Below are 57,671 nucleotides of genomic sequence, written 5' to 3'. Positions count from 1 at the left end.
GCGCGTTTATTTAGATAGAATGGAGTACCTAATGACAGAAAAATTAGACCCTAGACGTAGCAGACAGTATTTTGATGTTAATCAGTCTGATGTAAGGGCTTTGGTAAGAGGAGAGCTTAACCAATTGAAACAAGTATTAAATTCAGCAGTTAGAGCATCGGTTAACACTGAAACCAAATACCATTATAGAGATTGTATAGAAAGAATTAATAACCTTTTTGAACCAAAATAAAATGAAAAAATATTTATTCATACTAACACTATTGTTCGGATTTACGGCGACAAGCCTAAGTTGTGCCCAATCTAAAACAACACAAAAAGAGAAGTTTCAATCTACATACAATGAGATGAAAGCTTTGGTACAGTCCAAAGATTATAAGTTTGTCGGAGATTTTGTGTACAATAATAAAAAGAGAGAGAAATTAGATAGTGCTACGAATAATATAGCTGTAAACCAAAGTGAAGTTTCAGGATTTGCATCTGCTTTATATGCTAAAGATGAAGCAATTAATGTTAATGGGAAAATTACAAATTACAATGTTAACTTTGATGATGATGCCCAAGAAATAGCGATTGAGTTTACTGTAGATGACATAAAAGTTTATATAGACATAAAACCAAATGGTAATGCATTTTTAGCCATAAAGTCTAGTGTTAATAACATTACGCAGGTCGGTAAAGTACAAAGTAGATAAAATTGTATATTTGCCACAAGTTTATTGAAGATACCACACCACACTAGTAACATTTTCTACGTTATCTTTTCTGGTTTTTAATACGATTCATTGTTAAGTAAATTAACTTGTTTGCATTATATATTTTCATAAGCAAGCATATATTAATTTTTAAAACAACGAATGGGTAGATCACAACAGACATTTAGTAAAAGCGAAAAAGAAAAAAAACGATTAAAAAAGCGAGAGGAAAAGCGTAAGAAGATGGAAGCGCGCAAACTCGAAAAAGAAGAAAGCGGAACCACAGGTATTCCTTTGGCATATGTGGACCACAATGGAAACCTTACGGACACTCCACCAGATCCTTCAATGAAAATCAAGGTAAAAGCCAAAAACATTGTACTTGGCGTACCTCAAAAAGAAGATTCTGACGAAGAATTTGACCCAGTTAGAAATGGTAAAGTGTCATTTTATGATAGCTCTAAAGGGTTCGGATTTATTATAGATACAGAAACTAACGAAAAGCATTTTACGCACGTCAGTAATATTATAGACGATATTGTTGAAAATGATAAAGTCACTTTTGAACTTGAAAAAGGACAACGTGGCATGAATGCCGTGAAAGTAAAAAAAGCATAACAATACACTTTGAAAATAACATAAAGCCATTATCTTAGATAGTGGCTTTTTTACACCCAACAAGTTTATGAATCCAAGAATAGTTACCATACAAGAAAAAAAACTCATTGGCATGAAAAGCCATATGCTAAGGCATCAGATGGAAAGTATTATTGCGCTTTGGAAACAATTTATGCCTCGAAAAGAAGAAGTTGGTAATTGGGTAAATGATGAGTTAATTGCTATGCAAGAGTATAAGGATTTTGGTAATTTTAACCAGCCTTTTGATATATGGGCATGTGCCGAAGTTAAAGAAATCAAGAATATACCAGGAGGTATGATGTCTTACACCATTCCCAGCGGTTTGTACGCTGTCTTCCTTCATAAAGGCATGGATGCTGGTGCAACGTATCAACGCATCATGACGGAATGGCTACCGAATTCTGGGCATCAAATCGATGATAGACCACATTTTCAAATTATGGGAGCGAAGTACAAAAACGGAAGCCCAGACTCTGAGGAGGATTTTTATGTGCCAATTATTGAGGGCAGTAACTTATAAGATTCCTATTTAGCATCAAGTAAAACATCGGAATAAAATTTAAAAACTCACCCGATAATCACAACCAACTTTGTAATTACTACAACCAAAAGCGGTTTTACCTTTTAATATTTTACCTGTTTTACATTTTGGGCATGCATCACCAGCTTTTACAACTGCTTTCTTAGTGGTTTGTTTGGGCTCTAGCTTTAGTTTAAAAGCATCATCAAAGCGTAATAAACCTTCAGTGGATTCACCATTTATCTTAAACCCTTTTAAGTTTACGGTAGAACCTTTGCTCAATAACCGAATGTACTGATTTTCAGAAATGGTTTTCTCGCCAAACTTAAAAGGCAATGTGAAATCACAAGACTTACCATAAAGGCTACAACCGTAAGCCGATTTCCCTTTTATAAGCTGACCAGATTTGCACTTTGGACATTTACTGCCCACTAAATTTTTAGCTTTTGTTTTTCCTTTCGATTTCGACTTCGATTTTCCTACGGGTTTATTATTTACTGCAGAAATCCGTGTTTGCACTTTCTCACTTCTCACTTCATAAACCAAGGCATCAACCATGCGTTTCATCCCTTTAATAAAGGCATTGGCGCTAATTTTACCTTTTTCAATATCCTTTAATTGCTTTTCCCAAGTTCCGGTTAATTCGGCAGATTTTAGCAATTCATTTTGTATGGTGTCAATAAGTTGAATACCAGTTATCGTAGGTAATATCTGCTTTTTGTTGCGTTTTATATATTTACGTTTAAACAGCGTTTCAATGATATTAGCACGTGTTGATGGTCTGCCAATACCATTCTCTTTCATTAAATCCCGTAGCTCATCATCATCTACTTGCTTGCCAGCGGTTTCCATGGCACGTAGGAGAGAGGCTTCTGTATATTGTTTTGGTGGCTTGGTCTGCTTTTCTAAAAACGAAGGCTTATGTGGTCCTTTTTCACCTTTGACAAAAGTTGGTAATATATTATCTTTTGTCACACTGAGCGCAGTCGAAGTGTCTTGTTTCTCAAATACAACACGCCAACCTTTGGATAAAATCTCTTTGCCTGTGGTTTTAAAATTGACATCAGCTGCCTTTCCAATGACTGTTGTGTTAGAGACTTTACAATCCTCATAAAAAACTGCTATAAAACGCTTTACAATAATGTCATAAACTTGTTGCTCATTGTATTGCAAATGGGTCTGTATTCCGGTTGGGATTATAGCATGGTGATCGGTTACTTTTTTATCGTTAAATACCTTAGCAGACTTCTTAATTTTTTTAGTTAATAAAGGTGCTGTAAAGTTCGAGTAATCAGTAAGTTTAGATAAAATACCTTTTACTTTTGGATACACATCATTTGGTAAAAACGTGGTGTCAACTCTCGGGTAAGTAACCGCTTTTTTTTCATATAACTTTTGAGCTATTTTTAAGGTCTCATCTGCCGAAAACCCAAACTTAGTATTGCAATACACTTGCAAACCTGTAAGGTCAAATAGCTTTGGAGCATATTCAGTACCTTTCTTTTTGGTGATGGAAACAATTTCAAACTCGTGCTCTTTTACCTTGTTGGCTAAAATCTCGCCATCTTCCATCTTAAGAAATCGACCTTCTTCATAACTAAATAAGGTGTCTCTATATAAGGTTTGTAGTTCCCAATAAGGCTGTGGTACAAAGTTTTCAATCTCTTTAAAACGATTTACCAACATGGCAAGAGTAGGAGTCTGTACACGTCCTACCGAAAGTACCTGTTTGTAACCACCATGCTTTACAGTATATAATCGTGTAGCATTAATACCAAGAAGCCAATCTCCTATAGATCGAGAAAATCCAGCATAATACAGATTGTCATAATCCTTTGAGGATTTCAGATTTTTAAAACCTTCTTTTATAGCTTCTGTGGTTAAGGATGAAATCCATAAGCGTTGTACCTTACCTTTGTAGTTAGCTTCATTAATCACCCAACGCTGAATCAATTCACCTTCCTGGCCAGCATCACCACAGTTTATAACAACTTCGGCTTTATCAAAAAGTGATTTTACAATATTGAATTGCTTTTTTATACCTTCATTATCAGCAACCTTAACCTGAAATTTTTCAGGAAGCATCGGCAAGTTGTTCAAGTCCCAGCTTTTCCAATACGGTTTGTAATCTACAGGTTCATATAAGGTACAGAGATGTCCAAAAGTGTAAGTTACCGCATAACCATTACCTTCAAAGTAACCATCACGCTTGGTGTTGGCTCCTAATACTGCTGCAATTTCTCTTGCTACACTTGGTTTTTCGGCTATACAAACTTTCAAAAGGAAGCTAATTTAATGAAGCCACAAAATAAAGAAAATTAAAGCTCTAAAATCAATTTCTGACCGATTTTAAGCGTCGATGTGCTTCGGATTTTATTTGTCCTACAAATCGCCGCAATACTGGTATGGTTACGTTTAGAAATACGCGATAAAGTATCACCTGGTCTTACCACATAAACTTTGCGTTCTTTTTCTAAACTCGCTAAAGCCTCTTCTTTAGTTGTAAAAAGCGTAAGCTTTGCTAAACCTCTTGAGCTATGGTAAAATGGCCTGGTCCATTTTCGGGTGACCCAAATGTCTTGGGATCTTATAGCATTGGTGTCATCAAATTTAAACAAGTATTCCGGATGAATATATTCTCCCTTGTAATTTGCTACAAAGTGTAAATGACTTCCGGTAGAACGGCCTGTATTTCCTCCTTTGCCAATATATTCGCCTTTAAACACGGTATCATTTGCTTTTACTGCAATATGTGATAAATGGGCATAAGTCGTTTCTAATCCATTAAAATGTCGTACCACAACAGTTTTGCCATGCCCACGACTATATCTTGCAAATCGCACAATGCCATCGAGTACAGAAACTACAGTGTCACCTGTAATTAAATCGATATCAATACCTTTATGCGGACGTCCTCTGCGCCAACCATAACGAGAGGTTATTACTTTTTTACGCTGAATAGGCGAGGCGTAAGTAGAATCGTTAAACGTTAACTGAATAGGGAATTCTTCAACGTTATCTTTATAAGGATTGTAAACTGTGGTGTCCCAATATTCTGCTTTTATGTCAATATTAGCCTCAGAATTGCTCTCCTCAACGAGTGGAATTTCAATATTGGGTGTTGCTAAACCTTTACTGAAATCAGCTACAGGTAAACTTAACTTTATGGTTTGTGGATTGGTTTTTTCTTGTGCTTTAGCGGTTATAACGCCTAGTATTAGGGTAATACAGAAAAATAAATGCTTCATTAATAAAAAATAATATTGTAATCGAGAACGTAAAAATACTATAAATAGTATTTACTTTTTTTGGTAGATAAATACGTTATCAACAATGGCGTAGATGTTAAGAATTGCTAAGCTCTTGTTAAAGTATTGCAATAGTCTAATGAGATAGCTATATTATTTTTTATAAAATTTAAAAGAAGATGATTTTAAAGCGATTGATTTTAATAGCCATAGTTGTATTATTTAATTGTAACAATTCAGTCAAAGCTCAGGCACCTGATGCTGTGAAGAAAACATTTCAGGCTAAATACCCTGGAGAAAATGATCCAGATTGGCATAAAGACTCTCATGGTTATTACGAGGCTAATTTCAAAATAAATGGTATTAAATATAGAGCCGATTTTAAAGCTGATGGTACTTGGGTGGAAACCGAAACCAGTATTGATGAAGATGATCTGCCAGATGCCATAAAAAAAGTCATTAAGGAGAAGTTTGATGATGAAAAAATCACCGAAGTAGAAAAAGTAGAAAGTGCTACGAAAGGCTTGTTCTATGATGTAGAGTTTAAGCGAAAAGGAAAAAACAAAGATGTGGAGTTTAGAGCAGACGGCACTATTTTGAATTAATTCTCAATAACACGTTGGGCATTATGAGTGAATTTCGTTAAAAACAATTGAAATTTCAAGCTTTTTGCCTCTTGTCCTAAAGGATGAACTTGAAATTTCATCGATATTCCCTTAAGGGATAGGGCAAAAATCGATGAAATGTTAATAACGCACAACGGGTTCCCAATAGTATAATTTTAAAAGCATCAGAGTATGATGCTTTTTTTATGCCTTAAACTATTGTAGATTTGCAACTCCAAAAAAGCAATAATATATAGCATGTCCGAAACCAAACCAGTCATTCAAGAAAAGAAAACCGATAAGGAACTTTACGAATATCAACAAGGAGCCATTCAGCAGATATTCGATAAGTTTGACAACGCACCAGACGATTACCACTTACTTTATCAATTGCCAACTGGTGGTGGTAAAACTGTGATCTTTTCCGAAATGGTACGCCAATATCTTAAAAACCACGATAAGAAAGTTTTGGTGATGACGCATAGGATTGAGCTATGTAACCAAACCTCTAAAATGTTGACCAGTTTTGGCGTGACCAATAAAGTAGTGAACAGTAAAGCGAATTTAGACGACCAAGCTGAGTACTCGTGTTTTGTGGCTATGGTAGAAACGCTCAATAACCGTTTGAATGACAATATGCTGGATATCTCGGATGTCGGATTGGTAATTATTGATGAAGCACACTATAACTCATTTACCAAGTTATTTAAGTTTTTTGACAAGTCCTTTATTCTTGGTGTTACGGCAACGCCTTTAAGTTCTAATAAGGAACTGCCTATGAAGGATAATTACCAGGAACTTATCGCTGGTGAAACTATAGAAAACCTTATCGAAAATGAGTTTTTGGCACGTTGCGAAACGTATGCTTATGATATGGGACTAACCTCATTGGAAGTCGGCTCTAATGGTGATTATACCGTAAAATCCTCGGAAGATTTATATACGAGTCCGGCAATGCTTCAAAAAACGGTCGATGCTTATAAAAAACATTCGCTAGGGAAGAAGGCCTTGATTTTCAACAATGGTATTAATACTTCAATTAGTGTGTACTACGCCTTTAGAGAAGCAGGATTGCCAATAATGCACTTGGACAATACAGCGACCAAGAAACAACGTAAGCAAATATTGCAGTGGTTTCATGAAACACCAAATGCCATATTGACGTCGGTTAGTATTTTAACCACAGGTTTTGACGAGCCTACCATCGATACCATCATCTTAAATAGAGCGACTAAATCCCTGACTTTATACTATCAAATGATTGGTAGAGGCTCACGTATTTTGAACAATAAATCCAAATTTACGGTTATTGATCTTGGGAATAACCTTTATAGATTCGGACCTTGGGGAGCGGACTTGGATTGGCAATTGATTTTTAAATCTCCGAATTGGTATGCCGACCGCATTAAGAGTGATGAAGCCATTGAAGCTAATTTTAAGCACGAATTGGATGATGAGATCAAAGAAGAGTTTTCCAAATCTGAAGATACCTATTTTGATATCAAGCAAACCTATAAAGATGCTGTAGATGCTGGCGAATCTTCTAAAGTGGTTTTAGAACGTTCCATTGAGCAACATGCAAAAATTTGCATTGAGAATAGCGAGGATGTTTATGACGCCTTAGGTTTAGCTAAAATGCTTAAGGACGATATTAATATGCGTATTGAAATTTACGCTAAATGTATCAGTAAAAGCACACACAATTTCCTGAAATGGTTAAAGGACGATTATAAGAAAAAACTCAATTCTTACTTGCGTGCCAACTTCGATGAAAAGTTTGAAGAAATCCATGGACACCCACCTGAGGATTAATATTTTAAGATACTAATATTCAAATAGTTAAATAATTTAACATAAAGTATTAATTCATTGTTAAATCGAAGGATTCAACGTTAAGGTTTCTTAATTTATTTGACTTCATGCGTCATGTCTGTTATATTATAGTATAACCATAAAACTTTAAGAAACATGAAGACACTAATATACATCTTAGCCTTAGCATTCACTATACAATTATCTGCACAAGACCCGATAATGCAAAAGGACAGTGAAGCCTTAGAAAGTGTAGCGACCAGCATCACAAAAAAATATGATGATCAGCTAGGCTTGGACGGAAAGCAATTCACCTTATTTCAAAAGAAAGTTGAAGAATTCTTGATAAGGGAAGAAAAACTTCATGAAGCCTATACAGGAAAAGAAAAATTAGACATGATCTATAATCTGCGTAAGGCTGAGACCATGGAAATGCGTAATATACTTACACAACCACAATTTGATTTGTATAGACGCATTAAACCGCAGATACAACCCATAGCGATTACAGAAACTGAAGTAGATGATAATAGCATGGAAGATGATGACAATAAGTAATCATCTTGCCTAACTAAATAAAACTACTTTGTTTAACGATGAAACTTAAGTTCCATCGTTTTTTTTACATATAACTTACAGTAAAATTATCAAAGAGTAATGATACCATTTAAGTTATTTGCTTGTAATATTAAATTGTTGTATTTTAGATGCTTACAATAACAATTAAATTAGCTATTATGAACATTCAAATTTCAAAAGTCAAAGGATTATTATTTGTTTTACTAGGTTTTTTATTTATAAGTACTATCAATCATTCAACTGCAAACATCGATAAATCTGATAGTAACTACGTAAATGCAATAATTACTGTTTCTTATTTAGATGGCGAGTTGGTGTTATCAGATAATCAAGGTAATCCTTATGATGCAAACAATCCAGAAGAATTCACAACCTATGTTACTCCAAACGGTTCGGTATCCTGGCAAGCTGGTCAAAACATTGAATCAATTTCGATAACTATAGATTCTGGCGCACATATATTTGAGAAATTACCAGAAGATATAGGTAATGGTAATTGGTTTGGAGTTATGGAGAATATAGATACGGGAGATGCAAAGTACAGTATTATTTATAGAACTAAATTTAGCAATGAAATCATTGTGTTAGACCCTAAAATCAGAATGAAAGCCGATGGTAATTGAAAATAAGCGAAATTATTTAACATTACTTATGCGGGAAAAGAAAAATTAGACGTGTAAAACCAAGACCATGGAATTGCTTAATATCTTTACGAAGCTACAGATACAACCCGAAGTTTTTGCAGAAGTTATGTAGATGATAACAATAAATAATCATCACCTAACTAAATAAAACTACTTTGTTTAACGATGGAACTTTAGATTCCATCGTTTTTCATTTAAGTTAAAACTATTTAGGCTATTTTGTTTCATTACCCTAAATAAAATTCCGTTAAACTTATATATTAGGATAATAGAAAATAAATTCCTACTTTTAAAATTACCTCACGTTTCAGAACTTTATCACATCTTATAGTTATCCCTAATTTACTCTAGAGCTATATGGCTCAATTCTATTGTGTATATCTCAATATGCGTTCTACTTATTAAATGGTGCCATACGCACTAATATGATAAAGTATATTTTACATTTTAAGGAAAAATCTTTGGCTATGGAATACCAATAGTCTAGAAACTTCACATTCTTATATTTCATAATTCCCTTCCTCCCTTACGATTAGCTATTAACCAAAACTCAAAAAAATTATGAATGCTAAAGCAAACAATTCCAAGAATAGTTCGTTGGTCATAACCGTGCTAGCCAGTAAATTATACAAACTGGTAATGGATAATCCTTTTATAGATTTAAAAAAATACATAGATGACTGTACCAAGTTACTTGATAATGAAGGGTTCGGAAGCCAATATGGTGCCAATAACGAAAACTATACGACAAATGTTTATGAATCTGGTGAGATGATTTGGAGTATAAAATTAGATCCCGATCATGACGAACGTGGTTATGGGGTGGTGCTAGATTTCATAAACCAAGAAATTAAACGAGGGGAAAAAGGATATTTTACTGAAAATCCAATTAAAGTAGGTGATAATGGAACTATACTAGGAAAGGTCTCATCAGACATAGATCCAAATAGCCCACCGGAAAGTTACACCATTAATTTTCAAGTTTTAAAAAACGGATTAAAGTCTACACCCGTTTTAACTATAGATCCTAGATTAAAAATAAATCAATAATTAAACTATTAACAATTAAATCAATTTTATTATGGCAACACACACTATTTCAATTTACGCACCTAGCACAGCACCTTTACCATTAACAATTAGTGATGATGAAGGGAATTCCGCATCAACTCACGATGCTGATGCAGCTTTAACTACTGAATTTAAAGTTGGGGATTCAATTAAATTTCAGGTCGAAGTAAATCCAAACAATGCAATAGCAAGTATTGAGGCTATTAATATTGCAAATTTAACAGACTCTAATGGTAATTCATATAATTTGTTTACAACGCTTCCTGCTCCTGATGATGCTACTAAAAAAAGTTGGACAGGTGTTGTAGGTAGTCCAGGCGTAGGAGTCAATGATCACTATGTATCACCAGCTGAGTCTTACACCATTACATTTAAAATGTCTGATGGTAATCAATATACAGAAGACCCAAGGTTAAAAATTAATCAATAAATATTTTTAATGAAAAGTTCGTATAAAACCTATTATGTAAGAGTAATAGGTTTCTTTCTTTTCTTCTTTCAAGTTGGAATTGCGCAAAATCAAAAAGAAGCAGATAGTTTAAAAGGAATATATTTAAGTGATACAATTTCTGGAGAGGCAAAACTGCTTTTACTCAAAGATTTAGCGTTTCATACCATTGATGATTTAGAAGAATCTATAATGTATGCTAATGAGTTAATTAAAGAGGCTGAAAAGGATTCTAATTATTTGTATTTATATCGTGGTTATAGCCAAAAGGGGCAGTCCTTTAGAATGGCTGGTGATTTTGAGGAAGCTCTAAAAGCATTTTTCAGTGCTTGTAAATTTGCGGATAAACTCAAGGATAAAAAATTTATTGGTGGTGGATATTTGACTATAGCAGATGTATATTCTGAAATAGACAATGATGGCAATGCCGAAAAATATTATGATAAATCTATAACTATATTAAGAAATACAAATGATTCAGTCACATTAGGTAGTGCTTTACTTAATGCAGGTTATGATAAGTATTTAAATGGCAGTCTTGACGGAGCTCTTAAAGACTATAAGGAGTCTAGTCTGATTTTTCAAAAATTAAACTATCCAATTGGTAAAGCTTATAATATCGGAAACATAGGTATGGTATATGCTAAGCAAGGTAAAGATAGGCTTGCTATAACTAGAATTAATGAAGCTATTGAGATTCTCGAAGAATATGAAGATTTCTATGCCATATCAGATTATCTCAATTCTATGTCAGATATTTATGTTAACCAGCAACAAATCTCAAAAGCTTTAAATTATGATCATAGAAGTCTTGACCTTGCTAAAAAGTACGGCCTTAAAAAACAATTAAGCGAAACTAATTTAAGTTTATCAGATTTATATTATCAATTGGGCAACACTGAGGCTTCATTGTTTTATTATAAGGATCATATAGCGTATCGCGATAGTATAAAGAATGTTGAAAACGTCGAAGCTATTGCAGATATGCGCACAAATTTTGAAGTCTCACAAGAACAGGCAAAAGTCTCTATTTTAGAACAAAAACGAAAAAACCAACGTATTGTTTTTTGGTCTACAGCTGGTATCTTAGGCCTTATTGCTCTATTTGCATTTAGTCTATTTAAGCAAATTAAGTTTGTAAAGAAAGCCAACAAGGTTATTGCCATAGAAAAAGAGCGCTCTGACACATTATTACTTAATATCTTACCAGAAGACACCGCCAAAGAACTTAAGGACAAGGGTAGAGTGGAAGCCAAGAAATATCCTCAGGTCACGGTGTTGTTCTCAGATTTTAAAGGGTTTACCCAATATGCCGAAAACCTCTCTCCAGAAGTACTAGTACAAACGATTGACCATTATTTTTCTAAGTTCGATTTAATTATGGAAAAATACGACCTGGAAAAAATTAAAACCATAGGTGATGCCTACATGGCTGCTGGTGGATTGAATTTTGACAATGAAAAACATGCCGAGCACATGGTATTAGCGGCAAAAGAAATGAACGATTTTGTGGCTACAGCAAAGCTAGACGATATTACCGATGCTACATTCGATATTAGAATAGGCATCAACACAGGGCCTGTAGTCGCTGGAGTAGTGGGTACCAAAAAATTTGCTTACGATATTTGGGGAGATACCGTAAATATTGCAGCACGTATGGAAAGCAGCTCTGAAGCAGGACGTATCAATATCTCGGAAGACACCTATAGATTGGTGAAAGATGCGTTTGATTGCGAGTATAGAGGTAAACTCGCTGTAAAAAACCGAGGCGAATTGAATATGTATTTTGTAAATTCATAGCATAAAACTTTACTATGGCACAAGATCCTAACAATTATTGGGAACAATTAGAACGTCTGGAAAAGCTCATAAGAGCCTCCGAACTTAAAGCAGGTGTGGTATTTTCGTTTCACAGTTTAATCCTTGGGCTGTTTGTAGATCGCCTAGAGCGGTTTAAGGATGTATTTATGGAAAACACCGTACTTCTGGTATTATTAATCTTTTGGTTTGTGCTCGTGGGTATTTCCATATATTTCTGTTTTAGATGTTTTAGGCCAGCCATGCATTTGCATTATGATAAAAATGTGTTCTTCTTTAAGGATGCTGCACATCGTTTCGGTAGTCAGGATGAATACACTGAAGAATTAATAAAAATTTGTGGTTCTGAAGAAGAGCTTTACAAGGTTTTAGCAGAACAAATTCATGCCGAAAGCACAATAATTGATGAGAAATTTAATAATGTAAAACGCTCCATTACGTTTTTTGCCTTGAGTTTTCTGTTTGTCATCATCATAGTGTTGTATTGGGTAATGTTTGTGTAAACCTCTTAAACCCAACAAGATTTAGTATATTGTTTTTCAATCCTTTATAGCTAAATAAATAGAATTAGGGAAGCTATAAACCGTATTTCCCACTTAAATTAAATACATATAAACATATGGCATCGTCACCTTTAGACTTTAATGCAGAATTAGTTAGTTTCTCCATCCTTTCCAATGGAAAAGAAATACCTGATATAGTAGAAATTATTAGCATAGAAATACTGCAACATGCCAATGCTGTTGATGAAGCTTTAATTATTTTAAGAGATGACAGCACCATAGGTGATGAATTTAAAGTGACGGATTCTAAAACTTTTGAATTTAACGCTCAAATTGAAATAAAACTCGGTTATGAGCATAAAAATGATAGTGTTTTTAAAGGCATAGTTGTACAGCAAAAACTTATTGTAGGCAGGGATAACGAGCCGCAACTACATGTTAGTTGTTTGCATCATGACCATAGAGGATATGTAAAACGTAAACAAGATTTTGATATAAATAAAAAACCCGTTATCAGTGTTACCAATGGAATTGATATCATGGATTCCGAACTTATAATTTCAAATTCTGACAAAGCACAACTTTCCGGAAATCTTACAATATCAGGCAACACTAAAGCCAAAGTGAATGATACTATTGGCATCGACGGATTTGGTAAACGGTTTAGTAAAAAAGCTATAATTTCTGGTTTGATGCATCAACTGCACGAAGGCCAATGGCTAACAAAGGTTTTGCTTAATGACCATACGGATTAAAATTAATAGCTCAATTAATAAAACTTAATGAAGAGCGATAGCGCAGTTTTAGAGTAGAAGGCTAAGCATTACAATAATACTATTTTACATAATGTAAATTATAGGACATACAGCAACAATTAGCATAATAGCGCTTTTAGGCGATATTTGACATAATCATAGTTCTAGCATCACGTAGTGTGCTATAACGTCAATGATTATGTTGAGCTAATTGTGGGATTAAAACTAAAAGATAAAATAAACCTCATAAACAATTGAAACGTCATTGCGAACCTGATTTTTATCAGGTAAAGCAATCTCACAAAACCATACGATTTCAAAATTCCGTTATACGGCCAAATACGCGATTACTCACGTCTTTAATATTGTTTTAGAAGTGTTCGTGAATGCTGCGCATTTCTCAGAGATTTGACATATGTATAACTTACTTTCTATTTTAATAGTTCCAATAAACTATTTTTATTTTACATAATTTTCAAGGATTATAAACCCTTTGCCTCACGCAAAATATTAACAACACGACTGTGCGTTATTTCCAATAAATTCCATTGATAGCCTTCAAAATCTGTGGTATTCATAAACTGCACCACCACAGCATCAATATCCTTATGGTATTCTGTCATACATTGGTAGCCTGGTGCCAATCCTCCATGATTAAACTCATAAATAGACCTGTAGATGTCCATTTCTTCTTCACTAAGTAATGAGCCATCGTTTAAAGCTCTTAAAAAAACACCAACATCTTCTGCTGTAGCTATCATCATGCCGTTATTCTCGTTTTTGAAGTCCTTATCAATACCGACATAATAACCACTCATAACATCGTCTAGATTTACCTCGTCAATGGATCCAAATGTATTTTTCAGTCCAAGTGGTATTAAAATTTCTTTTTTGAAATAATCTTGACGGCTACCTTCGGTGACTTGCTCAATGATTCTAGAAAGCAATAAATAATTGGTATTTGAATAGCCATAGTCTTTATTGGGCTCAAAGGTAGCTGGTAAATCAAGTGCATAGTCTAGCACATCGATATTGGTATTGGGTTGATTTTTCCAAAAATCAGGACTATCCGTAAAATTAGGAATACCACTTCGGTGTTGTACCATCATTCTCAAGGTGATTTTATCGGCGTTTTCAATTCTTTCTGAGAGTTCTGGAAAATAATCAGAGAGCGTTTCATCCAAAGCGATATGTTTTTCATGAGCTAATTTGGTGATAGCTACAGCGACATATAGCTTACTTATACTCGCTATTTTGAACAAAGCGTTTGGTTTAGCAGGAATTTCTTCTTCTTTATTGTGATAACCAGCTGTGTAGAATGCTGGTGGTTTACCAGCTTCATCTACATATACAATAACACCATCAAAGCCATAACTTAAAGTCTGGTTGACTTGTTCTTGAACTGTTTCTGGCAGTGGCAATAGCCATGCCTTTACCAAAATCCAAGGCACAAACCATAAGGATATAAAAGTCCCAACAAATAATGCAATTCTGAATATCTGCTTTCCTTTTGAGGGATTTTTTTTGGTGCTTTCCATAAATGTATACCGCTGATTTTTATTTAGGGTACAAATATATCTTAGATCAGACAATGATTAAATTGTGAATTACTGAACTGTAATATGTCAGGGATAAATTGAATTTCTTCTCTATACATATTAGACCTTACGCTTTATTCTTCTGAAACAGTTCCTTAAACAAACCACGCGCTATTAATAATTTCATGATCTCATTGGTGCCAGCATAAATTCTGGCCACTCTATTATCAGCATACATACGCGCAATAGGATAATCCCACATATAGCCATAACCTCCAAATAACTGTAGGCATTCGTCAACGACTTTACCATGCATTTCGGTGGCGGCATATTTTGCTATAGAAGCATTTTCGGCAGTGAGCTGATGAGTAGAGACCAAACGTGTACAACGGTCTATAAAGGCTTGGTTGAGTTGTAATTGAGTGGCACATTCTGCAAGTATAAATTGTGTGTTCTGAAATTGTGCAATGGGCTGTTTAAAAGCAGTTCTTGTAGAGGTGTACGCTATGGTTTTTTCTATGGCTCCCTCTGCTCCACCAATGGCAGCAAGTGCCACTGATAAACGTTCGCGTGCCAATTCTGTCATCATAATTTTAAAACCTTGACCCTCTTCTCCCAATAGGTTGTCTTTTGGGACTTTTACATTATCAAAAAACAATTCGCAGGTATCTTGGGCTTTTAAGCCTATTTTTTTAAATGGCACTCCTTTGGTGAAACCATCGAATGCGGTTTCTATAATTAATAAAGAAACACCTTCATTTTCAGTTCCTGAATTGGTTTTTACAGCAACGATGGACATATCGCACATATAACCATTGGTGATAAATGTTTTTTGTCCGTTGACCAGATAATGGTCTCCTTTATCTTCTGCTATTGTTCTTATAGCTTTAAGGTCGCTACCGCAATTGGGTTCTGTCATGCCTATTGAGGTAATCATTTTACCAGAAGCCATTTGAGGTAGGTAGTTTTGTTTCTGGGCTTCGGTGCCGTATTTTAAGAGATATGGTGCTACGATATCAGAATGTAATGAGAAGCCTGGACCAGTCATACCTTCTTTGTTCATTTCTTCGATGAGTAAGGCACTAAAACTAAAGTCCAATCCACTGCCACCATAGTCTTCAGGCATATCGATACAGAGTAAACCCAATTCGCCAGCACGTTCCCAAATAGCGCGATTGACCATGCCGTTTTCTTCCCATTCATCGATTTGATCCATCATTTCATTTTGTATGAAATCTTGAATCATACTCTGCATCATTTTATGTTCTTCTGATGCATAGATGTCGCGTTCTAATAGTACATTTTTTAACATGGCTTTGAAAAAGGTTGATTCTATCTAAAGATAGTGCCTTTTTATGTTTTAATCTAATCTCAGTAGTTTACTTTAAACGAGAATTCATCAATTGGCAATTATGTGTTAAATACGCTTTTAATGATTTGGTTATAAGCTCTGTTCAGTAGCGCTTAAAGATAAAAAAAGCACCCAATGGATGCTTTTTGTAAACTGAACTTAAAATTTCATTATTCAAAATCTATACGGACTTCAACAGTGCCTTGTATGTCTCTTAGATTACTTTCTAATAAATTTGGTGTTTCACCATTAACAGTGCAAGAGCCACCTATACCACTTTGACAGCCACTACCCAAAATAACTATATGGTATTGCCCATTAATAATACCTAATTCGTAACCTGGAATCCAATTTGGTGGTGGTGCTCCAGGATCTGGAATGGGTTCACCATTTTGCCACGTAATTTGAAAACTCAAATGTGGTGCTGTCTCACAGGTATAGGTCAAGGTATATTGACTTGCGGTTGGCTGAACCGTAAATACTGCCCAAGCATAGACCTGTACATTGCTAAATTGTGGGCTAATATCTATATCGTACTGTTTGTACAATAAGGGATCTACATTAAACACCATAGGGAGCTGCCCTTCGGGTTCATTACTGTCGTCACTAGAACAAGAGAAAATAAAACTTGCAGTGAGTAGAAGTACTACTAATTTTGTTGTGGTTTTCATAATTTTGATTTTGTTTATTTAGCATCGATCAAAATCAAGAATGTCATCAAAAGTTATTTTCTAGACTTCCCTACGCAGCACTACCATAGTCAAACTCTGCAAGACACCACGACTAATTTCTGCATACAATTTACAAACCCATAAATCTATGTTAATACAGTCCATGTGTATTCATTTTTCCTTATTTTAATGACAACTAAAAAACGATTATGATACAGACCATTTTATTAAAAAATAGACCTAAAGGAACACCAAGTCCAGCTGATTTTGAATTCATTAAGGAAGAGGATAATCTAACTATTGAAGATGGGCAACTACTTTTAGAAACGCTTTATGTTTCCGTTGATCCCTACTTAAGAGGAAGAATGAGTGACGCCAAATCTTATGTAGAACCCTTTGAACTCAATAGACCCATTCATTCTGGTGTTATTGCTAAAGTTCTCGAGTCTAGAAATGACAACTTTAAGGAAGGTGACTATGTATCTGGAATGTTGGACTGGAAAACAAAACAGGTATCTAATGGCAAAGGACTTCATAAAGTAGATCCTTCCCAAGCAGATTTAAGTGCATACTTAGGGATTTTGGGTATGACTGGCTTAACGGCTTATTGTGGCTTAATAGAAATTGGGAAACCAAAAGAAGGCGAAACATTAGTGGTGTCTGGTGCTGCAGGTGCTGTTGGTAGTGTCGTTGGACAAATAGGAAAAATTTTAGGACTCAAAGTGATAGGTATTGCAGGTTCCGATGAAAAAGTTGAGCTGCTAAAATCTAAGTTTGGTTTTGATGCTGGAATCAATTACAATACCACCGAAAATATGACAAAGGCTATTGCTGAAGCTGCACCAAATGGTGTGGATGTATATTTTGATAATGTCGGAGGTTCTATTTCTGATGCTGTATTGTTTAACATTAATAAATTTGCCAGAACGGTGAATTGTGGTGCCATAGCGGTGTATAACAATACCGAAATCCCTAAAAGTATTAGTGTACGACCATTTCTCATAAAAAATAGCGCTTCCATGCAAGGTTTTATAGTGTCTAATTTTGAAGACAAATTTCCACAAGCTATTAAAACCTTATCAGGTTGGTTAGCAGATGACAAGCTCACCTATTCTGAAACAATCGTTGAAGGGTTTGAAAACATTCCTCAAGCCTTTATTGATTTGTTTGATGGTAAGAATAAAGGGAAGATGGTAGTAAAAATTTAAATAGCAGGCTAATAAATTATACTAGTAAAGGGAATTAAAAATGTGATCATCTTTTAATTCCCTTTTTTTATGTTCATAAAGTTGAAAGTAATAATTAATTACACCTCCCGACGCAATACCTCCAAAGGCGAACTATTCAATACACCACGAATATTGCTCAACCCTATCCCTAATACCAACAGTGAAATGATAGGTAGAAATACCACAAACGGAATCACTGAGGGCACAAAGGGTTCGTTAAATACAAATAAAGCTAAGAGCATAGCACTGATTAAAGCCAATACAATACCAACTAAACTGCCAACCAAACCTAACAATAAATATTCTAAGGCAGAGATTTTAAGGATTTGCTTGTTTTGGGCTCCTAGAGTCCTTAACAGAACACTTTCCTTGATGCGTTGATATTTACTTGTACGGACAGAACCTATCAATACAATGATGCCAGTAAGAATACTGAAGAACGCCATAAAATTGATAATCCAGGTGACCTTGCTCAAAATATCTTCAACAATAGTGTAAACTTGTCGTAAATCAATAATCGTGACATTAGGGAAGTCCTTAACCACAGCTTGTTGCAAACGTGCTGAACTGGCTTCATTTGGTGCATTGGTCGTTAACACATTAAACTGTGGTGCTTTTTCCAATACTCCTTTTGGGAACACCACCGAAAAATTAAGCTGTAATTGTCCCCAATCTACCATACGAATACTTCCTACAACGGTTTCCATAAGGACTCCTTGTACATTAAAAACAATTTTATCGCCAATAGTGACTTGAGCATCTTCGGCAACATTATCAGAAATGGAAATTGGAATCAACTCACCTGCCGAAACTTCGGAAACCCACTCCCCTTCCAGAATTTCTTCTGAAGCTATTAAACTATCGCGATAAGTCGTTCTGAACTCATGATTAAACACCCAACGCCTCATACGTATGGTCGTATCCTGTTGCACCTCGTTAGCTTCCATACCTTTTACGCTATGAATGCGCATGGTCACTAAAGGAATATTATCGATGACCTCCAAGTCATTTCCAGCGATGGTATTGCTAATGGCCTCTCCTTGTTCGGGTTGAACGTCTAACATAATGATATTGGCAGATTGTGCTCCGCTTCCAACCTCGGTTTTAGCCAGCAGAATGTCCTTTGTAAAATATAAGGTGCTGATTAAAAAGGTGCCCAAACCAATCGCTACAATCAGTACCAAGGTTTGATTATTAGGTCGATATAGATTTAAAAGACTTTGCCTTGTGGTATAACCCAAGGATTTTGGAAACCATAATTTTATCAGTTTCATGATTAAGGTAGCGACGCCAGCAAGTATGGCAAAAGTAATCAGCATACCTATGACAAACGCAATAGCATAAGGTATATGCTCTAAAAGCCAATAGGAAAATAAGAATAAGAACAAAACAATAGCACCAAAAACAGCAAATCTGGCCACTTTCGGCTTATTGGAATTGCTCGTGTCACTAATACGTAGAGCCTGTAATGGTGATACATACCATGTGTTGAGCAAAGATAACAAGGCAAAAAGTACAGCCATTAAAAAGCCAAGAACAATTCCCATTATGACCGGTTGAGCCGTTATGGAAATACTCACCTCAAAAGGTAAAAATTCCTGTAAGATATACGGAAAGGATTCCTGAATTCCAATCCCGATAAGACCTCCAATACAACCTCCAATAATACCAATACCTGCAATTTGAATGAGATAAATCAGAAAACTTTGGCGTCTAGAAGCACCCAAACATTTTAATACCGCAATATGTTTCAGCTTTTCACGAATATAAATATGTACCGAACTTGCAATCCCAACACAACCCAATAATAAAGCTATAAAAGCAACAAGATTCAAAAACTTGCCCATGTTTTCATAACGACGTCCCAATCGCCTGCTGGTACTGGTGTGTGTATCTAAATCAGCCTTCTCGGCATCGAGCATGGGTTCCAACACCTCTTCCAACTGAATCAAATCGGTAGTAGCATCTGCTTTATAATAGTATTGGTATTCTTTTCGGCTTCCAAACTGAAGCAGTTCCGTGTCTGGCACCAATCCAAACGGAATCACTACAGGTGGTGCAACGGATGACATCACCGCAGAGCTACCAGGTAAACTGTTCAGCGACCCAATAATTGGTAGCGTCAACTCCCCTACTTTGATGGAATCGCCTGGCTTAATATTATACTGAAGCATCAATGTGGCATCGACCAAAGCTCCGTTGTCATCTTGATACGTAGAGGATGCCAATTCGGGTTGGGTTTTCATTTTTCCATAAATCGGAAATGCTCCTTCCAATCCTCTGACACGTACCAATTTAGTTCCTCCGTTTTTCGGGAAAGCAATCATGGATACAAAATTCACTTCGGTAGCTACGGGATTTAAGGAATCTATAATCGCTTGGGCACGTTCGTTGGGTGTTTCGTCAATATCAATAAGATAATCGGCTCCCATTAAGGATTTAGATTGCTGCTGAATATTATCCTGAAGATTATCGCGAAACAACTGAATCGATACCACAGCGGCTATACCCAATACAATAGATGCCATAAACAATACCAAGCGCACTCGACTCGCTTTGGCATCTCTCCATGCCATCTTAAACAACCATGACATGTTGGTTTTTGATGTTAATATGTTTGATTTCAATGTGCTGCTGTAGGTTGATTGGTTAGAATTTGCCCTCCTTTTAAACGAAGGATTTGTTGGGTGCGGTTTGCTAAGTCCAGATCGTGGGAAACGATAACTAAAGTTGTATTGGATGCTTTATTTAAATCGAACAATAGCTTAATGACCTTCTCTCCGGTTTCCTCATCAAGGTTACCTGTAGGTTCATCAGCAAATAATATGGATGGCGAATTACTAAAAGCTCTTGCCAAAGCCACACGCTGTTGCTCACCTCCCGAAAGTTGCGATGGATAATGATGAAAACGATCAGCTAATCCAACTTGATCCAAGAGTTCCATACCACGCTTAGCGGCATGCTTTGCTCCTTGCAATTCCAGAGGCACACTAACGTTTTCTAAAGCCGTAAGTGTAGGCAACAACTGAAAATTTTGAAAAATAAAGCCCACTTCCCTATTCCGTAATTGGGCACGCTGATCTTCATTTAATGTATTAAGGTCGTGACCACATAGTTCTACACTTCCAGAATTTGGTGTGTCCAAGCCTGCGCATAATCCCAATAAAGTGGTTTTTCCGCTACCTGAAGGTCCAACGATGGAAAAGGTCTGCCCTTGTTCCACATCAAAACTAATATTCTGTAATACTGTTAATTGTTTGTTACCGCTGGTATATGTTTTCTCAAGACCATTAATCTTTAATATCTTTGACATAAATAGTGACGTTTATTGTATTGCTTATGAATCTGGCTCAAAATAATCAATTGGTTTCAATTCTAAATTCTTTACCGCATAAAATCTTAAAGTTTTGTTATTTTATAATGCTGTGTATGTTGATGGTTTCCTGCGGAAATAATAACAACAAACAAAACACCAAGGATGTAGATGATACGGTTGTTGAAGAGACGGAGAATTCAGAAACCACAGACAATAAGACTATCTTATTTTTTGGAGATAGTATCACGGCTGGTTATGGATTGGAAACCACTGATGACGCCTACCCAGCGGTAGTACAGCAAAAGATTGATTCGCTCGATCTAAATTATACGGTCGTCAATTCAGGTGTGAGTGGTGAAACTTCTGCAGGTGGTAGAAGCCGTATCGATTGGATTCTCAATCAAGATATTGAAATATTTTTGCTGGAACTTGGTGCCAACGACGGCTTACGAGGTGTACCATTATCAGAAACACAAAACAACCTACAAGCCATTATCACTACCGTAAAACAAAAAGACCCAAACATAAAAATCATATTAGCAGGCATGGAACTGCCACCAAATATGGGGCAAGATTACACTTCAGGATTTAGAACCATGTATGCTGAACTGGCAAAGAACAACGATGTGGTTTTCATCCCATTCATCTTAAAGGATGTTGGCGGCATCGCAGAACTTAACCAAAGCGATGGCATCCACCCTACGGTTAAAGGGCATAAGATTATTGCCAATACCGTTTGGGAGTATCTAAAACCTCTATTATAAATAGCTTGCCCTGAGCTTGTCGAAGGGTCATTGCGAGGCTTGAGCCTGTGCTGAGCGCAGTCGAAGTAAAGCAATCTCACCACCCTACCCAAACGTCATTGCGAGGATAAAGGTCGAAGCAATCTCATTAAAACACCGAAACAGCCTGTTTTAACTAAACTGTCAGAATGAGCACAATCCAAGTATCCTAACAAAAAAAACGCCCTACCAAATAGATAAGACGTTTAAGTATTAAGGTATCTTAATCAGATTATAAAATCTCAACCACTTCAAGGTCAAATACTAAATCCTGACCTGCTAAAGGATGATTGGCATCTAAGATGATATCCTTATCTTCAACTTTTATAATTCTAAACTGTTGCTGACCACCATCTGCACTAGAGCCCACTAAGCCCATTCCAACTTCAGGGTTGATATCCTCAGGCAATTCTGATTTAGGTACTTTATGATAAAGAGATTCATCAACCTCACCATAAGCATCCTTCTTTTCTACGGTAATCGTTTTCTTCTCATTTACGGCCATATCAATAAGTCCTTGTTCAAAACCTGGTATCAATTGTCCTTTACCCAATTCTACTTTTAAGGGCTCTCTTTCCAAAGAACTATCAAAAACTTGTCCATCGTTTAATTTTCCAGTGTAGTGGACTTTTACCACATCATTTTCTCTTACTTTACTCATAATTATTACTTTGTATTAATAAAAAACGCTGCAAAGGTATGTGCTACATAATGGTTAAAAGAATGAAACGGGAATAATATGGTATTTTATAAAAAACTTAACGTTTGAGCAAGCGTGTCGTCTCACAAAGCTTTAGCGAAATTTTGAGTGAAGCAAACTTTAAAATTAAGAACTTTAAGAAGTGGCTGAAATATTATCAAACAGTAAGTAACTATTCACCTATTAGGTTGTTAAGTTTTAGTTTGTTTTCTTCAGTTAAATTTTTAAAATAATTGTCTTTAATATGATTTATTATAGAATAATACTTTTTATGCTTATTAATTCCATTAATAAAGCGATTATTGATTGTATTTATAGTAGTTTTATTGAGTTTTGATGTGATAGCTTCATAAAATTCTAAATTTCCAGAATTAATCAAATAATTTGACAAGTTGCTCAAATATGCCAAGTTGCTATAAATAATGTCATTCACAAATTTTGTAGTTATCCCTAATCTACTATCAATTATATTCTGTATTAATTCATGATATGAATTTGAATCGCCTAATGTTGACCTGAGAAAGGCTTCAGCCTCAGGTTTGAGGCTTTTAGTATCTATATATTCTCTATGCTCTAAAAGTTGGGTAATACCCAAATTATGCATATTGATGTCTGTGTTAAAAATTAAGCTAGAAACTAAATTATTATAATCAGTAGCTGAAATATCTTCTTTACTTAGACCTAGTGCAAAAAATACATTAATCAAACTCTTTTTTTTATTTAGATTATTAACGCTATTTGCTCTTTCAATTATCTGGTTTGCCAAACTAACCTTATTTAAAATTTCATTTTTTATACCTTTAATTACATCTGACAGTTGATTAGGATTTTTAAGCACCCAAGAATTTAATAATTCTTGTTTTTTATTCTCGTCAAAAAAAGGATAAAACACAATAGCGTATTCTCCAATCACCATAGATTTATTATATATTTCGTTTAAAAAACTAATGTTTATTTTGATAAAATTATCAATAGGGAGTATCTCTTCTATAATTTCTTTCAATGCTTCGGAATCATTAGAATTTCTTATAAATGTAGTAGTGTTGGTTACAACTTTACTTTCAATATTGTTAGAAAATTTCTTTTTATCACGGAAATAAAAATAAAATCTAAACCACGTTGAAGCATTTTTGAAATTATTGAATTTAAATAGTTGCTCAATTTTATTGAAAAGCGCCTGATGTTGGGTTTGATCAGTTTGTTGAATATTTAGTTTTGTAACGACCCTTATGAAATAAGAGTATAGATTATCAATGTCGCTCTTCTTGGATTTTATTTTTTCAGTATTAATAATTTCTTCATCAATTATATCAACAATAAAAGTTATAAACTCCATCGAAGCCATCACAACATGATGTGTAAAAAAACTATCCTCGTGTAAACTGAATTGCTTTAAAATAAAAAAAATATCATCACTTTTTTCATCTAGTGCAAAGTCATAATGACCTCTACTTACATTATTCATTATCTCATGTAATAGGTTTGACGATGACAGTAAACGCCGAGTTTTATCATTATTACTGATTTTTTCAAGTATATTAAGATTATCTCGATATTTTGATACAATTATTTCTCTAACTTCTTGAAATTCTTGATACTTGTAAAATGTTGGATTCTCAATGAAATTAATTAGTATTTCATCTTTTCTTTTTTCAGTAATCTTTATTGCCATTTTTACTTATTTTCGTTGTGTGCATAAATAAAATCCTCACGATGTCTGAGGTTCATTATATCCCTTATTCCCATCTTTTCTATATTCCCATTCATTTTGTTATAACATTCTTCGATTAGTAATTTTGGGTTTATTTCACTAACGTATGTTCCATGCTCCTTCAACTTATTGTAAATCATCCTATAAACCTTTCTGTCTAGAGATATGTCTTTGTAATGTGTTAAATGGAGTATTCCATTAATGAATTTTGCTAATAATATTGGGTTTTTAGAATCACGGAGGCGCTCCTTTATTATCTCACTTAAAGCGTCTTCCTTTCCTTTAAGATTTAAATTTTTTATAAAAGAGTTGTCTTCATGAAGATTTTTGTCAGCTTTAGTTGAATCCTCCTCTTTAGATTCAGTAAAATTTATAACATCTATAATCCTACTCGTTTCTAATAGCCTCATCAATTTAACACTGTTTCCTAATTCTGCCTCGAAACTGCTTCTTCTCAATTTAAAAAAGACGTCTAAGGATTCGATTTTTACATGTTCAGTTTTGTTTAAGAAATCATAAAACTCATTAATTCTTTTTTCAGAGAATTTTCTAACGTTATTATAAGAATCGTTTAATTCTGCAGGAAGTTCAGATAAGTTATATGAAAGTGTTTTTCTATAAACTTCCATTATATCAGGAAATTTTTGAATTAATAGTAAGAATTTTGCTAACTGAGCTATATCTTCAGTTAAATTAAATCCTTCAATAGTTCTTTTTTTGATTAATAGATAATTTGATATTAAAACATTTATAAACTGTATTATTTGCCTTGGGTTTTCATCAAAAACCCAGACGATTAATGCTGATAATTCGTCATTTTCAAAATCTTTTATTTTAGTTGCCTTAAGTTTTCTAGTAGCATAATTTTCCAATTCGTTTGTATAAAAATCTGGGATCCAAACAATGGTATTGAAGAATTTTCTTAAGTATTCACCTGCATATTGATGATATTGTTGTCCTTTAAAATCTGCTGAATAATGCAACGTTTTTTGCAGATGTCGCTTAATCGCTCGCTCATCACAAGGTATAATAAATACAATGTCCCTATCTGTTACTTCCTCATCTATAGGGTCTAAAAAAGTTTTAATTGTAGATATTATCTCGATAGCTTTTTCTCCGCTTACCCTATCCAAATTATCAAAAGCAATTACCAATTTTTGTTTCAAAAAACCTTCCTTTAAAATTCGTTTAAATTCGGTTTCAAACTCATAAGGATCTTTAAATCTATCTTGTGATTTAGTAACTTTTTTAACCTGTATAAATTGATTTATGTATTTATAGAAAATTGGCAGAAGAGCAACAGAAAATACACCCCCTAACAAAGACCCATTCCAGGATTCAGTAATATCCCAGTTTAAAAATTTCTTCATTACCAACCAAAAAACTAAAAAAGGAAAAATTATAAATACAGTTAAAATAGCTATTACTGAAAAATGTGTTAATGCTTTTTTCCATAGAATCTTCACAAATTCTTCAGACTCAATTTTTGAAGCGTGGTTTCTGTCATCAATTTTAAATCCTTTCTTTAAATAATTTGAGTCATACTTCTTCTTCAAATCGTTAACAACTGTGTTTAAAAAAGTTCTTCTCAATGCATCTCCCTCATGTTTCCATACATCAAATAATATGAGAGGGACTTCACTTTCATACAGCTCTTTTCTTAAAGAGGTAATTATTGTACTTTTTCCAGTTCCCCAATCTCCATAAAGTCCTATCGTAAAGGATTGAGGACTTCTTAGAACAATATCTTTTAACGTACTAACAATTTTTTCATGACCAAATTGGAGTTTGTTATTTGTTTTATCTCCAGCGAATGGTCTTTCTTCTAAAAATTTAAATTCAATATTTTCATTCTTTGACCTCAATCTTTTCAGACACTTTTTAAATTTATCTTTTAATATCATATTTTAAACTAATAAATATTAGCGCAGAAAATAAATTACATAGTCCTGCGTCATAGAAATCAATTAGGTAGCTTAAATAATTAATTAAGGGTAGAGTCTAAATATAATAAATTTATTAGGTCTTTTAATAAGGTTTACTCTAGTTTTCAATCAATAAAGCAAAAATCCAAAAACAAAACAACCTTCAAAAAATTAAAAATAAATTATAACCACCAACAATCTAAATATCTAGAAACCCAACAATCAAAGCATCATTAATTCCCCACTCCATAAATGAGCAAATAATAGTTGTATTAGAGCTAACCATCCCTTGAAATTACAAGTACCTTGTCTTAAATCAAAAACAAAAACTATGACATTAAAAGATAAAGTCCTGATTATTACAGGAGCATCAAGCGGAATCGGAGAAGCAACAGCAAAAAAATTAGCTAAAGACGGTGCCAAGGTTGTACTGATGGCACGTAGCCAAGACAAGCTCAAAACCTTAAAACAAGACATTGAAAATAATAACGGAGAGGCCTTGGTAGTCTCTGGAGACGTTACTAAATCAGACGATTTTAATAACGCCGTACAACAAACGGTTGATAAATTTGGCAAAGTGGACGGACTCATTAACAATGCAGGCTTAATGCCCTTATCCTTTGTAGAAAAATTAAAGACAGACGAATGGGAACAAATGGTAGATGTGAATATTAAAGGCGTGCTCAATGGTGTCGCTGCGGTATTGCCAGAACTCAAAAAAAATAAAGGTGGTGATATCATCAATATTTCGTCCATGGCAGCACACCGTTACTTCCCAGGTGGAGCAGTCTATTGCGCCACAAAGTCGGCAGTAAAGATGTTTTCCGAAGGTCTGCGCCAAGAGCTCTCACCAAAATATGGCATTAACGTTACCTCTATTGAGCCAGGTGCTGTGGACACCAATTTAACAAGTACCATTACCGATGAGGACATCAAGGAAAAAATGAAGGAAATGCAAAAGATGACCACCTTGGAATCTGAAGACATTGCCAACGCCATTCACTATACCCTAACACAACCAGCACGTGTGAATATTAATGATGTGTACATTGTACCAACCGAACAAAAATAAAATACCAAAAAACAACTATGGAAACTGAAACAAAACAAAAATCATTTAAAACCATTAATCCGCTCAATGGAAAAGAACTCTCGAGTTATAGATATATGACCGATGAACAAATAGAAACTGCGGTACAGAATTCTCATAAGGCATTTTTAAAATGGCGCCATAAATCTTTTGAAGATCGTGGTGAGATTATTAAGTCTATCGGAAAAGCCTTAAAGGATCATAAAGAGGAGCTATCCCAACTCATGACGGACGAAATGGGGAAACTCTTAAAGCAGAGTCATCAAGAAGTGGATTTGTGTGCCTCCATTTGTAATTATTGCGCAGACAATGCAGCAGACGTATTACAAAACGAAGAGCGCGAACTCTCCAATGGTGGTCGTGGTATCATTACCTATCAGCCCATCGGTATTATTTATGGTATTCAACCGTGGAACTATCCGAGCTATCAGGTTATTCGCTACGCCATAACCAATCTTATGGCTGGTAATTCCGTGTTTTTAAAACATGCCTCCAACGTTACAGGTACGGCCAAAATGTTGGAAGCTATTTTCAATGAAGCCGGATTACCAAAGGATTTATTTCAGGTATTGGTCATAGAACACGAACAATCCGATGACCTTATTAAACACGATTTGGTAAGAGGTATAACATTAACAGGAAGTCCAGATGCTGGAAAGACCATTGGCAAAAAAGCAGGAGCCGAGCTTAAAAAGTCCGTTCTCGAGTTGGGAAGTAACGATGCCTATTTAATTCTTGAAGATGCCGATATTGAAAAGGCCGTTAAAAAATGCGTGATGGGTAGAATCTATAATAATGGTGAAACCTGTATTGCGGCAAAACGGTTTATTGCTGTAGAAGCTATCTATGACGAGTTTAAGAAAGGCTTTGTAAAAGCTATGAAAGATTTAAAAATGGGAGATCCTAATGAAAAAGATATCAAATTAGGACCTATGGCGCGTAAGGACTTGCGAGAAACCTTGCACGATCAAGTTACTGAAAGTGTAAACAAAGGAGCCAAGATTTTGTGCGGAGGCGAAATTCCTGATAGTGAGGGCTACTTTTATCCTGCAACCGTTTTAGAACAGGTGGAGCCAGGACAACCCGCTTATGATGATGAGCTTTTTGGTCCTGTAGCATCATTGATAAAAGCAAAAGATGATGAAGATGCCATGCGCATTGCCAATGATAGTCGTTTCGGATTGGGAGGAGGAATCTTTTCAGAAGATAAAGAACGTGCTGTTGAATTGGCGGAAAAACATTTTGATACAGGTATGGTATTCATCAATTCCTTCGGATTGGCAGAACCCAATATGCCCTTTGGTGGTGTAAAGAACTCAGGTTTTGGACGCGAACACGGAGGCTTTGGAATGAAGGAATTCGTCAACATTAAAGCTATTCTTATTTCTGAATAATAGGTAAATCGATAGATTTGTCATTCTGCAACCGATGTGGATTTTATTATTTTAATGTCATATTGAACTTGCCTGTGCTGTGCCTACCACAGCATATTAGAATTTAAGAACCAAATATTCGAAATGGGTTAAAAAAAATGCGGAAAAGGTTAAAAAACAATTTTCAGCATAAGTATTTTTAAAAATTCAAAAGTGTATATAATAGCATTAAGTATGGGGCGTAAAATTAAAGCTAATCTAAACACAGAAATGTCTATCGGTAGCGATAAGACTTTCACAGATAAAAGTGATTTGTACGATTTGGGGAATTTAAAATCCAGAATGGAGAAATATCTAGAAAACCATGGGATGGTAGACGGTTTAATAACCCGGTGGCTAGCACATTAAGTTCATAAAATTCTGTTAATTACCATAAAAACAAACAAAATTTTTGTATATTTAGTTATCATATTTGGGGTGCTTAAGTTTTAACAGCTGAAAATAAACCCATTGTACTTCGTCGGATAATGCCAACTGAAGGAATATATGATTCAAGTGCATTTAGATGTTATATCTAAATGCACTTTTTTTTTGACATGCCTGACCTAATACTCAAAATAAAACCTAAATGCAATACCACACATTATTATATGATTTGCATTCATCTATTGATTCAGATGGTTTTAAATTAGTAGAGAACAAAAACAACTTATCATAACCATGAAGACTAATGACCTAAAAGGTGACGATGCAATCAAAAAAATAAAATCCATTATAGAACGAAATCCTATTGCTATGTTGGTGGCTGATTTAAAAATGGACTCACCTACCGTATGTCCAATGACAGTAAAAGGAATGGACGGAAAAGGCATACTTTGGTTCTTGTCTACAAAAGATTCTGATCATTATAAAAGCATTGAAGAAGACCAACGAATATTGCTCACATTTTCTAATGAAAGTAATCACGAATATCTGTCTGTAACGGGTTTGGCAAGCCATGTATCATCAAAAACTGTGATCGATACTCTTTGGAAGGACGAAGATGCGAAATGGTACCATAATGGGCGCGATGATGATAACGTGGTGGCACTTAAAGTAGGGATTGTGGATGCATACTATTGGGACCGTTCTTAGTAACCTACATAAAATCATTTCAATTTTTAGCAATAGCATTAGCGCATCTATTGGGTTTAATTCGGATATTTTCTAGAGATCCGTCATGTTTCCTCCGTATCTTATCCGTATCTCCTTCGGGTATATGCCGACTTTATACCGTATAACGTACACTTTTTCTTCATTGAAATTTATATGGTTTTTAAATAAAAAGCACAGCCTTTTAGAAGGCTGTGCTTTGCAATTATTAATTAATAAAAGACCTAATTAATAATCTGGCTAACTAACTAATAAAACTAACCCTGCTTCTTAAAATTAACCATCCAACTGACATTGTACTTATCAGAACATCTACCATAGCAAGCATCCCAAGACATTTCCTGAAATGGTGTGTGCACAGTACCGCCTTGGCTAAGCTTGTTAAAGATGTCTTCCGCCTTGTCCTTACTTTCCGCATCAATACTCATATTAATGTTGGTACCATTGGTCAATGGTGTATCTGGTGACGCATCATAGGCCATAATGTGAAAACCATCACCTTTGAGTTCAGCGTGCTGTAACTTATTGCGATAACTTCCTGGTATGTCTGCTTCTACGTCGTTATAGGTTTGTTCGTTTACGATGTTGCCTCCCAAGATAGATTGGTAGTGCTCTAAAGCATTTTTACAATCTCCTTTAAAGGCTAAATATGGTTGTACTTTCATAATATTTTTGTTTTAAATTGTTAGACTATTTATGCTTCACCTCTGGCTGGATAATCTTCCTTAAGGATATAATCTATGCCACCTAATAAATCATTAAAGCTAGGTCTTCCAAAAGGCATGGACTGTATGGATTCCCAATATATAGTTTGATCAGGAGCTAATAGAAACAGTCCTGGCTCAGTAAAATACTCTGGCTCACTATCCTTAATACCTTTGGAGATAAACAATCCCCAATCTCTAGCCTCTTCAATAGATAACCCATATCCGAGAGGTATATCTGCAATATCCCACTCATTATAAGTAGCTTTGGCTACATCTTCCGTATCAGTACTGATGGCAATAACATTAACACCACGTTCAATAAACTTCGATAACTTCTTTTGTAGTTCTTCCAATTGCTTTTTGCAAATAGGACAGTGTTTGCCTCGATAGAATAGTATAAGTGAGAAATTTTCAGGAGACTGTTCACTCAATTCCCATAAGGTGTCATTGACTAGGTTTATTTTTATTTCAGGAGATGTTTCTCTAGGTTTTATCATAGTATATATTTTATTTTAAGACTTAAAATAGCTATATAGTAGCATTACATTTAACGCAATAGATTTAGATTTTAATTGATATGAATAATAAACAAAAAAATCCCACCGAAGTAGGATTGTTAATCTTGCCTTTTTTAGGAAATTAGTACTTTAAATTATCCAAAAAGTCATTAATACGGTCTTTGGTTTCACCAGTACGCTTTTGAATTCGTCCTAGAAGCTCGTCTTCCTTACCTTCTTCATAGTCTAAATCATCATCGGTAAGTTCGCCCCATTCTTGTTTTAATTTTCCTTTAGCAATGTTCCAATTGCCTTTTGCTTTATCTTGCCATGGTTTGCTCATAATCAATTAGTTTTAAAGTTGTGATAAACCAATATGATTTATCTACCTTAAATTTAAAATGAATCGTTAGCTTCGATTATCGCTATCAAATTAAAAATTGTTGCAAATGAAATTGAGGTTTACATTCCACGCTTTTTAAAGTCCTTTTCAATGGTTTCCATAACCCATTTGGTAAGTTTTCTTGAGACTTTACCAATAAAGATGCCACGAGATAGCCACCAGAAGAATCCTGAAAATTTCGTGTTGAGTTCCGCTTTGAGAATAGCTTTGACTCTATTTTTAATTGGTTTCTCTAAAGCTCTAAAGGCTTTTGCATTAAACTTAGGAAAATCCTGAATTTCATATTTTGTAGGATTAGGATCATCATTTGGATCTAACTTACTCACATCCGGTATAATAGGCATATAGGTTTTGCCGTCCACTACTCTACTGAATTCCTCAATAGCCGATGCGCTGATACCATGAAATAAATTATTAGGATCAGTAGGATTACATTCTGTAAAGAATACACCTCTTAAAAAGTTTCTGGCATTTTTGCGGCCGAGAAAAAAATCGTGCTTTCTAAATTCAATATCCAAAAAACCTCCAAAACCTCCGATACCTCCTGTTGCCAAAGGTGGATGATCCACTTCTTCATCAACCTGGCCCAATTTTAATTTTCTTGGAAAAGCCATAATCTTAAAAATCCCTGAGGCGAAAGTGTCACTCTGTTTGTTTCGAGCCTGATTTAAAATTGTAGGTACCAAATAACCCACAATATCCATAATACTTGTCTTTTTATAATCTGGTGTTGAATTAATGATCTCATCTTCAAAATTTGGAAAGGGATCAATCAACACTGTTCCGTATTTTGGGTTTTTGGCATCTTCAAGGCCGTGGTTTTCTTCAAGACAGCGTAGCACTTCATCGAAAGGTTCATTATTTATGGCACCACCATCTACTGCAGTGAACTGAAAGTTCTTTTTCAAGTCTTTTTCAAACTCTAAATCCATGCTCGCCGTAAAAGCCTTCCGTTTCTTTAAACTGTTCTGTATGTACTCGGTGGGAAATTCAGTATCAAAATAACGAGGTGCCAATCCGACAGGGAATGCTCCTGTAGCTTTTGTCACCTTAACTAAGAAGTCCCTGTTAGATTTAGAATCTGAAGTTGGGGATAATGGTTTAAAGGGCAGAAATTGATTCTTGTCCTTAATTTCATCATAATTCACCTTAAAATGAGCAACAATATCATGATTGCTTATGCGATGTCCTGGGGTTGAATCTAGAAATTTAGATTTTATCCTACTCAACTTAATTTTGTAATCCACAGGGCGTAAGCTCGTTACCGTCAGCAATATTCTTAGGTCCTTAGAAATATAACTTGGGAAATTATCTTTACTCGCATCTTGTGGTAGTTGCTCAAAAACCTTCTCGGCAATTCTGTCTATAGGTTTTGAGTTCAGTAATGATGGTGCACCTTTATTATCTTTAAAATCAGAGTTAGAGAGCATTTTTTTAAAAGTGGTTTCACCACCTCCACTTCCATCGTAGAGACTTTCATCATCATCTAAAAACACCCAACTGTCGTAAAGGATATTTCCTGTTTTGATACTCGACTTTTTCTTAACAGGTTTAAGGTTGCCATCACAGAGAGCCAGAGCAGTAATCATACTTACCATACCTCCAGCTGATGCTCCTCCGATGGCATCGATGACAACATTGTGATTAGGAATATGCTCTTTTTTTAATTGTTTTGCCTTTTCCCATTCTGATAAAGCCTCCAGGATATAATCCATAAAGCCCGCTGTGTAAGCTCCGGCTGAAACAGCACCAGCCATAGTTAAACCTAAATGAAATGTGTTTGATTGAGACATAGTTGTTTACCTTTTAGTTTATAACAATACAAGCATATCTGCAAATTAGATATGAAATGTGTCAATAGAATTAATAACAGGGAATTATTAAGGGATAGCTAAAGATAAAATTTTTTAGTTTTATTTTTTCTCAAAGCGTAATGTTTATACATAAAAAAAGCCCTGAATAGTAATTCAGAGCTTTTACGGTTAATTAATGTATGCTGACTTATGAGTTCGGTTCAGTATGCTCAGGCAATACAATATCTTTACTGGCAACCAACATGCCATCTTCTTTCTCTATGTTTAAAATTCTTGCTTCTTGTCCTTTTTTAATCAAACGCTTTCTACATCTTTTTGTCAATAAAGGATCTTCATCAAATAGTAAAGATTCTAATTGTACTTCTGGTTTAGAAGCCTCTTTTATAATCGGAAAGATTTGTTGCATTTGATTATAGCGTCTATCATTACCAGGAACAAATGTGTAGAACGTATATCTACCATCTTCATCCGTTTTTACCCAACTTCTATGAAACACATAACGATCATCACCAGATTGCCTTAAATCAAAATCACCGTTTTCATCTGGTTGTTCAATAAATATAATGACATCCTTAGCGGGAGTTACACCGTCACTTTGGTAAATGACACCAGTTAGTTTTAGTTTATTGGTTTTAGATCTAAAATCTGGAATTGTATCTGTGTTACTCAGCAGGTCTTCTGCTCTATCGTAAATAGGACTTTCTTGTGCAGATATTGGATTAACAGCACTATAAAAACAGATGAGGCAAAATGCTACAATAAGATTTTTCATGGTTGTTTAAGATTTGGGTTGCACCAAAATTGCTTCAAAAAATCTCTAATTCCCTAAAAATCATATAAATGCCAAATTTTTGCGATAAAATGAAAATAAATGCAAAAATCAACGATGAAATACTATAGTTGAATCAATAAAAAATTACGAATTGTGATTTAAAAAATAATTATGAAAGTTCTTCAAAAGCAATAAAATCTGAAGAAAAATATGCTGGTTTTTTTGATTTTTCTATAGTGAATTACACTTTAATTTTCGAAAAAAAACAGCTAAGTATTTCGTCGGTAAAATATGCACTTAATCCACTAAATACGCAGTTTATCCATGAAATATGTATTTAAAGTGTTAAAATTTTTTCATGAAAAAACATGAATTTTAGTTGTTTTTCTTAATATTTTGTATAGATTTGTCTCCGTTAGTCCAAATCAAAACTATAAATATGAAAGCAAAACTTACTTTATTTAGTGCAATCTTTTTCCTTATGATAGGTCTAGGTCATGCTCAAAAAAATGAAGAATCTAAAAAGAAAAAAGACCAGTCACAAAGTATTATAAGTGGCAAGGTTAATATTTCTAAGTACCATAGCCGCGAGCAATTAGATGAAATGTCTAAAGGTGAACTACTGACTCTATATATAGAACGTATAGAAGTCATTGTAAATATTCTACCTAATATTGCATTTGCTACCAAACCTGGTGTTACCATGGCGTCTTTAGGGATTCCTGAAACCAAAGAAAATAAGAAAGCATTAGAAGATAATATGGAAGCTTCTGACAACTACTTTGAAAGTACTGTCGAATATCAGACCAAAATACTCCCCTATTCTGATACTAATGACTTAATAGCCGCAATTTTGTTCTATGAATCAACATTAAAGGCGTTACATACATACAACGATTTTAAGGAAGATTAAGTCACTAGAATTTTATAATTAAACCTCGCAAATTTTGTGAGGTTTTTTTTATTCTTTATTATATTTTCAAAACACTGATAAACAGTGAATTAAACTTACCCTGTTCTTGTCTTAAAAACCTAATTTTTTGTAGGAAAAAGATTAAAGTAATATAAAATATGTGTATTTCATCGATATTTTCTTGTATTTCATAGGTTTTATTCCTATGTTTGAGGCAATTAGTTGAAAAAACCAAAAATATCTAACATAACGAATTAAACGACTATGAAAAATTTTATTCAAACCGCGCTTATTTTTCTACTAGTGTTTAGCACTGCTTTTGCACAGCAGGAAAAAGGAATAATTGGCTATAGTAATTGGCTAAATTCATGGACAGAATTTAAACCTAGTCAACCAGACTATGGTGAACCTACTCAGATTTTGAGTGGTAATATTACAAAAGACACCAAGCTTGTTAAAAGAGATGTGTATCTACTATTAGGTGATGTATTTGTTACTGATAGTACAACATTAACAATTGAACCAGGAACTGTAATCATTGGTGATTTTGAGTCTAAAGGTTCTCTAACAATAAGTAATGGTTCTAAAATAATCGCTAATGGCACCCAAACCGATCCTATTATTTTTACATCAAGTAGAAGCAATAAAAAACCAGGTGATTGGGGCGGACTTTTTATTCTGGGCGATGCGCCATTGAACACTTATGGCAAACTATCTTCACTTAATTACGGACTTCGTCCATCATCAACTGAAGACATAGGCTTTGGTGGCTATAATTCTGAAAGCAATTCAGGCATCTTAAGATATGTGAGAATTGAATTTGCAGGAAAAAGAACCAAGCAATATGGGTACTTTAATGCATTGACGTTAGCTGGTGTAGGTAACAAAACCGTTATAGAAAATGTAATGGTCAGCTATAGTGCTGGCAATTCATTTAATATCCTTGGTGGCTCAGCAATTTTAGAACAATTAGTATCATACAGATCTAGCAGAAACGATTATGAATTTAATTACGGTACACAATGCCAGCTAATTAACTCTTTAGCAATTAGATCACCTTACATCTCTAGTGCTGATGGATCGCGTTGTATGGTTGTAAAATCTTACGATAATAAAGAAGATGCAGACACTTCTAAAAGGCAAACTTTTGTAAATGCAGAAAACTTAACGTTGGTGAATATTTCCAATGATCTAAGATCTGATATTAAAGTTGGATTGGTGCAAGAAGCCATTTACATAGGTGCTGATGCATCATTCGCCATTAACAAGAGTGTTATTTCTGGGTTTTATCCAGCAGTAATTTTTGATGACCAAATTCAACTTAATAATCAAAACCTTGAAAAAATACAGTTTACAAGAACTTACTTTAATAACTGTAAAGGAAATATCTATAGAAAAGGATATACAAATAATGACGATTTAGAAAGCTGGTATGGTAGTAGAGCTTTTGATAACCTATACGCTAAAGGCTCTGATGACGAAACATTCATCGATGCCAAAGACAGCAGAAATCCTGATTTTAGATTACAAGTAAATAGAATTATTGCTTCAAATGATTTTATTGACGACGACGATGAAGATTAATCAAAACCGCTAGAGTAATTCAATTTTATTCTAGTGATTGATTTTTATTGAACAAACCCTCAATAAAATTTTCAAACAACAAATTATAACAGCTTATAGATTAGAAAAATACGAGAAGACAGAATGCTTAAAATTACTAATGTTAACGGATTAATTATTGGACTTTGCTTTACTGTTCTTTTATTTCAAGAACAGGCGAATGCGCAATTGGTAATTGGCCAACCTAATTTAGGTTTTAGCCAGGCTTGTGCAAGCGAATCCTTCAATTCTTATGACGTAACATTTGTTTTCTCACCAGAGTCTGCTGTCAATGCTTCAAATCAGTTTATTATTGAAATGTCTGATGCAGATGGTGACTTTTCTAATTCTACTACAGTTTACACATCCTCACCTGGATCGGTTACTGATTCACCTGCTACCTTAAATTTTTCTATACCGGAAACTACGGCAGGAGAGAATTATAGGATTCGTGTTAAAAGTACGTCGCCAGTCGCAACAAGTTCTTCTTCTGCAGCTTTTGCAGCATATTACAAATTACAGGATTCACCTTTTTCAATCAATAACCTTGTGTCAACAGGAGCTTATTGTACGGGCGGAAGCTACCTGCTTACTATTGATAACCCAGGAACCGGAAATAACGATTCTCCACTTAACTACCCATCTTTAACATTTAATTGGTATAAAGAAACAAGTTCTACTACATCAGTATTTGTAGCTGAAGGTCCTTCCCTATCGGTAAGTGAAGAAGGTACTTATTTTGTAGAAACAAATTATAGTAGCTGCACTTCAGATTCATTTTCTAATCGAGTAACTATCAGTGAAGCCAGTTCTTCGGGAGAGGCTGAAGCAACTATAGCTTCTAGTTTGGGTAATCCTTATTGCCCAGAGCAAGGGCTTACAACACTTAGCACAATTGGTGGTAATAGCTATCAATGGTTTAAAGACGGTGTGGAAATTCCTGATGCAACAAATCAAATGTACCAAACTGATGAGTCTGGTACGTTTTCGGTTCAGGTAGATTTAGGAGATTGCTCAGCTTCAGGTTCTATAGATTTAGAAAGTGAGCTTTTTGAAAGTGAAATCAATGTGGATGTAGTCAACCATTTAATTGATGGAGAAACGCTTTCAGTAGAAATAACAAATACAGCCATAAGTCCAGAGTTTCAATGGTATTTCAATACCCAAATCATTGCAGACGCTAATGATAACACTTATGATATTACAGAATTTGGAGATTATACAGTAGTCATATCTGAAACTTCAGGTTGTGAAGGCTCAAGGATATACGAATTTACCGTTGAGGAAGGTATAGATCCATTTCCAGATGTAGAAAAAATACCAAATGTAATTAGCCCAAACGGTGATTTTACAAACGATACTTGGGTTCTACCCTTAGAATACACTACGGGAACCAACACGGAAGTTGTGATTTTAAACGAACAAGGTAAAGTGGTTTATCAAACCATAGACTACCAGAATAATTGGCCAGAAAACGATTTAAACTTAACCAGTATAAATCAGGTGTTCTACTATATTATTACAACAACAGACGGAGATGTAAAAAAAGGATCAATAACAGTAGTGAAATAAAATGAAAGCACATCTCACCATATTGATCCTGTTATTCTGCTCTATGCAGATACTGTTCTCCCAACAAGATGATGGCGTAGTTTCTTTTGATTTACCAATAAGAAACTCTTTGGTTTTTAATCGCTATGCTATTAACCCTACCTTCTCTTTTGTTAGAGAACAAAACAAATACATAAGTTTTAACAACAAACGCGAATGGATACAGTTTGATAATGCTCCTGAAACATTTGTAGGTAGCTACTCAGGTCGTTTCTCTGAAAATATTGGTGCTGGTATTGCCGCGTATCAACAAAACTATGGTGTATTAACCACCTTTGGAGGTTTATTGAACTTTGCATACAACGTTAAATTAAATACAGACAGCAATCTAACTTTTGGACTTAATGTTGGAGCTTATAAAAGTGGTATCAATACAGGTAATGTGGTTACAAATTTTGATGACCCATCGCTACAAAATGTACCTGAAAACTTTTTGCTTACGGTTAACCCAGGAATTAATTATGGAACAAGACTCTTAGACTTTGGTATTTCAGTAAATAACTTAGTGCTTTATAATTTTGAATCATCAGAAATGATTAAAGATGATCCAAAACAAGGGATTCAAGCTCACGTAATGCACACAGGTTTTTTTGATGGCCAAGGATTTTTTGAGAAAGCTAAATTTTCAGGAATTTTAATGTCAGAGTTCAGAAAAGATGAAACGATCATTTCTGGTTTAGCCTCACTTAATGTTCCTAAAGGAATTTGGTTTCAAGTAGGTTATAACAGTCGCTTTGGAGTTTCTGGTGGTTTAGGTTTGAATGTTACTAAGAATATTGCTCTAGAATATAATATTGAAAAAGCAATTGGCGAATTTGTAGATTTTGGACCTTCACATGAATTTACTCTAGCTTATAGATTTATAACCAAGAAGAAATATGATTATAGTGGAGATGAAAAAGTAAGCGGATTATTCTCTAAAAAACGTAACAAACCAATCGTTGAGGCCTCAGAAGAAGAACTTGCAGGAATAAGAGAACGTGCTGCTGAACGAAGAGCTCAGGCAGAATTGGATAAGGAAACAGAACTAAAAGCTAAAAAAGAAGCTGAGGCTAACGCTCTTGCAGAAGCAAAAGCACAACAAGAGGCAGAGGAAAAGGCCAAAAGAGAAGCTGAAGCAGAAGCTAAAGCTAAGCAGATAGAAGAGCAAAAAGCTAAGGAGGAAGCCGAAGCAAAAGCGAAAATTGAGGCTGATAAAAGAGAGAGAGCGCGTGCAGAGGCCAGAGCTAAAGTTTTAGCTGAGCAAAAGGCTAAGCAAGAAGCTGAGGAAAAAGCCAAACAATTAGCAGAACAAAAAGCAAGAGAAGAAGCTGCGAAGGAAGCTAAACTATTAGAAGAGCAACTGGCAAAAGAAGCAGAAGAACAAGCTAAAGCAGAAGCCGAGGCCAGAGCGAAATTGCTTGAAGAGCAGAAAGCTAAGGAAGAAGCTGCAGAACAAGCAAGATTACTGGCAGAGCAAAAGGCAAAAGAAGAAGCTGAAGCTAAGGCTAAGCAGTTAGCCGAAGAAAAAGCTAAGGAGGAAGCAGAAGCTATAGCAAAACAGTTAGAAGAGCAAAAAGCAAGAGAAGCTGCTGCTGAACAAGCAAGGCTATTGGCCGAACAAACAGCTAAGGAAGAGGCTGATGCTAAGGCTAAAGAATTGGCAGAACAACAGCAATTAAAAGAAGAAACGGATGCTAAAGCTAAAGAAGCATTAACTACTAAGCCAACAGATGAGATTGGTAAAACAATGGTTGCTTTAGCTGAACAAACAGAAACGACTAAAGAACAACAATCTAAATTATTGGATGAGTTTGAAGAAATAGTGGAAATTAAAAACGAAGACTTAAAAGATTTAAAAGAAGAAAACGATTTAAGTGACCAAGGTATAACAGTACAACCAAAACCTTTTAAAAGTGTTACGGCAGAAAATAACAAGCTAAATGCTATTAAATCTGATCTTGATGCAATTATAGAATCAAGAAACAAAAAGATAGATTCGTTACAAACACTTTATGAAGAAAGATATAAGACAACTCAGTTAGATGAAGTCAATCTCTTCTACAAGAGAAAAATTGAAGGTTTGGCTAAAGACCAATTGAAAGCTGTAGAACTGAGACAAGAGTTAGACACAAGACTAGAGACTATTAGAATTGCAACTGAATTTGAAAAAAGAAGAAGAATTAAGCGTGCTGCTTATGATAATGAAGCAGATAGGTACGCTCAAGATAGAGCTATGTTACAGAATATAAAGCGTACAACTAAGCCAGTACAGACTCCATATACCTCTGAAGATTTTGATTTTGGTGAACCGCAAAGTGATAATATCAAGATATTAAAGAATGTTAAGAATGCTGATAATGGATACTATCTCATTATAGCAGTACATAGCGATATTAAAAAACGAAATGAATTTTTAACCAAGGTAGTAGCTTCAGGGCGTGTAGATGTAGATTTCTTCTATGATGTCAATACTAGTAACTACTACATATACTATAACAAGTTTGACAGCATTAATGCTGCCAATAAAGTTATGGAAACTAAAGGAAATAGACCGTATAATGTAAACATGACCCTCGTGAAAATAGAAAATTAAATAAGTTAAGCTGTTCTTCGCTTTTTTATTGCCCCAAGAAAAAGTGAGGAAGTAAAATTAAGTATCATGAAAAAACCTACTTTTTCAAGAACTATTATTATAGCACTAATGGTTATGTGCTTTGGTATGGCGTCTTTTGCGCAAAATTATGTGCCATTTACGCCAAGGTTCAACCAAGATCTAAAGGGAGACATTGTATTAATTGGTAACAATATTTTGGGACCAAATAATGATCCTTTCAACGACGGAACTGTTTATAATCACAATGTCGATATGCAGTATATCGATATAGATGGAGATCCTTCTACATTCAGTTCCTCCAGTGCAGATTTAGAAATTCCCAATCCAAATTGTTATAGGATTATTTACGCAGGTTTATATTGGGGAGCTGTAAACCCAGGTGATGAGCCTATAACAGAAGTAAGATTTAAAGGCCCTGTCGGTGGCTATAATGACATTACAGGTACTCTTATTTTTGATGCCAATGGCACTACTATTGATGGTGGTGATAGTTTTTCGTATGCCTGCTTTGCAGATGTTACCGATATTGTAACAAGTTATGGTCCTGGTGTTGATTTAGGAACTTATACTGTGGCAAACGTTTCTTCTGGTTTAGGAGAAACAGCAAATTTCGATCCTTATAACGGTACTGGCCAGTCTGCTGGTTGGTCACTTTTTATAGTTTACGAAGACCCAACGCTTCCTGGAAAATCCATTACAAGTTTTGATGGTTTTAGTGCTATTAGTGTTCCAGGAAACAATCCAACACTAGATATTCCTGTTGATGGATTTAGAACTGTTCCTGCTCCTGCTCCGGTTAGAGCAAACTTTGCTTTTGCAACATTAGAAGGTGACAGTCCTATTTTAGGAGATAGATTGCGATTAAATGGTGTAAGCTTATCTACCGCAGACCGTCCTGTGGCTAACTTTTTCAATAGCTCTGTAACACGATTAGATGCCACTCCAGTAAATAACCGTGTGCCAAACAGTACCAATACTTTAGGGTTTGACACAGGTACAATAGCTATACCTAATCCAAGCAATTCCGTCATTGCCAATGATGCAACTTCGGGAACTATACGTTTGGAAACCAGCGGTGATACCTATTTTCCATACTTCTTTGCCTTTGCAGTTGAAATTATTGAACCAGATATTGTACTCACAAAACTTGTAGAAGACGATGCAGGAAACGATATTGGAGGTCAACTAGTTGGCCTTGGTTCCTCATTAAATTATGTTATAGGTTTTCAAAATGTAGGAAATGATCACGCAACTAATTTTCAAATTAGGGATATACTTCCGATAAACATTATTTACAATCATCCTACAGATTTAGTGTTACCTCCTGGTGTAACTGTTAATAGTTATAATCCAGTTACAAGAGAACTTATTTTTGATATTGACAATTCACTAGTCGAAGAAAACGATCCAGTATATGAAATTAGAATAGAAGTACAAGTTGTTGATACTTGTGGTGAATTAGCTGATGCATGTTCTAATATTATTAACAATCAGGCTTATGCTACATATAATGGATTTTACAATCCTACTTTTCAGATTACAGACGATCCAAGTTTAAATAGCAATACAGGTTGTTTAATATCGCCGCAAGCCACTAATTTCTTGGCAGATTTAGACTGTGAATTTCTTGAAGAGGTTATACTTTGTGGTGATAGTGTAGAATTAACGGCTGCTAATGGTTATGACTCTTACTCGTGGTCAACAAGTCCATCTGGCACGCCAGTAATAGGAAATACTCAAACGATTACAGTAACTTCTACCGGAACATATTATTCGTTTAATAATGCTATTGCGCCATGCCAATCCATAGAGCAGATTTATGAAGTACAGCTTTTTGGTGGAGATGTAGAAAATCCTGTTATTCCTTATGCTGATGAAGTTGTTATCTGTCCTAATGATGGTAAAGAATTACCGCTTATCTTTTTATGTGGTGCTGATGATTCAAGATTTATTGAAACCAATATTTCAGATTCCACATCTATCATATGGGAGCAGTTAGACGAGTCTAGTTGTGCTGCAGTTTCAGATACAGATTGTGCCAACGAAGATCCAGGTTGTACTTGGAACGAAGTTGCAACAGGACCAAATTTTTTAGCTGATACATCAGGGCAATTCAGATTAACGATTAACTATCCTGGTGGATGTTTTAATCAATTCTATTTCAATGTATATCAAAACTTATTGGTGCCAACTGTAGTTGCAACCGATATTATTTGTACTACCGATGGAAGTATTACTGTAAACGACGTCCCTTCTGGATATGAATACAGTATTGATGGTATCAACTATCAAACAAGTAATGTATTTACGGTTACAGTTGCTGGCACGTATTCAGTATATGTAAGACAGATTGGTGTACCAACCAACCCTTGTATTTTCACTGTACCAGATGTTCAAATTAGGGATAGAGATTTTACGGTGACCTCGACCGTTTCTCAGCCTTTATGTTTTGGTGAGAAAGGAAGTATTCAATTAGCTGCGAATGATGTTGATCCTCAATACACCTTTACATTGGAAGAAAATGGAACCATAGTAAACACTGTGGGTCCAATCATGGATAATACATACACTTTTGAAAACTTAAATCCTGGCACTTACACAGCGACAGTTGAAACTGAAAACGGATGTTTACACTCTGAAGATGTTACTATTGTTGAACCACTTTTACTTACAGTTACTGCAGCATTAACAGTGCCTTTAAGCTGTACAGAAGGTGAAATAACCATATATCCTGAAGGTGGAACGCCTCCATATTTTTACTACATAAACAGTACTACGGATTTTCAAACGGTACCAGAATATGTAGTGACTTCTGCTGGCGTGTATGACATTACAGTAGTAGATTCCAATAACTGTAGTGCGAGTACAACGATTACGGTTGATGAAATACCAGCTCCTGAATTTACTATCCTAACCACTGATATTTTATGCGGTGACACAGGAGATACAGGAACTGTTTCTATAGATGTAACAAACCCTAATGGCAATAGTATTGAATACAGTATTGATGGAGGAACGACGTTTTCTAATTCATCGGTATTTACAGGGCTTACAGCAGAGAATTATGATGTGGTATTACAATATACCTCAGGACCTGCCGTATGTACAACGACTCCACAAACTGTAACCATAATCGAAAACATAGCTATATCAGGTACGGCAGAACTCTCTGCACTATATACATGTTTAAGCAATGGAACAATAACAGTTACAAGTGTTTCAGGAGGAACTCCACCTTATGAATATAGTATCGATGGAACTACATTTCAAACAAGTAATGTATTCAATGATTTAACTCAAGGTACTTATACTATCACAATTAGAGATGATAATGATTGTACAGCGATTACCAATGAAATTACTATTGATGCCCTTAATCCACCGACAGATTTAGAATTCTCTAGCACAGCTGTGACATGTCCTGCAATGACAAGTGATGTTACAATCACGAGTGTAACTGGAGGAACTGGAGTATTGGAGTATCAAATTATTGCTCCGGCTTCTGCAACAACGCCTTATCAGACCTCTAATATGTTTACTGGATTAGCTCCAGATACATATACATTTCAAGTACGAGATGAAAATGATTGTATTTATAGCGAATCCTTTACTATAGACCCAATCCCTACTCCAACGGTGAATGTTGTTTTAACTGAAGGATTGGATTGTACCGCAACACCAGATGCAGAGCTAACAGGAACTATTACAGGTACTGCACCTTACACCTATGAAGTTTCTATTGATGGCGCGCCTTATACATCATTAGGGTCAACAAGTACTACATTTACTTACAACACAGCATCAGCCGGAACATATCAATTTTTAATAACTGATGCCAATGGTTGTACTGCTGAATCGTCTGTAATAACGGTTAATCCTATTACTCCTCCAGCTTTTAGCGCTGTAGTACAGAGTCAGCCTATTCTTTGTAATGGAGATAGCAATGGTGCCATAGATATTACAATAGATAATACAACTGGCACTCCACCATTTACTATTAATGTTAATAACGATACTACTGGTACGGATTATGGTACGCAAACATCAAGTTTGCCAGCTGGCACTTATACCATTACGATTACTGATGCCAATTCTTGTACCGCAACAGAAACTATTTCAATTAACGAACCAGATGCTATAGACTTTGATCTTAGCAAAGTAGATATTACCTGTAACAATCCAGGTGGTTCATCATTAGGTTCTATTACAGTTGAAAATGTAAGTGGTGGTACGACGCCATTCACTTATTATATTTCAAATAACTTTAATGATGTTATTGCGGGTAATCCATATAATGCAGCATCAAATGAAGATCATACGTTTAATATCATCAACTTTGGGATATACACCATCAATGTTGTAGATGCTAATGGATGTAGTTTGTCACAACAAATTACGATAGCTTCTCCTCCATCAGATTTAGATATCAATGTCAATGTTGCTGTGCCAGATTGTACTGTAGGTGGTACAGCCGAAGTCACAGCAATATCTGCCGTTGGTAGTGGTAGTTATGAATTCGGGATATTGGAATTCAACACTATACCTTATACGTCAACATATTTTCCACCTGATACACCAGGTGGTAATGTGAGAACATTTACTAACCTTATACCTGGCGTGGTATATACGTTTGTGGTTCATGACTTAGTAACAAATTGTTACTATGTCGAGTCTGCGGATTCAGCCATAGATCCCGCTTCACCATTAACATCTTCAGTAGTACCACATAACGTAAGTTGTCTAGGTGCTGATGACGGAAGTGTTACTTTCACTATTGATAACTTTGACAGTACCACAACTTCTGTAGATTATTCTATATATACCGCTTACGACAATCAATTGGTTGATGGCCCAACAAATTTACCAGTAACTTTTGGTGTGCCGGAAACCGTAACAACACCAAGTCCTGGCACATTAACGCCTGGGCAATATTATATTGTGTTTACTGAAAATGGTACAGGATCGTTTAACGGTTGTAACTCAGCTTCTCAAATCTTTGAGATTTTAGAATCTGCTGAGCCATTGGATTTAACAGTTTCAGTAGATCAAAATGCGAATTGTAATCCAAACTCAGGAGTTATAAGTACTATAGGTCAAAATGGTACTCCTCCTTATCAATATCAAATTACAACAACGGCTACTCCTCCACTTGCTTCAGATACAGGTTGGGATTCAACAAGCACGTTTAACGTTGATGCTGGTAGTTATTATGTTCATGTCTTAGATGATTATGGTTGTGTAGTATCTAGTCCAGTGACCATAGTGGATATGGACGATTCACCTGTGATTTCTGCAACAGTGAATAATCCGTGTGAAATTACAGATGGTAACTACGAAATTGAAGTTACTTTAGATACAGCAGGTACTGCACCTTATAGCTATAGTATTAACGGTGGAGCATTTCAAACACAAACAGCTCCATTTACCATTTCAAATGTATTTGCAGGTACACATACTATTGAAATACAAGATGCTTACGGCTGTGGTAATTTAATTTCTGTTGATATTGATGAGCCTCTTGATATAGCTGCAGATGTTACAGCATTACCATCATGTAATAATGATGATGGTGAGATTACCGTAACAGGTTCTGGTGGTTCAGGTTCTTATACTTATAGTATTTCACCGAACCCTGCTTCAATCAGTTTAAGTGGAAACACGTTCAATGGTGTACCATCAGGAATTTACACTATCACAATAACCGACACAGTTTTATCTTGTACTTCAGAAACAACGGTTTCAGTACCTGAAGCTATACTTCCGATGTTTACTTTAACATCCTCAAGTGTAACATGTTTCGGTGATAATACAGGAACTTTTGATATTAATGTTACAAACTATACAGGTGCTTACACCTATGAAGTTTTCGATAGTTTAGGTACTTCGGTTACTGGTGTGGTGAATGCTAACACTTCTACCAATCCGTTAACGGTTACAGGAATGCAAGCTGGTACGTTTTCAGTAGTCATTACAGAAACAAATGTACCGTTCTGTTCAAATACGGCGAATATTGTGATTTCATCTCCACAAGAAGCTTTAACGCTTAATCTTTCAGAGACCTCTAATGTAACCTGTAATAACAACCAAGGAACCATTACTGCTATTGCAGATGGTGGTTGGGGAGATTATGAATACGAACTAACAGGAGATGCTACTGCAGCCTACTCTTCAAATAATGCATTTACGGATTTATCTGCAGGAACATATACTGTAAACGTTAGAGATGCAGAAGGTTGTATTGCCTCAGAAACCATAACTTTAGATGAGCCAAATCCTATTACAGCAACCTTTACACCAAGCACAAATGAGCTTGCGTGTTTTGGCGACCAAGATGCAAGCATTACAATTACAACGGTATCTGGTGGACAAGGCAGTAATTATACCTATACGCTTAACACCATTTCACCTGTGGTTAGTTCTTCTGGTCCACAAACGTTGAATGTATTTAATGATTTAGGTGCAGGAACGTATTCGGTAACTATTACTGATGGTTTTGATTGTGAAATGACATCTTTGGATATTGTTATTGCTAATCCTACTCCGCTCGATGTTGACTTAGTAAGGGCATCAACTCAAACATGTTTAACAGAATCGACATTGACATTGAGTGCTTCTGGAGGAACAGGACCATATGAATATAGTGATACAAGTAACTTTGCAACAACTTTAGGAAGTTTTAATTCATCAACAACTTTTACTGTAGCAGAAGGAACTTACACCTTTTATGTTAGAGATGCCAATGGTTGTATTTCTAATGCATCAAACGAAATTACAGTTGATCCACTACCTGAGTTAGTGATTAATCTAGAATCTTCTAATCCAACCATTAATTGTGCTGGTGATAACAATGGATCAATTATAGCCACTGCTCAAGGTGGATTAGGAGATTATAGTTATACGTTACAAGATGGTTCAGGGAACCCAATTTCTGCAACGCAGAACAGTCCTGGTCATTTTACTGAACTTGTAGCCGGAGATTATATTGTTATGGTAGAAAGTGGTGATTGTAGCACTACTTCTGCTCCAATAAGCATTACAGAACCTTCAACTCAGTTAGAAGCTACGATTGAAGTCAGTGATGTTACTTGTGCAGGAAACGAAAACGGTTCCGTTGAGATTACAGCTACTGGTGGAACAGGAATAATTAAATATGCCATTTCACCTCAATTGAATCAATTTTTTGAAACCAACATTTTTGAAGATTTAGCACCTGGTGATTATGATTTAATTGTTCAAGATGAATTGGGTTGTTACCTAACCTTCAATTTTACGATTTCAAGTCCAGAGCCTGTTATCATTACCATTGTTGCAGATTCATTATTCCCAGAAGTCTGTGAAGGAGATACTAATGGTGAATTCAGTATTGATATTTCTGGTGGAAATCTTCCTTACAATGTGAGCTTAGATAACTACGATGGTCCTTACACTACTGGAGGTGCAACGCAGACTGTTTTCGACTTTACAGATCTTGAAGGCGGCGATCATATCGTTTACATACGTGATGCCGAAGGTTGTGAATCCGAATGGAATATTACGTTTCCAGAATCCGTAACCATCAACCCAGAAATTGTAGTTGAAGCGATATGCGAGGATAACATTCAGAGCAATATGATTACTGTAACCGTGGATGATTCTATTACTGATTTATCAGATTTGGATTATTCGCTAAATGGTGGCCCTTACCAATTGAGCAATGTGTTTGCAGATGTACCAGTAGGAACGGATCATTATATAAATGTAAGACATACCAATGGTTGTATTCAAACTACGGAATTCTTTGATATAGTAGCTTACGATGATGTTGCTTTGGCATTGTCTGAAGGTGAAATCAACGAGATTATTGCCAATGCTTCAGGTGGAACTGGTGACTATACTTTTACTATGAACGGTGAAGATTATGGTAGTGACAACACCTTCTTAATTTCAGAAACTGGGGTTTACACCATCGTTGTAACCGACAGTAATGGCTGTAGTGCTGAGGCGCAAATTGAATTAGAATTTGTCGAAATCTGTATCCCAAACTGGTTTACACCAAATGGTGATGGAGAATACGATACTTGGGCACCTGGCTGTACAGAAAATTACCCGAACCTAACCTTTGATATTTTTGACCGCTATGGACGTAAAGTCGCAACATACCATGTTGGACAAGTTTGGGATGGTAGATACAACGGACACGAGTTGCCAACAGGTGATTACTGGTTTGTAGTAAAAACAAACGACCCAAATATTGATAAAGAATTTGTTGGACACTTTACACTTTACAGGTAACCCTTAATTAAACCTACTTAAGATGAAAAAAATAATTTTATATATCATATTTCTCACAATATCTTACGGTTATAGTCAGGAGTTGAATTTACCTGTTTGGACTCAATATTTGGCAGATAATGATTTCGTCATCTCCCCTACTTATGCTGGTATTGGTGATAACCTAAAGATTAGAGCCAATGGATTAACACAATGGGTAGGTATTAAAAATGCACCTGATAATCAATCTATCTATGCTGATTTTAGAATTTCTAATCGCTCAGGTGTTGGTGTTTCGGCATATAATGACAAAAATGGAAATACACGCCAGAAAGGACTTAAACTTTCATTTGCGCATCATTTGATTTTAGACTGGAAATCTAAACAATATTTGTCCCTAGGACTATCTTATAACATCAATAACTTTAGAATAGATGTAGAGAATTTTAATACCACTTATGAAATTCCAATATTAGATCCGGCAATTAATGGAGACAGAGCCATAAGCAATAATAATTTTGATGCTGGATTTCTATATAGATGGGATAATTTCTATTTCAGTGCCAACGCTAACAACCTGATATCCAAGGATACTGAGGATTTTACTGGTGGTATTGAACCAAGACTTTTATTAAACTATCAACTTTATTCAGGTTATGTTTACACACCAAAACATAATAAGTATGTAGAATTTGAACCTTCGGTTTTCTTTCAGTTTTTTGATAGTGATAATAGATCTTCTACAGACATCAACTTTAAGTACAGAAAGTTCAATAGAGATGGAGATTATTATTGGATAGGTGCCTCATATCGTTTTCTTAATGACCAATTCTTTAATCCTTTAAACTTTGGCCCTATGGCAGGTATCTTACATAACAAGCTTTACTTTGCCTATTCATACCAATTGACGTTTAATGACTTATCTGGTTTTAATTCAGGTACACACGTTATTACAATTGGGCTGAACCTATTGCAAAGTGCCAGTAACTGTCCTTGTACAAAAGGTACTAGCCAGAGTTATTATAGATTATAAAGTGAATTGTTTTTTGCCATGAACAATTTAATTCAAAAAGCAGATGTTTTAAAGGCATCTGCTTTTTTCGTTTGATTTACCTCTAAACAAATCAAATCAGCAACCATTATTATCATTTCAGTCAAACAGATTTCTATTTCAGAGTTATATTTTATCGTTAACATAAAACATTCAAAACCATGAAAAGCGATAAAAAGAAAAACAGTGATAAAAAGGAAAACAAAGAAGACTATAATCCTGAAGTAACCATGGATGACGTTATTCATTTAGGAGAGCGCGTCAGCGAACAACGTAATGATAAACAAGGCGACGATGCTCAATTAGAAAGCAGGGAACGTGATGTAGATTTCACTGGCAAAGATTTAGATGTGCCAGGAAGAGACCTTCCTAAAGACAGAAACAAAACGAACCTTAAAGACGAAGAAAATCAACTGTATAGTCAAGGTAGTGGACACAACGATCACCTTGAAGACGCAGAAAACAAACAAAAATAATTTAATATGCCATTTTTAACAAACGAAACAGAAACACAGAACATAGACATATTTTTTGAAGACTACGGTCATGGACAACCCGTAATACTCATACACGGCTGGCCATTGAGCCATAGGGCCTGGGAACAGCAAATATGGGCGATCGCAGAAGCTGGCTTTAGATGTATCGCTTATGATCGAAGAGGATTTGGAAATTCATCAGCTCCGTTTAGGAGTTATGATTATTCTAGTCTTGCTTCAGACTTAAATGCCATTATTACACAATTAGAGCTCAAAGATGTTGTGTTGGTAGGCTTCTCCATGGGAGGCGGTGAAGTTGTGAGGTACTGTACAGATTACGGTACTGATAACATAGCAAAAGCGGCTTTGATAAGTTCAATTATTCCATTGGTAGCAAAAAAAGATGACAACCCAAATGGTGTGCCTAAAGAAGATCTAAATGGAATTATGAAAGCTTTGCAAGATGACCGTGTAGGTTTTCTTGAAGATTTCCATAAAAATTTCTACAACTATTCTGAAGATAATGAAACAGTGAGCAAAGCACATTTGCATTACGATTGGACCATAGCATCGCACGCTTCACCAATCGCAACCATACAAGCAGCAAAAGCTTGGGCTGAAACGGATTTTAGACCTGAGTTAAAAAATGTCGATGTACCAACGTTAATTGTTCATGGACATGAAGACAATATAGTTCCGAAAGAAACTTCGGGAGACCAAGCTGCGGAAAGCATTTCTAACAATACTTACGAAGTCATAAAAAATGGACCTCACGGTCTTAATATTACCCACAAAGATGAGTTGAATGAGGTCCTACTGAAATTTTTAAAATCATAAGTCATTAGCAAAAAGTAAAAAGGAGATACAAATTGTATCTCCTTTTTTTATTCTAAAATTTCAGTTTAACTACGTTAATAAATTAAATTTCTTCAATGCCTCCATTGTATTGTATAGTGGTTCTGTTAGATCCGTAAATTGCCACATTAGCCTTTTTACTAGGGTATAGAAGCATTTTTACGTTAAATTGCTCTGTAGCATTTCTAACTTTAAAACTTATAGTGATAGTTTTCTTTTTGTCATTCTCAGACACACTGTATTCTTCTATAAGATTATCAAACTTTATACTAGTATCATTGTCATCTGCATAAGACGCTGTTCTTAATTCGCCAAAATAGGATAGTTTAGCTTCTGCGGAATCTTTACGTATTTCAAGAAAATCGTTATTAGCACTAAGGGAAAATCGACCATTAGCATTTTCTGTTTGACGCATTAAAGCATTAGTGATTGTTATAACATCATTAGTTTGAAAGGGATAAGCCGTTTGTGCATCAAACCTAATTGCTTTTGTAGCCACCAGGGTTTTTAAATCACTAAAAGCTCTGGCTTCAGCCGCAAGTTCGGCTTCATTTTTAGAACTACCACAGTTAAAAATCAATAAGGCAATAGCACCTATTAAGAATCTAGTTTTCATAATTTTAAAGATACTATTTAATAGTATTTTATTCTACCAAAAATCTGTTAATTCTTTAATCACTTCAACAAGATTTTTTATGAGTTTTTCAACTTGTAAAGTTATTCTCCAATCCTTTTTTATTGATATAAAATAGTCTTTTTATCGATGATATATTATGGATTAATCAATTCATAGGATTTATCTTCAATTAGTCGATTAATGTCATTTAATCATCAATAAATAATTAAATTTCAATGTTCTAAATGAATAAACTTAAAATAATATGGCTAGTTAAAATCTGTGCCTTCACCGTTTTCTTGGGAAGAGCCTATCAGTTATATTTTTTCGGTGCTCCGTTTAGAGCCATTCTATGGGATGAGAGTTTATTGTCTCCCATTGTTGAAGGATTGTCTAATTATTCTTGGCAAGATTACGCGACCAGTTCTAGAGTAAATATCTGGATAAATGGTTTTACTAAGATCTGCAGTTTAATGTTTCTGCTTGCTGCAATAATTAGTCTTTTCTGGGATAAAATTGGTTACAAAAGGTTAAAGCAAACCATTGTAAGTTTAGCCTTATTCGTTCTGTTTTTTATTGGCATATGTATGGTAAAAGACAAAAACTACGAGTATTTGTTATTTTTTGAATTGTTCATACAATTTGCGGCACCAATTTTATTGTTATTAAATATTAGATTAGATATAATTGAAAACAAAAAGGTGATCAATGGCTTAAAAATTGCTATTGCATGCACATTTATAGCACATGGTCTTTTTGCAATGGGACTGATTTATCTGCCTGGATATTTTGTGGATATGACCATAATGATATTAGGACTAAGTGAACCTCAAGCTACTACATTTTTATATGTAGCCGGTGTTTTAGATTTAGTGATGTCAGTTTTAATTTTTATACCTAAACTATCAAAATATGCACTGTGGTATATGGTGTTTTGGGGATTGACTACAGCATTTGCGAGATTGTTTGCAGGTTTTAGTTCAAACTTTGTAGAATCATCATTGCATGGCAGTGTTTATTTAGTTGTTTACAGACTATCACATGGCCTTTTGCCTTTAGTAGTCTTGCTAATGGAAAAAAAATTTAAAAAAGAAAAAATACCTACAAATGAAAACTAAATTACTATTAGCCAAGATATTCTTTCTAGTTTTTTGTTGTGCTTTTGCCAACAATGACAGATATCGTATCATTTTAGTAGATGATCCTGCAACAACTATAACCATTGCTTGGGATCAAACCTCAGGAACAAATCCCATGGTACATTATGATACCACAGATTATGGTGTCAATTATTTGTCTTATGCAAATTCGCGAGCCGTTGATAGAGCAATTGTTGCAAAAGGTATGGATAACCGATTTGTGCGTTTAACTGGGTTAACACCTAATACAAATTATTATTTTGTTATAAATGATAGTGAAGGTACAAGTCAAAGGTTTTGGTTTAGAACTGCTCCAAATGATAATAGCAGACTATCAATTATAGCAGGAGGAGATTCTAGAAACAATAGAACTCCTAGACGTGCAGCAAATTTATTGGTCAGCAAATTAAAGCCACATGCCGTTTTATTTGCTGGCGATATGACAGACGATAGCACTGATATTGAATGGATAAAGTGGTTTGATGATTGGCAAGATACTATAGCAAGCGATGGTAGGATGTTCCCTATCATACCAGCACGTGGAAATCATGAAGACCCTACGGACGTTTATAATTTGTTTGATACTCCCAATGCAGACTCATATTATGCCATCACATTTGGAAACGATCTATTTAGAACCTATACGCTTAATTCCGAGATTTCTGTTTTTGGAGATCAGTTAACATGGCTTCAAAATGATTTGGACTCTCCTGCTGGTACAAATGCCACGTGGAAAGCTGCTCAATATCATAGACCAATGCGCCCTCATACCGGTTCTAAAGTAGAAAATAACATGATTTATAATGCTTGGGCTCAATTATTTTATGACCAGGGAGTACGGTTGGTTGTAGATTGTGATTCTCATGTTGCTAAAACTACATGGCCAGTAATGCCATCTTCAGCAGCTAATAATGATGAAGGCTTTGTTATAGACCAAATAAATGGTACTGTTTACACAGGAGAAGGTGGTTGGGGAGCACCATTAAGAAACAATAACGATGAGAAAAGTTGGACAAGAAATTCTGGTAGATTCAATCAGTTTAAACTGATATTTGTTGAGTCTTCAAAAATTGAAATTCGAACAATAAAAGTTGATAATGCCGATTCAGTTGGTGAAGTGAGCAATACAGATCCATTTACATTACCTAGTTTGTTAGACGTGTTTTCTCCTCCAACTGGAGCAGTAGTTACAATAAGTAATTCTAATGATGTAAGCTGCCCAGAACTGTATAGCCCATGCGATGATTTTGACGCAGATACAATTTATGATGAAGAAGATGGTTCATGTAATTGTGCTGGTTTTGATAGCCTTACAACTACAGAATATATTAAGGAAATAGCTTCCTCAACTGATGACGCTGAAGAAAATGTTTCTTCTGGTGCAATGAGTCTTACTAGTAGTGATTTAGAATTAATAAATGATGGTGGAGATCAGATAGTAGGACTTCGTTTTAATGAGATTGAAATCCCTGAAGGAGCCACAATCTTAAGAACCTTTATTCAGTTTTCTGTCGATGAAATCATTGATGATCCGGTAAACCCAGTTACTCAACCAGCAACAAGTTTAACTATACATGGAGAACTAGCACCTAATAGTAGCACTTTTTCGTCTACTGCTTATGACATTTCATCACGCACAACAACAATAAACTCTACAGATTGGAATGATATCCCAGCATGGGGTACACTCGAAAATGATGGGTTTCATCAAAGAACTCCCGATCTGAGTGACGAATTAACCGAAATTATTACTCAAACGGGCTGGGAATTTGGAAATCCTGTGACTTTCATCATATCTGGTACAGGACAACGTTTTGCTAATTCCGTTAATAGCAGTGGTAAGCCTCCAAAGTTAATTGTATTATACGATTCTAATTGTCCACTTAAAAAAATTGAAAAAGGTGCTACTAACGCATGTAACGAATTGGACGATACTTATTCGCAAGATATTATTGTTACCTATGTAAACCCGCCTTTAACAGGAACTTTAGAAGTTAACGGTCAGTCATTTACTATAGGAACAAGTCCTCAAACTGTAACACTAACAGGGTTAAATGCCGATGGTTTGGATGTAGATGTTAGCGCTTTTTTCAGTGATCTACCAACTTGTATAGTTTCTGAAGATAACTTATTTGAAGCACCTAGCGCTTGTAGTAATGGAGGTATACCAGATAATATACCAGACGATAATTCAAACCTTGCTTTACTGACTGAAGCAATAGTTTCTGGCTCAGTTTCTGGAGGACGAGGTGTTCCAACCGAGATATTATATGACCCTGTTATTGACGATTATCGTACTGCAACGAATTATAATGAATATGGTGTAAATAACAATCAAAATATTGGTACTCCAGATGTAGATGAAGGTATGAAATGGCAGGTTAATTGGCCCAATGTTAAATATATCAATTATATTACCTTTGGTGGTACCTACCCTAATCAGCCTCAGCCAAATACAAATTGGAGAATTAGTTATCGTAAGGATGGTCTGTGGACTACTTTAGATGAGGGACAAGGTGGCTGGATTGACTCTGGAATTTTTGAATGGGGTGGCGCAAACGTCAATCCTATAGAAGCTGATGCACTGAGAGTTCAATTATACAGTGATGGATTAAATGATGTTATAAGTATTCACCTAAGAGCCAGAGGTGGTGTATCTAATAGTGTCAATGACAGTTCTACTACACCCAAAGCGACGTTAATACAATATTTAGCTCCTGGCAATAGCTGTGGAGTTACAGTTCCTTCTGGTTCTATTTTGTATTGTGGTGGTGATTGGATATACAGTGACGGCCCAGATGAGACTTCGGGAAGTTTAAATACAATTATTGCAGACGGTACATATACAATTGATGCCGACAAGGAAGTTGAAGTAAACAATCTTGAAATATATAGTGGTGCAACCGTAATTGTAAAAGAAGGAGCCAGTCTAATGGTAAAAGGAAACCTTATTAACAACGGAACGCTGCAATTAGAATCCATTTCTAGTAAATATTCTAGTTTAATAGTAGACGGCACTAGTACTGGCAACGTGCTTTATATGCGACATGTTAATAATGCAGCTGGTGCAGGTACAACAACCGCTGCTAACGACTTAATTAGTGCACCTGTAACTGGTGAGACCTTTGGAGCATTTAGAGCTGCTAATCCTAATATACTATCCGGTACTATTGGTGGTAATCCAGCATTTTTATTTGGTCCTTTTGATACATCAACCGTAAGCTTTGTAAATTACTCTTCAGCAGATGACAGTAGTGTCCTAGCTGGTGGCAGAGGCTACAGGTCAGGATCGACTGATGGTGGCACTTATACGTTCAATGGAGTTGTTGAAACAGCTTCTGTTGATGTACCTGTAGTGGCTGGAGGTGCAAGTAATTGGAATCTTATAGGAAATCCATACCCAAGTTATTTAAATGTCCAAGAATTCTTAAACAATGTGGCTAATTCTGGGTTAATTGATGAAAATGCTGTTGGAATTTATGGTTATGACGGTACCGCTGCTGACGGCTGGACAATTTATAATTTGGCAACCACAAACGCCACAACAGTCATTGCTCCTGGTCAAGGATTTTTTATAGACGCTGAAGCTTCAGGTAATATTTCTTTTACTCCTAGTATGAGAAGTAAAGGATCTGATGATGATTTTATAGCTGGTCGAAATGCAAGCCCACTCACCTACTTTAAGCTCAAAGCAAGTACTAATAATAATTCTTATCATACAGATTTTTATTTCAATGATAATGCAAGCTTAGGTTTAGATCCTGGTTATGATGCAGCTGTTTGGAATGAGACTCCACCAAGTTTTGCACTGTATTCAAATTTGGTGCAAGAGAACACAGGTGTACCAATGGCCTTGCAAGCATTAAATACTAATGACTTATCTGATGTTGTTATTCCATTAGGCGTTAATGCTAATGCTAACGAGGACTTAACTTTTAGTATTCTAGAATCTACGCTTTCTAGTACTGTAGAAGTTTATCTTGAAGATTCTGAAACCAATACTATTGTATTATTGAATTTTGGAGATTATGTATTTACACCGTCAACCAATATATCTGGTACTGGGCGTTTTTACCTACGCTTCAACTCAAATGTTCTAGGAACTACAGATCAACTATTAGAGCAACTGAAAATCTACACTAACTCTATTGAAAATACCATTGTAATTAGTGGGCAATTGTTAAGTGAAACAGA

General features: G+C 35.2%; 45 protein-coding genes and 1 riboswitch (2 of these 46 cut by a window edge). Of the genes, 29 read left to right on the top strand and 16 right to left on the bottom strand.

Annotation, left to right across the window (positions count from 1 at the left end; all coding sequences use genetic code 11):
- From SIB89_RS01830 to SIB89_RS01815, 4 genes are all read left to right on the top strand, one after another.
- Window positions 1–232: the 3' portion of a zinc-dependent metalloprotease gene (locus SIB89_RS01830; protein WP_412560923.1), read on the top strand. 2,237 nt of this gene lie to the left of the window's left edge; 232 of the gene's 2,469 nt are visible here — the last part of the coding sequence; the start codon falls outside the window, past its left edge; its stop codon occupies window positions 230–232.
- A 1-nt stretch (window position 233) separates the two neighbouring features.
- Window positions 234–695: a DUF4251 domain-containing protein gene (locus SIB89_RS01825; protein WP_412560922.1), complete on the top strand. Its 462-nt coding sequence runs from the start codon at window positions 234–236 to the stop codon at window positions 693–695.
- 162 nt (window positions 696–857) lie between these two features.
- On the top strand, window positions 858–1,313 hold the full coding sequence (locus SIB89_RS01820; protein ID WP_412560921.1) for a cold-shock protein: 456 nt from the start codon (window positions 858–860) through the stop codon (window positions 1,311–1,313).
- Between the two features lie 67 nt (window positions 1,314–1,380).
- Window positions 1,381–1,854 (top strand): GyrI-like domain-containing protein, encoded by a 474-nt coding sequence (locus SIB89_RS01815; RefSeq protein ID WP_412560920.1) that lies wholly within the window; start codon window positions 1,381–1,383, stop codon window positions 1,852–1,854.
- 39 nt (window positions 1,855–1,893) lie between these two features.
- Here SIB89_RS01815 and SIB89_RS01810 read toward each other — a convergent pair whose 3' ends face one another.
- Together SIB89_RS01810 and SIB89_RS01805 are read right to left on the bottom strand one after the other, a co-directional pair.
- Entirely contained in the window at window positions 1,894–4,134 is a 2,241-nt protein-coding gene (locus tag SIB89_RS01810) for a DNA topoisomerase 3 (RefSeq protein ID WP_412560919.1), read from the bottom strand.
- A gap of 38 nt (window positions 4,135–4,172) precedes the next feature.
- Window positions 4,173–5,102, bottom strand: a complete 930-nt coding sequence (locus tag SIB89_RS01805) for a peptidoglycan DD-metalloendopeptidase family protein (RefSeq protein WP_412560918.1) — start codon at window positions 5,100–5,102, stop codon at window positions 4,173–4,175.
- 179 nt (window positions 5,103–5,281) lie between these two features.
- On the opposite strand from SIB89_RS01805, the gene SIB89_RS01800 reads away from it, so the two are divergent.
- The 9 genes from SIB89_RS01800 (at window position 5,282) to SIB89_RS01760 (ending at window position 13,337) form a co-directional block, all read left to right on the top strand.
- Entirely contained in the window at window positions 5,282–5,707 is a 426-nt protein-coding gene (locus SIB89_RS01800) for a PepSY-like domain-containing protein (RefSeq protein WP_412560917.1), read from the top strand.
- A gap of 258 nt (window positions 5,708–5,965) precedes the next feature.
- On the top strand, window positions 5,966–7,519 hold the full coding sequence (locus SIB89_RS01795; protein ID WP_412560916.1) for a DEAD/DEAH box helicase: 1,554 nt from the start codon (window positions 5,966–5,968) through the stop codon (window positions 7,517–7,519).
- 156 nt (window positions 7,520–7,675) lie between these two features.
- Window positions 7,676–8,077: a hypothetical protein gene (locus SIB89_RS01790; RefSeq protein ID WP_412560915.1), complete on the top strand. Its 402-nt coding sequence runs from the start codon at window positions 7,676–7,678 to the stop codon at window positions 8,075–8,077.
- Between the two features lie 179 nt (window positions 8,078–8,256).
- Window positions 8,257–8,721, top strand: a complete 465-nt coding sequence (locus SIB89_RS01785; RefSeq protein WP_412560914.1) for a hypothetical protein — start codon at window positions 8,257–8,259, stop codon at window positions 8,719–8,721.
- 582 nt (window positions 8,722–9,303) lie between these two features.
- Window positions 9,304–9,792, top strand: coding sequence for a hypothetical protein (locus SIB89_RS01780; RefSeq protein WP_412560913.1), 489 nt, complete (start codon window positions 9,304–9,306; stop codon window positions 9,790–9,792).
- Between the two features lie 31 nt (window positions 9,793–9,823).
- The gene (locus tag SIB89_RS01775) at window positions 9,824–10,243 is read left to right on the top strand and encodes a hypothetical protein (protein WP_412560912.1); all 420 of its coding nucleotides are present in this window, start codon (window positions 9,824–9,826) and stop codon (window positions 10,241–10,243) included.
- Window positions 10,244–10,252: 9 nt separating this feature from the next.
- On the top strand, window positions 10,253–12,061 hold the full coding sequence (locus SIB89_RS01770; RefSeq protein ID WP_412560911.1) for an adenylate/guanylate cyclase domain-containing protein: 1,809 nt from the start codon (window positions 10,253–10,255) through the stop codon (window positions 12,059–12,061).
- 14 nt (window positions 12,062–12,075) lie between these two features.
- The gene (locus tag SIB89_RS01765; RefSeq protein WP_412560910.1) at window positions 12,076–12,582 is read left to right on the top strand and encodes a Pycsar system effector family protein; all 507 of its coding nucleotides are present in this window, start codon (window positions 12,076–12,078) and stop codon (window positions 12,580–12,582) included.
- A gap of 116 nt (window positions 12,583–12,698) precedes the next feature.
- A complete protein-coding gene (locus tag SIB89_RS01760) occupies window positions 12,699–13,337 on the top strand; it encodes a hypothetical protein (RefSeq protein ID WP_412560909.1) in 639 nt (212 codons plus the stop codon).
- A 482-nt stretch (window positions 13,338–13,819) separates the two neighbouring features.
- Here SIB89_RS01760 and SIB89_RS01755 read toward each other — a convergent pair whose 3' ends face one another.
- The 3 genes from SIB89_RS01755 to SIB89_RS01745 form a co-directional block, all read right to left on the bottom strand.
- The gene (locus SIB89_RS01755; RefSeq protein ID WP_412560908.1) at window positions 13,820–14,875 is read right to left on the bottom strand and encodes a serine hydrolase domain-containing protein; all 1,056 of its coding nucleotides are present in this window, start codon (window positions 14,873–14,875) and stop codon (window positions 13,820–13,822) included.
- A gap of 127 nt (window positions 14,876–15,002) precedes the next feature.
- Complete coding sequence (locus tag SIB89_RS01750) at window positions 15,003–16,187, bottom strand: acyl-CoA dehydrogenase family protein (RefSeq protein ID WP_412560907.1); 1,185 nt, start codon at window positions 16,185–16,187, stop codon at window positions 15,003–15,005.
- A 209-nt stretch (window positions 16,188–16,396) separates the two neighbouring features.
- Window positions 16,397–16,897, bottom strand: a complete 501-nt coding sequence (locus SIB89_RS01745) for a hypothetical protein (protein ID WP_155087507.1) — start codon at window positions 16,895–16,897, stop codon at window positions 16,397–16,399.
- A 209-nt stretch (window positions 16,898–17,106) separates the two neighbouring features.
- On the opposite strand from SIB89_RS01745, the gene SIB89_RS01740 reads away from it, so the two are divergent.
- Entirely contained in the window at window positions 17,107–18,105 is a 999-nt protein-coding gene (locus SIB89_RS01740; protein ID WP_412560906.1) for an NADP-dependent oxidoreductase, read from the top strand.
- A gap of 98 nt (window positions 18,106–18,203) precedes the next feature.
- Here SIB89_RS01740 and SIB89_RS01735 read toward each other — a convergent pair whose 3' ends face one another.
- Entirely contained in the window at window positions 18,204–20,702 is a 2,499-nt protein-coding gene (locus SIB89_RS01735; RefSeq protein ID WP_412561870.1) for an ABC transporter permease, read from the bottom strand.
- A 47-nt stretch (window positions 20,703–20,749) separates the two neighbouring features.
- A complete protein-coding gene (locus tag SIB89_RS01730) occupies window positions 20,750–21,439 on the bottom strand; it encodes an ABC transporter ATP-binding protein (RefSeq protein ID WP_412560905.1) in 690 nt (229 codons plus the stop codon).
- Between the two features lie 26 nt (window positions 21,440–21,465).
- On the opposite strand from SIB89_RS01730, the gene SIB89_RS01725 reads away from it, so the two are divergent.
- Entirely contained in the window at window positions 21,466–22,206 is a 741-nt protein-coding gene (locus SIB89_RS01725; RefSeq protein ID WP_412561869.1) for an arylesterase, read from the top strand.
- A 250-nt stretch (window positions 22,207–22,456) separates the two neighbouring features.
- Here the strand turns inward: SIB89_RS01725 and SIB89_RS01720 are convergent, their stop codons facing one another.
- The 3 genes from SIB89_RS01720 to SIB89_RS01710 form a co-directional block, all read right to left on the bottom strand.
- Entirely contained in the window at window positions 22,457–22,885 is a 429-nt protein-coding gene (locus SIB89_RS01720) for an FKBP-type peptidyl-prolyl cis-trans isomerase (RefSeq protein WP_155087511.1), read from the bottom strand.
- Between the two features lie 211 nt (window positions 22,886–23,096).
- Entirely contained in the window at window positions 23,097–24,596 is a 1,500-nt protein-coding gene (locus tag SIB89_RS01715; protein ID WP_412560904.1) for a hypothetical protein, read from the bottom strand.
- Between the two features lie 2 nt (window positions 24,597–24,598).
- The gene (locus SIB89_RS01710) at window positions 24,599–26,539 is read right to left on the bottom strand and encodes a P-loop NTPase fold protein (RefSeq protein WP_412560903.1); all 1,941 of its coding nucleotides are present in this window, start codon (window positions 26,537–26,539) and stop codon (window positions 24,599–24,601) included.
- 352 nt (window positions 26,540–26,891) lie between these two features.
- Here SIB89_RS01710 and SIB89_RS01705 point away from each other — a divergent pair, with 352 nt between their 5' ends.
- From SIB89_RS01705 to SIB89_RS01690, 4 genes are all read left to right on the top strand, one after another.
- Entirely contained in the window at window positions 26,892–27,632 is a 741-nt protein-coding gene (locus tag SIB89_RS01705) for an SDR family oxidoreductase (RefSeq protein ID WP_273292694.1), read from the top strand.
- Window positions 27,633–27,649: 17 nt separating this feature from the next.
- Window positions 27,650–29,044 (top strand): NAD-dependent succinate-semialdehyde dehydrogenase, encoded by a 1,395-nt coding sequence (locus SIB89_RS01700; RefSeq protein WP_412560902.1) that lies wholly within the window; start codon window positions 27,650–27,652, stop codon window positions 29,042–29,044.
- Between the two features lie 213 nt (window positions 29,045–29,257).
- Window positions 29,258–29,431 carry a hypothetical protein gene (locus SIB89_RS01695; protein ID WP_412560901.1) on the top strand — a complete coding sequence of 58 codons (174 nt, stop codon included), beginning with the start codon at window positions 29,258–29,260 and terminating at the stop codon, window positions 29,429–29,431.
- A gap of 55 nt (window positions 29,432–29,486) precedes the next feature.
- Window positions 29,487–29,583: riboswitch (TPP riboswitch) on the top strand.
- 160 nt (window positions 29,584–29,743) lie between these two features.
- Window positions 29,744–30,157 (top strand): pyridoxamine 5'-phosphate oxidase family protein, encoded by a 414-nt coding sequence (locus SIB89_RS01690; protein ID WP_412560900.1) that lies wholly within the window; start codon window positions 29,744–29,746, stop codon window positions 30,155–30,157.
- 275 nt (window positions 30,158–30,432) lie between these two features.
- Here SIB89_RS01690 and SIB89_RS01685 read toward each other — a convergent pair whose 3' ends face one another.
- The 5 genes from SIB89_RS01685 to SIB89_RS01665 all read right to left on the bottom strand — a co-directional run bounded on the left by SIB89_RS01685 (window position 30,433) and on the right by SIB89_RS01665 (window position 34,368).
- Window positions 30,433–30,840: a VOC family protein gene (locus tag SIB89_RS01685; RefSeq protein ID WP_412560899.1), complete on the bottom strand. Its 408-nt coding sequence runs from the start codon at window positions 30,838–30,840 to the stop codon at window positions 30,433–30,435.
- Between the two features lie 29 nt (window positions 30,841–30,869).
- The gene (locus SIB89_RS01680; RefSeq protein ID WP_412560898.1) at window positions 30,870–31,379 is read right to left on the bottom strand and encodes a peroxiredoxin-like family protein; all 510 of its coding nucleotides are present in this window, start codon (window positions 31,377–31,379) and stop codon (window positions 30,870–30,872) included.
- Between the two features lie 142 nt (window positions 31,380–31,521).
- A complete protein-coding gene (locus tag SIB89_RS01675; protein WP_155087517.1) occupies window positions 31,522–31,722 on the bottom strand; it encodes a CsbD family protein in 201 nt (66 codons plus the stop codon).
- 119 nt (window positions 31,723–31,841) lie between these two features.
- On the bottom strand, window positions 31,842–33,575 hold the full coding sequence (locus SIB89_RS01670; RefSeq protein WP_412560897.1) for a patatin-like phospholipase family protein: 1,734 nt from the start codon (window positions 33,573–33,575) through the stop codon (window positions 31,842–31,844).
- A 208-nt stretch (window positions 33,576–33,783) separates the two neighbouring features.
- Window positions 33,784–34,368 (bottom strand): hypothetical protein, encoded by a 585-nt coding sequence (locus SIB89_RS01665; RefSeq protein ID WP_155087519.1) that lies wholly within the window; start codon window positions 34,366–34,368, stop codon window positions 33,784–33,786.
- A 439-nt stretch (window positions 34,369–34,807) separates the two neighbouring features.
- Here SIB89_RS01665 and SIB89_RS01660 point away from each other — a divergent pair, with 439 nt between their 5' ends.
- The 8 genes from SIB89_RS01660 (at window position 34,808) to SIB89_RS01625 (ending at window position 51,704) form a co-directional block, all read left to right on the top strand.
- A complete protein-coding gene (locus SIB89_RS01660) occupies window positions 34,808–35,281 on the top strand; it encodes a hypothetical protein (RefSeq protein ID WP_155087520.1) in 474 nt (157 codons plus the stop codon).
- Between the two features lie 264 nt (window positions 35,282–35,545).
- On the top strand, window positions 35,546–36,865 hold the full coding sequence (locus SIB89_RS01655) for a hypothetical protein (RefSeq protein WP_273292285.1): 1,320 nt from the start codon (window positions 35,546–35,548) through the stop codon (window positions 36,863–36,865).
- Window positions 36,866–36,988: 123 nt separating this feature from the next.
- On the top strand, window positions 36,989–38,455 hold the full coding sequence (locus SIB89_RS01650; protein WP_412560896.1) for a gliding motility-associated C-terminal domain-containing protein: 1,467 nt from the start codon (window positions 36,989–36,991) through the stop codon (window positions 38,453–38,455).
- Between the two features lies 1 nt (window position 38,456).
- On the top strand, window positions 38,457–41,069 hold the full coding sequence (locus SIB89_RS01645) for a PorP/SprF family type IX secretion system membrane protein (protein WP_412560895.1): 2,613 nt from the start codon (window positions 38,457–38,459) through the stop codon (window positions 41,067–41,069).
- Between the two features lie 66 nt (window positions 41,070–41,135).
- Complete coding sequence (locus SIB89_RS01640) at window positions 41,136–49,361, top strand: T9SS type B sorting domain-containing protein (RefSeq protein ID WP_412560894.1); 8,226 nt, start codon at window positions 41,136–41,138, stop codon at window positions 49,359–49,361.
- 22 nt (window positions 49,362–49,383) lie between these two features.
- Window positions 49,384–50,373: a PorP/SprF family type IX secretion system membrane protein gene (locus SIB89_RS01635; RefSeq protein ID WP_273292276.1), complete on the top strand. Its 990-nt coding sequence runs from the start codon at window positions 49,384–49,386 to the stop codon at window positions 50,371–50,373.
- Between the two features lie 179 nt (window positions 50,374–50,552).
- Window positions 50,553–50,867, top strand: a complete 315-nt coding sequence (locus tag SIB89_RS01630; RefSeq protein WP_273292274.1) for a hypothetical protein — start codon at window positions 50,553–50,555, stop codon at window positions 50,865–50,867.
- 6 nt (window positions 50,868–50,873) lie between these two features.
- Window positions 50,874–51,704 carry an alpha/beta fold hydrolase gene (locus tag SIB89_RS01625; protein WP_412560893.1) on the top strand — a complete coding sequence of 277 codons (831 nt, stop codon included), beginning with the start codon at window positions 50,874–50,876 and terminating at the stop codon, window positions 51,702–51,704.
- An 82-nt stretch (window positions 51,705–51,786) separates the two neighbouring features.
- Here the strand turns inward: SIB89_RS01625 and SIB89_RS01620 are convergent, their stop codons facing one another.
- Window positions 51,787–52,338, bottom strand: a complete 552-nt coding sequence (locus SIB89_RS01620) for a DUF4251 domain-containing protein (RefSeq protein ID WP_412560892.1) — start codon at window positions 52,336–52,338, stop codon at window positions 51,787–51,789.
- 245 nt (window positions 52,339–52,583) lie between these two features.
- Here SIB89_RS01620 and SIB89_RS01615 point away from each other — a divergent pair, with 245 nt between their 5' ends.
- On the top strand, window positions 52,584–53,456 hold the full coding sequence (locus tag SIB89_RS01615) for a hypothetical protein (RefSeq protein ID WP_412560891.1): 873 nt from the start codon (window positions 52,584–52,586) through the stop codon (window positions 53,454–53,456).
- Window positions 53,446–57,671 carry the 5' portion of a fibronectin type III domain-containing protein gene (locus tag SIB89_RS01610; RefSeq protein ID WP_412560890.1) on the top strand. The gene runs 166 nt beyond the window's last position, so 4,226 of the gene's 4,392 nt are visible here — the first part of the coding sequence; the start codon lies at window positions 53,446–53,448; the stop codon falls past the right edge of the window. The genes SIB89_RS01615 and SIB89_RS01610 overlap by 11 nt, the downstream gene beginning before the upstream one ends.

This window comes from Winogradskyella sp. MIT101101, assembly GCF_047126865.1.
Lineage (GTDB): Bacteria > Bacteroidota > Bacteroidia > Flavobacteriales > Flavobacteriaceae > Winogradskyella > Winogradskyella ouciana.
The sequence above is the reverse complement of the archived record's forward strand: the minus strand, read 5'-3'. Positions and strand labels throughout refer to the sequence as shown.

Bases quoted from the DNA above. Each gene is read 5' to 3' on its own strand.
- SIB89_RS01725 (WP_412561869.1), top strand. From the start codon at position 21,466: ATGAATCTGGCTCAAAATAATCAATTGGTTTCAATTCTAAATTCTTTA.
- SIB89_RS01800 (WP_412560917.1), top strand. From the start codon at position 5,282: ATGATTTTAAAGCGATTGATTTTAATAGCCATAGTTGTATTATTTAAT.
- SIB89_RS01710 (WP_412560903.1), bottom strand. From the start codon at position 26,539: ATGATATTAAAAGATAAATTTAAAAAGTGTCTGAAAAGATTGAGGTCA.
- SIB89_RS01700 (WP_412560902.1), top strand. From the start codon at position 27,650: ATGGAAACTGAAACAAAACAAAAATCATTTAAAACCATTAATCCGCTC.
- SIB89_RS01775 (WP_412560912.1), top strand. From the start codon at position 9,824: ATGGCAACACACACTATTTCAATTTACGCACCTAGCACAGCACCTTTA.
- SIB89_RS01790 (WP_412560915.1), top strand. From the start codon at position 7,676: ATGAAGACACTAATATACATCTTAGCCTTAGCATTCACTATACAATTA.
- SIB89_RS01745 (WP_155087507.1), bottom strand. From the start codon at position 16,897: ATGAAAACCACAACAAAATTAGTAGTACTTCTACTCACTGCAAGTTTT.
- SIB89_RS01645 (WP_412560895.1), top strand. From the start codon at position 38,457: ATGAAAGCACATCTCACCATATTGATCCTGTTATTCTGCTCTATGCAG.
- SIB89_RS01765 (WP_412560910.1), top strand. From the start codon at position 12,076: ATGGCACAAGATCCTAACAATTATTGGGAACAATTAGAACGTCTGGAA.
- SIB89_RS01795 (WP_412560916.1), top strand. From the start codon at position 5,966: ATGTCCGAAACCAAACCAGTCATTCAAGAAAAGAAAACCGATAAGGAA.
- SIB89_RS01780 (WP_412560913.1), top strand. From the start codon at position 9,304: ATGAATGCTAAAGCAAACAATTCCAAGAATAGTTCGTTGGTCATAACC.
- SIB89_RS01820 (WP_412560921.1), top strand. From the start codon at position 858: ATGGGTAGATCACAACAGACATTTAGTAAAAGCGAAAAAGAAAAAAAA.
- SIB89_RS01750 (WP_412560907.1), bottom strand. From the start codon at position 16,187: ATGTTAAAAAATGTACTATTAGAACGCGACATCTATGCATCAGAAGAA.
- SIB89_RS01720 (WP_155087511.1), bottom strand. From the start codon at position 22,885: ATGAGTAAAGTAAGAGAAAATGATGTGGTAAAAGTCCACTACACTGGA.
- SIB89_RS01715 (WP_412560904.1), bottom strand. From the start codon at position 24,596: ATGGCAATAAAGATTACTGAAAAAAGAAAAGATGAAATACTAATTAAT.
- SIB89_RS01785 (WP_412560914.1), top strand. From the start codon at position 8,257: ATGAACATTCAAATTTCAAAAGTCAAAGGATTATTATTTGTTTTACTA.
- SIB89_RS01755 (WP_412560908.1), bottom strand. From the start codon at position 14,875: ATGGAAAGCACCAAAAAAAATCCCTCAAAAGGAAAGCAGATATTCAGA.
- SIB89_RS01640 (WP_412560894.1), top strand. From the start codon at position 41,136: ATGAAAAAACCTACTTTTTCAAGAACTATTATTATAGCACTAATGGTT.
- SIB89_RS01760 (WP_412560909.1), top strand. From the start codon at position 12,699: ATGGCATCGTCACCTTTAGACTTTAATGCAGAATTAGTTAGTTTCTCC.
- SIB89_RS01805 (WP_412560918.1), bottom strand. From the start codon at position 5,102: ATGAAGCATTTATTTTTCTGTATTACCCTAATACTAGGCGTTATAACC.
- SIB89_RS01615 (WP_412560891.1), top strand. From the start codon at position 52,584: ATGAATAAACTTAAAATAATATGGCTAGTTAAAATCTGTGCCTTCACC.
- SIB89_RS01650 (WP_412560896.1), top strand. From the start codon at position 36,989: ATGCTTAAAATTACTAATGTTAACGGATTAATTATTGGACTTTGCTTT.
- SIB89_RS01740 (WP_412560906.1), top strand. From the start codon at position 17,107: ATGATACAGACCATTTTATTAAAAAATAGACCTAAAGGAACACCAAGT.
- SIB89_RS01675 (WP_155087517.1), bottom strand. From the start codon at position 31,722: ATGAGCAAACCATGGCAAGATAAAGCAAAAGGCAATTGGAACATTGCT.
- SIB89_RS01705 (WP_273292694.1), top strand. From the start codon at position 26,892: ATGACATTAAAAGATAAAGTCCTGATTATTACAGGAGCATCAAGCGGA.
- SIB89_RS01690 (WP_412560900.1), top strand. From the start codon at position 29,744: ATGAAGACTAATGACCTAAAAGGTGACGATGCAATCAAAAAAATAAAA.
- SIB89_RS01655 (WP_273292285.1), top strand. From the start codon at position 35,546: ATGAAAAATTTTATTCAAACCGCGCTTATTTTTCTACTAGTGTTTAGC.
- SIB89_RS01665 (WP_155087519.1), bottom strand. From the start codon at position 34,368: ATGAAAAATCTTATTGTAGCATTTTGCCTCATCTGTTTTTATAGTGCT.
- SIB89_RS01635 (WP_273292276.1), top strand. From the start codon at position 49,384: ATGAAAAAAATAATTTTATATATCATATTTCTCACAATATCTTACGGT.
- SIB89_RS01730 (WP_412560905.1), bottom strand. From the start codon at position 21,439: ATGTCAAAGATATTAAAGATTAATGGTCTTGAGAAAACATATACCAGC.
- SIB89_RS01770 (WP_412560911.1), top strand. From the start codon at position 10,253: ATGAAAAGTTCGTATAAAACCTATTATGTAAGAGTAATAGGTTTCTTT.
- SIB89_RS01630 (WP_273292274.1), top strand. From the start codon at position 50,553: ATGAAAAGCGATAAAAAGAAAAACAGTGATAAAAAGGAAAACAAAGAA.
- SIB89_RS01735 (WP_412561870.1), bottom strand. From the start codon at position 20,702: ATGGCATGGAGAGATGCCAAAGCGAGTCGAGTGCGCTTGGTATTGTTT.
- SIB89_RS01680 (WP_412560898.1), bottom strand. From the start codon at position 31,379: ATGATAAAACCTAGAGAAACATCTCCTGAAATAAAAATAAACCTAGTC.
- SIB89_RS01660 (WP_155087520.1), top strand. From the start codon at position 34,808: ATGAAAGCAAAACTTACTTTATTTAGTGCAATCTTTTTCCTTATGATA.
- SIB89_RS01825 (WP_412560922.1), top strand. From the start codon at position 234: ATGAAAAAATATTTATTCATACTAACACTATTGTTCGGATTTACGGCG.
- SIB89_RS01685 (WP_412560899.1), bottom strand. From the start codon at position 30,840: ATGAAAGTACAACCATATTTAGCCTTTAAAGGAGATTGTAAAAATGCT.
- SIB89_RS01625 (WP_412560893.1), top strand. From the start codon at position 50,874: ATGCCATTTTTAACAAACGAAACAGAAACACAGAACATAGACATATTT.
- SIB89_RS01815 (WP_412560920.1), top strand. From the start codon at position 1,381: ATGAATCCAAGAATAGTTACCATACAAGAAAAAAAACTCATTGGCATG.
- SIB89_RS01620 (WP_412560892.1), bottom strand. From the start codon at position 52,338: ATGAAAACTAGATTCTTAATAGGTGCTATTGCCTTATTGATTTTTAAC.
- SIB89_RS01695 (WP_412560901.1), top strand. From the start codon at position 29,258: ATGGGGCGTAAAATTAAAGCTAATCTAAACACAGAAATGTCTATCGGT.
- SIB89_RS01670 (WP_412560897.1), bottom strand. From the start codon at position 33,575: ATGTCTCAATCAAACACATTTCATTTAGGTTTAACTATGGCTGGTGCT.